General features: G+C 57.7%; 55 protein-coding genes (1 of these 55 running past the window's edge). 37 read left to right on the plus strand and 18 right to left on the minus strand.

Going from position 1 to position 57,093, the window contains the following annotated elements:
* Positions 1-621 carry the 5' portion of a homogentisate 1,2-dioxygenase gene (hmgA, locus tag GOV38_RS17315; RefSeq protein WP_171102033.1) on the minus strand. 738 nt of this gene lie to the left of the window's left edge, so only the first 621 of its 1,359 coding nucleotides appear in the window; it begins with the start codon at positions 619-621; its stop codon lies off the left edge, out of view.
* Between the two features lie 145 nt (positions 622-766).
* Here hmgA and GOV38_RS17320 point away from each other — a divergent pair, with 145 nt between their 5' ends.
* Positions 767-1,216, plus strand: a complete 450-nt coding sequence (locus GOV38_RS17320; protein WP_171207989.1) for a MarR family winged helix-turn-helix transcriptional regulator — start codon at positions 767-769, stop codon at positions 1,214-1,216.
* Here the strand turns inward: GOV38_RS17320 and GOV38_RS17325 are convergent.
* Both GOV38_RS17325 and pobA read right to left on the minus strand, forming a co-directional pair.
* A complete protein-coding gene (locus GOV38_RS17325; protein ID WP_171102031.1) occupies positions 1,207-1,659 on the minus strand; it encodes a MarR family transcriptional regulator in 453 nt (150 codons plus the stop codon). The genes GOV38_RS17320 and GOV38_RS17325 overlap by 10 nt on opposite strands.
* 114 nt (positions 1,660-1,773) lie before the next feature.
* Positions 1,774-2,946 carry a 4-hydroxybenzoate 3-monooxygenase gene (gene pobA / locus GOV38_RS17330; RefSeq protein ID WP_171208356.1) on the minus strand — a complete coding sequence of 391 codons (1,173 nt, stop codon included), beginning with the start codon at positions 2,944-2,946 and terminating at the stop codon, positions 1,774-1,776.
* 59 nt (positions 2,947-3,005) lie between these two features.
* Here pobA and GOV38_RS17335 point away from each other — a divergent pair, with 59 nt between their 5' ends.
* From GOV38_RS17335 to GOV38_RS17395, 13 genes are all read left to right on the plus strand, one after another.
* Positions 3,006-3,893, plus strand: coding sequence for a helix-turn-helix domain-containing protein (locus GOV38_RS17335; protein WP_254430459.1), 888 nt, complete (start codon positions 3,006-3,008; stop codon positions 3,891-3,893).
* A 200-nt stretch (positions 3,894-4,093) separates the two neighbouring features.
* Positions 4,094-4,483 carry a hypothetical protein gene (locus GOV38_RS17340; protein ID WP_171207990.1) on the plus strand — a complete coding sequence of 130 codons (390 nt, stop codon included), beginning with the start codon at positions 4,094-4,096 and terminating at the stop codon, positions 4,481-4,483.
* Between the two features lie 288 nt (positions 4,484-4,771).
* Positions 4,772-6,046, plus strand: coding sequence for an urea ABC transporter substrate-binding protein (urtA, locus tag GOV38_RS17345; RefSeq protein ID WP_171207991.1), 1,275 nt, complete (start codon positions 4,772-4,774; stop codon positions 6,044-6,046).
* Between the two features lie 77 nt (positions 6,047-6,123).
* Complete coding sequence (gene urtB, locus GOV38_RS17350) at positions 6,124-8,076, plus strand: urea ABC transporter permease subunit UrtB (protein ID WP_171208358.1); 1,953 nt, start codon at positions 6,124-6,126, stop codon at positions 8,074-8,076.
* Between the two features lie 10 nt (positions 8,077-8,086).
* Positions 8,087-9,340: an urea ABC transporter permease subunit UrtC gene (gene urtC / locus GOV38_RS17355; protein ID WP_171208359.1), complete on the plus strand. Its 1,254-nt coding sequence runs from the start codon at positions 8,087-8,089 to the stop codon at positions 9,338-9,340.
* On the plus strand, positions 9,337-10,077 hold the full coding sequence (urtD, locus tag GOV38_RS17360; RefSeq protein WP_171207992.1) for an urea ABC transporter ATP-binding protein UrtD: 741 nt from the start codon (positions 9,337-9,339) through the stop codon (positions 10,075-10,077). The genes urtC and urtD overlap by 4 nt, the downstream gene beginning before the upstream one ends.
* A gap of 1 nt (position 10,078) precedes the next feature.
* Positions 10,079-10,774, plus strand: coding sequence for an urea ABC transporter ATP-binding subunit UrtE (gene urtE, locus GOV38_RS17365; protein ID WP_171102100.1), 696 nt, complete (start codon positions 10,079-10,081; stop codon positions 10,772-10,774).
* A 207-nt stretch (positions 10,775-10,981) separates the two neighbouring features.
* On the plus strand, positions 10,982-11,539 hold the full coding sequence (locus tag GOV38_RS17370) for a DUF2087 domain-containing protein (RefSeq protein ID WP_171207993.1): 558 nt from the start codon (positions 10,982-10,984) through the stop codon (positions 11,537-11,539).
* A 60-nt stretch (positions 11,540-11,599) separates the two neighbouring features.
* On the plus strand, positions 11,600-13,330 hold the full coding sequence (locus tag GOV38_RS17375) for an ATP-binding protein (protein ID WP_171207994.1): 1,731 nt from the start codon (positions 11,600-11,602) through the stop codon (positions 13,328-13,330).
* Positions 13,327-14,667 (plus strand): sigma-54 dependent transcriptional regulator, encoded by a 1,341-nt coding sequence (locus tag GOV38_RS17380; protein ID WP_171207995.1) that lies wholly within the window; start codon positions 13,327-13,329, stop codon positions 14,665-14,667. The genes GOV38_RS17375 and GOV38_RS17380 overlap by 4 nt, the downstream gene beginning before the upstream one ends.
* A gap of 121 nt (positions 14,668-14,788) precedes the next feature.
* On the plus strand, positions 14,789-15,799 hold the full coding sequence (gene dctP, locus GOV38_RS17385) for a TRAP transporter substrate-binding protein DctP (protein WP_171102024.1): 1,011 nt from the start codon (positions 14,789-14,791) through the stop codon (positions 15,797-15,799).
* A 66-nt stretch (positions 15,800-15,865) separates the two neighbouring features.
* Positions 15,866-16,504, plus strand: a complete 639-nt coding sequence (locus tag GOV38_RS17390; protein ID WP_171213023.1) for a TRAP transporter small permease subunit — start codon at positions 15,866-15,868, stop codon at positions 16,502-16,504.
* A 5-nt stretch (positions 16,505-16,509) separates the two neighbouring features.
* Entirely contained in the window at positions 16,510-17,910 is a 1,401-nt protein-coding gene (locus tag GOV38_RS17395; RefSeq protein ID WP_171207997.1) for a TRAP transporter large permease, read from the plus strand.
* Positions 17,911-17,920: 10 nt separating this feature from the next.
* On the opposite strand, the gene GOV38_RS17400 is transcribed toward GOV38_RS17395, so the two are convergent.
* Together GOV38_RS17400 and GOV38_RS17405 are read right to left on the minus strand one after the other, a co-directional pair.
* Complete coding sequence (locus GOV38_RS17400; protein ID WP_171207998.1) at positions 17,921-18,790, minus strand: amidohydrolase; 870 nt, start codon at positions 18,788-18,790, stop codon at positions 17,921-17,923.
* Positions 18,787-19,800 (minus strand): nuclear transport factor 2 family protein, encoded by a 1,014-nt coding sequence (locus GOV38_RS17405; RefSeq protein ID WP_171207999.1) that lies wholly within the window; start codon positions 19,798-19,800, stop codon positions 18,787-18,789. Before GOV38_RS17405 ends, GOV38_RS17400 begins: the two co-directional genes overlap by 4 nt.
* A 139-nt stretch (positions 19,801-19,939) precedes the next feature.
* Between GOV38_RS17405 and GOV38_RS17410 the strand changes: the two genes are divergently transcribed.
* The 15 genes from GOV38_RS17410 (at position 19,940) to GOV38_RS17480 (ending at position 34,643) form a co-directional block, all read left to right on the plus strand.
* A complete protein-coding gene (locus GOV38_RS17410) occupies positions 19,940-21,013 on the plus strand; it encodes an ABC transporter ATP-binding protein (RefSeq protein WP_171102019.1) in 1,074 nt (357 codons plus the stop codon).
* Between the two features lie 48 nt (positions 21,014-21,061).
* On the plus strand, positions 21,062-22,273 hold the full coding sequence (locus GOV38_RS17415) for an ABC transporter substrate-binding protein (RefSeq protein WP_171133400.1): 1,212 nt from the start codon (positions 21,062-21,064) through the stop codon (positions 22,271-22,273).
* 66 nt (positions 22,274-22,339) lie between these two features.
* Positions 22,340-23,362 (plus strand): carbohydrate ABC transporter permease, encoded by a 1,023-nt coding sequence (locus tag GOV38_RS17420; protein ID WP_171102017.1) that lies wholly within the window; start codon positions 22,340-22,342, stop codon positions 23,360-23,362.
* Between the two features lies 1 nt (position 23,363).
* Positions 23,364-24,518 (plus strand): carbohydrate ABC transporter permease, encoded by a 1,155-nt coding sequence (locus tag GOV38_RS17425; RefSeq protein ID WP_171208000.1) that lies wholly within the window; start codon positions 23,364-23,366, stop codon positions 24,516-24,518.
* A 126-nt stretch (positions 24,519-24,644) separates the two neighbouring features.
* Entirely contained in the window at positions 24,645-25,175 is a 531-nt protein-coding gene (locus GOV38_RS17430) for an ester cyclase (RefSeq protein WP_171102015.1), read from the plus strand.
* 11 nt (positions 25,176-25,186) lie between these two features.
* Positions 25,187-26,518, plus strand: a complete 1,332-nt coding sequence (gene hisD, locus GOV38_RS17435) for a histidinol dehydrogenase (protein WP_171208001.1) — start codon at positions 25,187-25,189, stop codon at positions 26,516-26,518.
* A gap of 49 nt (positions 26,519-26,567) precedes the next feature.
* Positions 26,568-27,623: an ester cyclase gene (locus GOV38_RS17440; RefSeq protein WP_171208360.1), complete on the plus strand. Its 1,056-nt coding sequence runs from the start codon at positions 26,568-26,570 to the stop codon at positions 27,621-27,623.
* Positions 27,623-28,387, plus strand: coding sequence for an SDR family NAD(P)-dependent oxidoreductase (locus GOV38_RS17445; RefSeq protein WP_171208002.1), 765 nt, complete (start codon positions 27,623-27,625; stop codon positions 28,385-28,387). Before GOV38_RS17440 ends, GOV38_RS17445 begins: the two co-directional genes overlap by 1 nt.
* Positions 28,387-29,430 carry a LacI family DNA-binding transcriptional regulator gene (locus GOV38_RS17450; protein ID WP_217352101.1) on the plus strand — a complete coding sequence of 348 codons (1,044 nt, stop codon included), beginning with the start codon at positions 28,387-28,389 and terminating at the stop codon, positions 29,428-29,430. The genes GOV38_RS17445 and GOV38_RS17450 overlap by 1 nt, the downstream gene beginning before the upstream one ends.
* Entirely contained in the window at positions 29,427-30,416 is a 990-nt protein-coding gene (locus GOV38_RS17455; RefSeq protein WP_171208003.1) for a nuclear transport factor 2 family protein, read from the plus strand. The genes GOV38_RS17450 and GOV38_RS17455 overlap by 4 nt, the downstream gene beginning before the upstream one ends.
* Before the next feature lie 149 nt (positions 30,417-30,565).
* Positions 30,566-31,525, plus strand: coding sequence for a cupin (locus GOV38_RS17460; RefSeq protein ID WP_171208004.1), 960 nt, complete (start codon positions 30,566-30,568; stop codon positions 31,523-31,525).
* Positions 31,522-32,124 (plus strand): trans-aconitate 2-methyltransferase, encoded by a 603-nt coding sequence (locus tag GOV38_RS17465; protein ID WP_171208005.1) that lies wholly within the window; start codon positions 31,522-31,524, stop codon positions 32,122-32,124. Before GOV38_RS17460 ends, GOV38_RS17465 begins: the two co-directional genes overlap by 4 nt.
* 10 nt (positions 32,125-32,134) lie before the next feature.
* Entirely contained in the window at positions 32,135-33,259 is a 1,125-nt protein-coding gene (locus tag GOV38_RS17470) for a cobalamin-independent methionine synthase II family protein (RefSeq protein WP_171208006.1), read from the plus strand.
* A complete protein-coding gene (locus tag GOV38_RS17475; RefSeq protein ID WP_171208007.1) occupies positions 33,256-33,951 on the plus strand; it encodes an alpha/beta fold hydrolase in 696 nt (231 codons plus the stop codon). Before GOV38_RS17470 ends, GOV38_RS17475 begins: the two co-directional genes overlap by 4 nt.
* Complete coding sequence (locus GOV38_RS17480) at positions 33,948-34,643, plus strand: RraA family protein (RefSeq protein WP_171208008.1); 696 nt, start codon at positions 33,948-33,950, stop codon at positions 34,641-34,643. The genes GOV38_RS17475 and GOV38_RS17480 overlap by 4 nt, the downstream gene beginning before the upstream one ends.
* Here GOV38_RS17480 and GOV38_RS17485 read toward each other — a convergent pair whose 3' ends face one another.
* Both GOV38_RS17485 and GOV38_RS17490 read right to left on the minus strand, forming a co-directional pair.
* The gene (locus GOV38_RS17485; RefSeq protein WP_171102005.1) at positions 34,644-34,775 is read right to left on the minus strand and encodes a DUF2256 domain-containing protein; all 132 of its coding nucleotides are present in this window, start codon (positions 34,773-34,775) and stop codon (positions 34,644-34,646) included.
* A gap of 9 nt (positions 34,776-34,784) precedes the next feature.
* Positions 34,785-36,284 (minus strand): deoxyribodipyrimidine photo-lyase, encoded by a 1,500-nt coding sequence (locus tag GOV38_RS17490; protein WP_171208009.1) that lies wholly within the window; start codon positions 36,282-36,284, stop codon positions 34,785-34,787.
* Positions 36,285-36,385: 101 nt separating this feature from the next.
* Between GOV38_RS17490 and GOV38_RS17495 the strand changes: the two genes are divergently transcribed.
* The gene (locus GOV38_RS17495) at positions 36,386-36,622 is read left to right on the plus strand and encodes a hypothetical protein (RefSeq protein WP_171208010.1); all 237 of its coding nucleotides are present in this window, start codon (positions 36,386-36,388) and stop codon (positions 36,620-36,622) included.
* A 29-nt stretch (positions 36,623-36,651) separates the two neighbouring features.
* On the opposite strand, the gene GOV38_RS17500 is transcribed toward GOV38_RS17495, so the two are convergent.
* The 7 genes from GOV38_RS17500 to GOV38_RS17530 form a co-directional block, all read right to left on the minus strand.
* The gene (locus tag GOV38_RS17500) at positions 36,652-37,158 is read right to left on the minus strand and encodes an AAA family ATPase (protein ID WP_171208011.1); all 507 of its coding nucleotides are present in this window, start codon (positions 37,156-37,158) and stop codon (positions 36,652-36,654) included.
* Positions 37,159-37,268: 110 nt separating this feature from the next.
* The gene (locus GOV38_RS17505; RefSeq protein ID WP_171208012.1) at positions 37,269-38,654 is read right to left on the minus strand and encodes an aldehyde dehydrogenase family protein; all 1,386 of its coding nucleotides are present in this window, start codon (positions 38,652-38,654) and stop codon (positions 37,269-37,271) included.
* Complete coding sequence (locus GOV38_RS17510) at positions 38,651-40,321, minus strand: acetolactate synthase large subunit (protein WP_171208013.1); 1,671 nt, start codon at positions 40,319-40,321, stop codon at positions 38,651-38,653. Before GOV38_RS17510 ends, GOV38_RS17505 begins: the two co-directional genes overlap by 4 nt.
* A gap of 51 nt (positions 40,322-40,372) precedes the next feature.
* A complete protein-coding gene (locus GOV38_RS17515; protein WP_171208014.1) occupies positions 40,373-41,881 on the minus strand; it encodes an FMN-binding glutamate synthase family protein in 1,509 nt (502 codons plus the stop codon).
* 375 nt (positions 41,882-42,256) lie between these two features.
* The gene (locus GOV38_RS17520) at positions 42,257-43,756 is read right to left on the minus strand and encodes an aldehyde dehydrogenase (NADP(+)) (protein WP_171208015.1); all 1,500 of its coding nucleotides are present in this window, start codon (positions 43,754-43,756) and stop codon (positions 42,257-42,259) included.
* Positions 43,757-43,946: 190 nt separating this feature from the next.
* Positions 43,947-44,375 carry an RbsD/FucU family protein gene (locus tag GOV38_RS17525; RefSeq protein WP_171208016.1) on the minus strand — a complete coding sequence of 143 codons (429 nt, stop codon included), beginning with the start codon at positions 44,373-44,375 and terminating at the stop codon, positions 43,947-43,949.
* A gap of 143 nt (positions 44,376-44,518) precedes the next feature.
* Positions 44,519-45,256 (minus strand): GntR family transcriptional regulator, encoded by a 738-nt coding sequence (locus tag GOV38_RS17530; RefSeq protein WP_171208017.1) that lies wholly within the window; start codon positions 45,254-45,256, stop codon positions 44,519-44,521.
* An 83-nt stretch (positions 45,257-45,339) separates the two neighbouring features.
* Between GOV38_RS17530 and GOV38_RS17535 the strand changes: the two genes are divergently transcribed.
* Positions 45,340-46,878 carry a UxaA family hydrolase gene (locus GOV38_RS17535; RefSeq protein WP_171208018.1) on the plus strand — a complete coding sequence of 513 codons (1,539 nt, stop codon included), beginning with the start codon at positions 45,340-45,342 and terminating at the stop codon, positions 46,876-46,878.
* A 197-nt stretch (positions 46,879-47,075) separates the two neighbouring features.
* On the plus strand, positions 47,076-47,495 hold the full coding sequence (locus GOV38_RS17540; protein WP_171208019.1) for a hypothetical protein: 420 nt from the start codon (positions 47,076-47,078) through the stop codon (positions 47,493-47,495).
* Between the two features lie 228 nt (positions 47,496-47,723).
* Here the strand turns inward: GOV38_RS17540 and GOV38_RS17545 are convergent, their stop codons facing one another.
* The 3 genes from GOV38_RS17545 to GOV38_RS17555 all read right to left on the minus strand — a co-directional run bounded on the left by GOV38_RS17545 (position 47,724) and on the right by GOV38_RS17555 (position 50,147).
* Positions 47,724-48,443: a TfuA-like protein gene (locus tag GOV38_RS17545; protein ID WP_217352102.1), complete on the minus strand. Its 720-nt coding sequence runs from the start codon at positions 48,441-48,443 to the stop codon at positions 47,724-47,726.
* A complete protein-coding gene (locus GOV38_RS17550; RefSeq protein ID WP_171208020.1) occupies positions 48,440-49,633 on the minus strand; it encodes a YcaO-like family protein in 1,194 nt (397 codons plus the stop codon). The genes GOV38_RS17545 and GOV38_RS17550 overlap by 4 nt, the downstream gene beginning before the upstream one ends.
* 112 nt (positions 49,634-49,745) lie before the next feature.
* A complete protein-coding gene (locus tag GOV38_RS17555; protein ID WP_171208021.1) occupies positions 49,746-50,147 on the minus strand; it encodes a DUF4573 domain-containing protein in 402 nt (133 codons plus the stop codon).
* A gap of 306 nt (positions 50,148-50,453) precedes the next feature.
* Here GOV38_RS17555 and GOV38_RS17560 point away from each other — a divergent pair, with 306 nt between their 5' ends.
* From GOV38_RS17560 to GOV38_RS17575, 4 genes are all read left to right on the plus strand, one after another.
* Entirely contained in the window at positions 50,454-51,452 is a 999-nt protein-coding gene (locus GOV38_RS17560; RefSeq protein ID WP_254430460.1) for a pyridoxal-phosphate dependent enzyme, read from the plus strand.
* A gap of 103 nt (positions 51,453-51,555) precedes the next feature.
* Complete coding sequence (locus GOV38_RS17565; protein ID WP_171208023.1) at positions 51,556-52,452, plus strand: NAD(P)-dependent oxidoreductase; 897 nt, start codon at positions 51,556-51,558, stop codon at positions 52,450-52,452.
* A 131-nt stretch (positions 52,453-52,583) separates the two neighbouring features.
* Entirely contained in the window at positions 52,584-53,384 is an 801-nt protein-coding gene (locus GOV38_RS17570; protein ID WP_171208024.1) for a mannosyl-3-phosphoglycerate phosphatase, read from the plus strand.
* On the plus strand, positions 53,381-54,598 hold the full coding sequence (locus tag GOV38_RS17575; protein ID WP_171133349.1) for a glycosyl transferase: 1,218 nt from the start codon (positions 53,381-53,383) through the stop codon (positions 54,596-54,598). Before GOV38_RS17570 ends, GOV38_RS17575 begins: the two co-directional genes overlap by 4 nt.
* Here the strand turns inward: GOV38_RS17575 and GOV38_RS17580 are convergent.
* Entirely contained in the window at positions 54,595-56,343 is a 1,749-nt protein-coding gene (locus GOV38_RS17580; protein WP_171208025.1) for a sugar phosphorylase, read from the minus strand. The genes GOV38_RS17575 and GOV38_RS17580 overlap by 4 nt on opposite strands.
* Before the next feature lie 381 nt (positions 56,344-56,724).
* On the opposite strand from GOV38_RS17580, the gene GOV38_RS17585 reads away from it, so the two are divergent.
* Positions 56,725-56,943, plus strand: coding sequence for a hypothetical protein (locus tag GOV38_RS17585; protein WP_171101987.1), 219 nt, complete (start codon positions 56,725-56,727; stop codon positions 56,941-56,943).
* The last annotated feature ends 150 nt before the right edge of the window (positions 56,944-57,093 follow it).

Here is a 57,093-nt window from a genome sequence, read left to right on the forward strand (position 1 = left end):
CAGAACCTCGACCCGATAGAGCAGGCCGCGCGGGATGATGGCGATCTCCTTGGGTTCCAGATCGATGATCCCCAACTCGGTACAGAACCGCAAGCGACCCTCTTGCGGGACCACCAGCAATTCGCTGTCGGCAGAATAGAAATAACTGTCCACCATGGACTCGGTGACCAGATAGATATGGCTGGCCATACCCACCTGGGTGTTTACATCACCCGCTGTGGTCATGGTGCGCATGCCGGTCAGCCAGGTCAGGCCCTGATCCGTGTGGGGGACCGGATCCCAGCGATACTGACCCAGGCTGGTTACGTCTTCGACAATATGCGGTGCCGATTTCCAATAGGGCAGGTCGATCTTTTCATAACGATGCGAATGCTTCACCGACGGGCGGATGCGGTAGCACCAGGTGCGCTCGTTCTGATGGCTGGGCGCGGTAAAGGCGGTTCCGCTAAGCTGTTCGCCGTATAGGCCATAGTTCACCCGCTGCGGGCTGTTCATGCCTTGTGGCAAAGCGCCGGGCAGCGCCTCGGTTTCAAAGTCATTGCCAAAGCCCGGCATGTATCCGGGAACTGTGCCAACAGGGGTTTGCGCCTGTGTGAACGCGTGGGGGGCGACCTCGTTCATCTCGTAACTCCTCATCTGAGTATCCGGCATAGATTCGACTTGTCCTAAGCATTCGTTGCATTTGCAACGATGTCAAGATATTTGTTGCATTTGCAACGAAAATCGTTTCATCTTGCTGTGAAACTTGGAAATAAAATTGGTGCTTATGTCCCAGACACTGCCGGAATTCGATTTCGACGGCTTCCTCCCATACCGTATGACGGTTGTCGCAGCGCGGTTAAGCGCCGAGCTCGCGCAGCATTACAAGTCAACATATGGAATAACGACGGCGCAATGGCGGGTCATATTGAACGTTGGTTATTCGGGTGCGGTTTCGGTTCGTGACATCGAAAAGAAAGTTAATCTTGAAAAATCAAAGGTCAGTCGAGCCGCCGCCAAGCTTGAAGCCGAAGGGTACATCACCAAAGAGATCGATCGGGCTGACAGGCGGCTGGTGAAGCTGCAACTCACACCCAAGGGAGCGCAATTGTTAAGCGAACTGGTGCCGCTGGCAAAGGCATATCAACGCAAGCTCGAAGCCGAATTGAAAGGAAACCTGCAAGGGCTGCAATCCGCTTTGGATATTTTGACGCAAAAAGAACCGCCTCAGGGCTGAACCTGTTCCGAGGTCTCACGCTCTGACATGGCCTGGGTCAGAGCTCTTAGCCCCTGGTCCAGCGCAGCGCGATCAGAATCCGTCATCAAACCAAACACCTCTTCTGCGCGGGCCTGCACCTTTGGAAACACCGTTTCGAATGTTTTCTGGCCTTCACTTGTGCAATGATAAACGCGAAGCCTGCGATCTGTGTCAGAGGTGGTCCGACGGATCAAAGACTTGTCCTCAAGTTTCTGCGCTGCGCGACTGACTTGAACCTTGTCCAAGGACGTCTTTTGCGCCAGCTCTAGCGACGTGAGGCTGCCCGCATTTGCCAGCAGGAACAACAACCTCCACTCTTCCCGAGAAAGGCCATAGGTTCGGCAATAGACATCTACCAGTGTTTGCGAGAATGCTTCGGCAGCGACGGCCAACCGGTATGGAAAAAAAGAGTCCAGTTGCACTTGCCAACCTCCCGCGCGAACATCTGTAGTGAAGACTAAGCCGCGCGCGTGGGCGAAACAACGGCATTCTCCGCCACCCTAACGATGCACGATTGTTCGATGGGTAAAGGCCCCTCAGAACGGTAGTCCGACATAGTTCTCAGCAAGTGATTTCATGGCGGCTTCGGATGCAAACAGGTAGTCTAGTTCGGTCTGTTGCAATCTTTGGTCATAGGCGATGCGGTCGGGAAACAGGTGCAGCAAGTTTGTCATCCACCAACTGAACCGCTGCGCCTTCCAAACACGCGCCAGCGCCTTTTCGCTATAGCTGTTCAATCCGGCGTCGTCGCCGTCCTGATAGTGCGCTACCAAAGCGTGATAAAGATAATAGATGTCGCTGGCAGCCGAATTCAGCCCTTTGGCTCCGGTTGGCGGTACGATATGGGCGGCGTCTCCGGCCAAAAACAGGTTTCCATAGCGCATGGGTTCGGCCACGAAACTGCGCAGTGGGGCGATTGATTTTTCAATCGACGGCCCGGTTTCCAAACTATCGGCAACATCTGCGGGCAGACGCGCCTTGAGTTCCGCCCAAAACGCCTCGTCCGACCAGTCTTCGACCCGGTCGCCCGACGGCACCTGAATATAGTACCGGCTCAGAACCCGGCTGCGCAGCGAACACAAGGCAAAGCCACGCGCATTTTTGGCATAGATCAGTTCAGATGAGACAGGTTTGGTTTCGCTGAGTACGCCCAGCCAACCAAAGGGAAAGACCTTTTCGTATTCCGTCAACACGTTGTCCGGGATCGATTTGCGGCTGACGCCATGGTACCCGTCCGCTCCGACCACATAGTCACAATCAATTCGGATTTGCTCAGTACCGGTGCGACAGGTGATTTGGGGGACGTCCGACGTCAACGCGTGCAACTGCACGTCTTCAACGTTGTGAAGCACCGTGCCCCCCAATTTGTCGCGCGCTTCATACAAGTCGCGGGTCAGCTCGGTCTGGCCGTAGACCATCACAGATTGTCCGCCCGTGTAACCGGCCAGATCGATCCGGCGCTTGCGTTCGCCATCGGCAATGAAAAAGCCATCATGGATCTCACCTTCGGAATCCATCCTTGCGGCACATTGGGCCAACCGCATCAGCTTGACGAAGCCCTGTTCCAACACACCTGCGCGAATGCGGCCCAGCACATAGTCGCGACTGTGTTTTTCCAAAACAATCGTTTCGATGCCCTGAAGGTGTAACAATTGGCTCAGCAAAAGGCCCGAAGGACCACCGCCGATGATCCCGACCTGCGTTTTCATGATCTGCACGCGTATCCTCCCCTGTGGGTTGACCTTGCCCTGATCCGGGTGAGGACTGAATGGATGTTTCCATTCCTTTTTGGTACAAATCGAACATGTCCGGCATTCAGAACTACAACCTGTACGGCGAGATCCGCGATCTTCCCGATGTGGTGCATTGCGAAGCCATCGAGCAGCGTTCGAAGCTGCACAACTGGGCGCTGCGCCCGCACCGCCACGCGCGCCTGCATCAGGTCCTTTTGGTCGACAAAGGTGGGGGCGAAGCGATGCTGGAAGGCGATAGCTTTGGCTTAGATGCAGGCAGCCTGGTTAACCTGCCGATCGGTTCGGTGCACGGGTTCACGTTTAAGCCGCAGACAACCGGCTGGGTCGTAACATTGGCTGCCGAGTTGCTTGATCAAGGGTTACTCGACCGCGAAGGATTGCGGCTTGAGCTGAGAACCGCACGGGTGCTCCGGTCAGATGACGAAATACGCAACGTGGTACGGTCCATCTTTGCCGAACATGCAAACAGGTCCTTTGCGCGCGCGCATATCCTGCGGGCCTATTCCGCGTTGCTGATTGGTCTGGTGGCGCGTCGAATAGCGGGGCAGGTCCCCAAGCCCGATCAGAATGACGATGGATTGCTGCGCCAATTCGAGCGTCTGTTGGAAAAACATGCGTTAGATCATCTGGGGGTGGCGGATTATGCGAGTATGATTGGCGTAACCCCAACGCATCTCAGCCGGGTGGTGCGCCAGGCAACCGGGCATTCGGCGTCGGCCGCGATTGCGCAGAATATGGTGCGAGAGGCGCGTCGCAATCTGGCGTTTACCAACCTGTCGATCTCAGCAATCGCCTTTCAGTTGGGGTATGACGACCCTTCGTATTTCAGCCGTGTGTTCAGGCGCACTACAGGAATGTCTCCACGCTCCTTCCGTCGTAGTCTTGGACAGGACAAGGCTTAAGGTCAGAACGGATCCAGTTACGACAGCCGGGCTCGTCTGACGGTTCAGACGGTCGCGCCGGTCTGTTTCGGAACCTATGAGCGTTGGCGTAAGATCGGCTCTGGCTGGGCGCTTCGATGCCAGGGGCGTCGTGCCACAATGCGGAGAAATTTATAAACTGCCAGCTTGACGGGCGCATTTTCGCCTGTGAAGCTGAAAAAATGATCAGTTTAAGAACAGTTTTGGTGTCTTCATTGGTCTGCCTGTGCGCTTCAGCCGGCATGCTGCGCGCTCAGGATGATCTGGTCAAATCCTTCGCAAGCTGCGCCGGGCGTTATTCGGCCGAGATGGAACATGCCTGGCTGATCAACGATCCAAAGGCCGAAGATCTTGAATTGCGCCGCATCGGATTTGTTGAGCTGCTGGAGGCGACGACCACGGCTGCAAATGCGCAGGTCGTTTTGCATCATCGCATAAACACCAAGCATGCCCATGCACGTTTGCTGCAAACGGCTTCATTTCACTCAGATACCGACGAATCCGCGACCGCGCGCAAATTGGCGCTGCGTCTTTTGGAGCAGTGCGAATTGTTAATTCTTGGTGGCGCATAGGGCAAAAATTACGCAGACGCCCAATTTTTTAGCCGTCAGCACCCGAAGCGCCTTAGAATTGAGCATCGGCCTTAATCTTTTCAAGAACACCGGTCGTGGGACTCTGACCCGACCGCATCACTGACTTAGCAAGAGCGTGCGCCGCCTGGCGGCTTAAAAAATGTGCGAAGGTGTCCGGCCTAGGAACCAGATGACTCCCTCGCACACCGCAATTTTGCGTAGGGGGTTATATGGGGTGTTTCGATGTCCTGAACAACCCCGCTGCGCATCGCAAAAAAGGAAACGCTGATGCACACCAAACTTCTCAACACAACTGCTGCTGTCCTGTTCGCAAGCGCCCTGCCTGCGCTGGCAGATTGTCCGATCAAGGTTGGCGTCTTGCACTCGCTGTCCGGTACCATGGCGATTTCGGAAACTACGTTGAAAGACACTATGGAGATGCTGGTCGAACAGCAAAACGAAGCGGACGGCTTGCTGGGATGTGAGCTGGAAGCCGTTGTTGTTGACCCGGCATCCGACTGGCCTCTGTTTGCTGAAAAAGCGCGTGAACTGCTGACCGTTCACGAAGTAGACGTGATTTTCGGCAACTGGACTTCGGTATCGCGCAAATCGGTTCTGCCGGTCATCGAAGAGCTGAACGGCCTGCTGTTCTATCCGGTTCAGTATGAGGGCGAAGAAAGCTCGAAAAACGTATTCTACACCGGTGCCGCCCCGAACCAGCAGGCGATCCCGGCCACTGACTACTTCCTGGACGAACTGGAAGTTGAGAAATTCGCGCTGCTGGGCACCGACTATGTCTATCCGCGGACAACCAACAACATTCTTGAAAGCTATCTTCAGCAAAAAGGCATCGCCGAAGAAGATATCTTTGTGAACTACACCCCGTTCGGTCACTCGGACTGGTCCAAGATCGTGGCTGACGTCGTTGCTCTGGGTGCAGACGGTAAGAAAGTTGGCGTGATTTCGACCATCAATGGCGACGCGAATGTGGGCTTCTATAAAGAGCTTGCCGCCGCAGGGATCTCGGCCGATGACATCCCGGTTGTTGCCTTCTCGGTTGGTGAAGAAGAACTGGCCGGTCTGGATACCACAAACCTTGTTGGCCACCTGGCAGCCTGGAACTATTTCCAGTCGGCAGACAGCGAAGCCAATGAAGGCTGGGTCGAAGCCTGGAAGGCGCGTATGGGCGAAGATCGTGTGACCAATGACCCGATGGAAGCCCACTATATCGGCTTCAACATGTGGGTGAATGCGGCGACCGAAGCCGGAACCACAGATGTGGATGCTGTTCGCACCGCAATGTACGGGCAGGAATTCCCGAACCTGACCGGTGGTACAGCCGTGATGCTGCCGAACCACCACCTGGCCAAGCCGGTTCTTATCGGTGAAATCCAGGAAGACGGTCAATTCGACATCATCAGCCAGACCGAAGAAGTTCCGGGTGATGCGTGGACAGACTATCTGCCCGAATCCGCCGTTCTTGTATCGGACTGGAAAGAGCTGGGTTGCGGTATGTACAACACCGAAACCGAAAGCTGCGTTCAGATCAAATCGAACTACTAAGATCTGAACCTGAAATACTCGGGGCGCGCGCGCTTAGATGCGTGCCCCGAGACCCAATGCTGAGGTCTTCCTAAATGATGCTTCCGTTCAAGCGGGCTGTGTTGGCCCTGCTGATCCTTGCGGCCCCGACACTGCTGCAGGCGCAATCAGCCGAGGCTCCGGTGCAGCAGGTTTTGCAAACCCACGCCGACGTCATCGTCAAATCGTCGCGCAAGACAATCGGCCCTGCCATTGATGCGCTGGCTACAAGCGGTTTGCCCGAGGCGCAGGTTGTGCTTGAACGCTGGCAGGCGAAAGACATGTGGGTCAACAAAGAGACCGGTCTTTTCGTTTTTGCAGAAAAGGCAGATGGCGGGTTGCAGCTGTTTGACGTGTCGGACGGATCAGAGATCGGCATCGCAGACAGGAAACAGTTCAAGCAGTTGAAACCCAATTCGGGCATTCGGGGCATGATCGCATCTGCCCTTGTGCAGTTCCGCCTGAATGATCCAAACCCGGAAAACCGCGCCGACGCGTTGACGGCGATCGAACGAGATGCAGAAGCGTCTCATCTGGCTGCGCTGCGCGGTGCGATTGATACTGAGGATGACGCAGACCTGAAGGCCCGCAAAGAACGGCTGGAGCGTCTGTTGACGATCCGGTTCGATGAAGACGAAGCCGCGCGTTTGGCCGCCATCGAGAGCTTTGCCGGTGATTTGGGTGTGGACGTGCGCGCCACGCTCAATCCTCTGGTTGCCTCTGAAATCCAGACCGCCCAGCAGATCCCCGACGGGGCTGTTGCGGTTAAGGTCGGCTCGGACGATCTGACCCGTGATCAGGCCTATGATCTTCTCGTTGATGCAGGTTTTGCACCTGCGCTTGTTGATAGCGCTACAGTCAAAGAAACATTGATCGCCAATATCTCGGGCGACACGGTTGCAGGCGTTCAGGTCGCCAGTTTGAACGAAGACGCCGCGCGGGCTGCGGCTTACCAGCTGTTGGCTGAGCAGGGCCTGGCTGACCCTCTGGTCACCCAGAATGAAATAGACAAGGCGATTGAAAGCCACAGTTTCTTTCGCGTCTATGTCGGAGCCCCTCTGCCCGTCGCATTGGCCGCGCAGGCCACATTGCAAGACATTGAGACACAGGTGGCGCTGAACCAAACCGTCGATCTGGTGCTGGACGCGCTGTCTCTGGCCTCGATCTATTTTCTGGCCGCGATTGGCCTTGCCATCACCTTTGGTGTGATGGGCGTGATCAACATGGCGCATGGTGAGTTCATCATGATGGGCGCCTACACCGGATATGTTGTGCAGCTGTTCATTCCCGACCTGACCCTTTCAATCCTTGTCGCCATTCCGTGTGCGTTCATGGTGACATTCGGAGCAGGTGTGTTGATGGAGCGGCTGGTCATTCGCTGGCTGTATCACCGCCCGCTTGAGACGTTGCTGGCCACCTTCGGGGTGTCCATTGCGTTGCAGCAACTGGCCAAAAACATCTTTGGCACACAGGCGCGTCCGCTGACCGCTCCGGCCTGGTTGGACGGATCGATGGTGATCAATGACATCGTTTCGATCAGCTATATCCGCATCGCAATCTTCATTCTGGCGCTGTTGTTCCTGGCGCTGTTTCTGATCGTCATGAACCGCACACGGCTGGGGCTAGAGGTGCGCGCGGTCACTCAGAACCCGCGTATGGCCGCGTCGATGGGGATCAACCCCGACCGGATCAATATGCTGACCTTCGGCTTTGGCTCGGGCATCGCCGGTATCGCGGGCGTGGCGATTGGGCTTTATGCCAAGGTCACCTCGGAAATGGGGTCCGACTATATCGTGCAAAGCTTTATGACCGTGGTGGTCGGCGGTGTTGGCAACATCTGGGGCACGCTCTTGGGTGCGACCATGGTGGGGACACTGCAAAAAGGGATCGAGTGGCTGAACCCGTCGAACACACTCGCGGCGCAGACCTACATGATCCTCTTTATCATTCTGTTCATCCAATTCCGGCCGCGCGGCATCATCGCGCTCAAGGGCCGGGCGGCGGAGGCGTAACATGGTTGAGATGACCTCTACCGCCTTGCCGCGCCGCAAACCGCTGGTGCTGCGTTACCCGTCGGTTGCGATCTTTCTGATCATCTTGTCGCTGTTCACGGCAGTGGTCACGATCCTGGGCGAAGGGTTAGGGATCGGAGTGATCTCGACCAGTTTCATCAAGACGCTGGGCAAGACGCTTTGCCTGTGTCTTGCGGCTTTGGCGATGGATCTGGTCTGGGGCTATACCGGCATCCTGTCGCTTGGGCATATGGCCTTCTTTGGCATCGGTGGCTATGCCATCGGCATGTGGCTGATGTATGCGCGCACCGAGATCATCGTGCGCGACAGTCTGGCAGCCGCCGCCCTGCCGCCCACGCCACAAGAGATTTCAGATGGCATCGCCACGCAGATTTTTGGCGTTGTCGGGGCTTCAGAATTCCCACCAATCTGGAGCCTGGCCCATTCCTTCCCGCTGCAACTGGCGGCAGTGGTGCTGGTGCCGGGTCTGCTGGCCTTTGTCTTTGGCTGGCTGGCCTTCCGCAGCCGGGTCACTGGCGTTTACCTGTCGATCCTGACGCAAGCCATGACATTGGCCTTGTCGCTGTATCTGTTCCAGAACGACAGCGGATTGCGTGGCAATAATGGCCTGTCTGGCCTGCAAAACCTGCCGGGGCTTGAGGATGTTCCGCAATCAACCGTGTCGATCCTGTTCTTCTGGGCCTCAGCGCTGGCGCTTGGACTGGGCTATGTGCTGTGCGCCTGGGTCGTGTCGGGCAAGTTCGGATCGGTGATCCGCGCGATCCGCGATGACGAAAGCCGGGTGCGGTTTCTGGGCTATTCGGTCGAGGCCTATAAGCTGTTCATCTTCACCTTCACTGCAGTGATCTGCGGTATCGCAGGCGCGCTCTATTACCCGCAAGCCGGGATCATCAACCCGGCCGAGATCGCGCCCATTGCGTCCATCTATCTGGCGGTCTGGGTGGCCATTGGAGGGCGTGGGCGCTTGTATGGTGCGGTGATTGGTGCAGCCTTTGTGTCGCTGCTGTCGACCTGGTTCACCGGAGGCCAGGCGCCTGACATTTCGCTTGGGTTCTACACAATCCAATGGGTTGACTGGTGGACCATCCTGCTGGGCCTGTCCTTTGTTGCGGTCACGCTCTTTGCGCCGCGCGGCGTGGGCGGTCTGATCGACCGGTTCACCGAGCGTCGCGCACCTGACAGGCATGGCGCCGATCTTGGGCCTGATCTTGGATCCTTGCAGGAACGGGAGGCGGATAAATGAGCACGCTTCTTGAAGTGTCCGGCGTCTCGGTCAGTTTCGACGGCTTCAAAGCCATCAACAACCTGACCTTCCAGATCGGCCCCGCCGAAATGCGGGCGGTGATCGGGCCCAACGGTGCGGGCAAGACCACCTTCATGGATATTATCACCGGCAAGACCAAGCCCGATGACGGTCATGTGCTGTGGGGGGACAAATCCGTCTCGCTGTTGTCGATGACCGAAAGCCAGATTGCGCAAGCCGGGATTGGGCGCAAGTTCCAGCGCCCGACCGTATTCGAAGACCAAAGTGTCGGTGAAAACCTGATGCTGGCGCTGAAGAACAAGCGCAGCCCCTTTGCTGTGTTGCGGTTTAAGCCCAGCCAGAGTGACCACGAAAAGGTCGCGCAATTGGCCAAGGAGATCGGTCTGGAACAGGCCTTGGACCGCAAATCCGGTGAATTGAGCCATGGTCAGAAGCAATGGCTTGAGATCGGGATGCTGCTGGCGCAAGACCCGCAGCTCTTGCTGGTCGATGAGCCTGCCGCTGGTATGACGCCGGCTGAGCGTGAGCATACGACCGAAATTCTGGTTGAAGCCGCCAAAACCCGCGCCGTGGTGGTGATCGAACATGACATGGAGTTCGTGCGGCGCCTCAATTGCAAAGTAACCGTTCTGCACGAAGGTTCGGTTCTGGCCGAAGGCTCATTGGATCACGTCACACAGGACGAAAAAGTCATCGAGGTGTATCTTGGACGCTGATTTGCTGAGTGTTTCCGATCTGTCGCTGCATTATGGCGGCAGCCAGATCCTGAACGGTGTCGAGTTCTCGGCCAAGCGGGGGCAGGTGACCTGCGTGATGGGCACAAACGGGGTGGGCAAAACCAGCTTGCTCAAGGCGATCTCGGGTGTGCATTCGCGCAGCGGCGGCAGCTATCAGCTTGACGGTGAAGATATCGGCAAGGCCTCGTCTTTCGAGCTGGCCAAGAAAGGCGTCGCCTATGTCCCGCAAGGGCGCGAGATCTTTCCTTTTCTGACCGTGCGCGAAAACCTCGAGACCGGATTTGCCTGCCTGCCGCGCAGTGAGCATTCTGTACCGGATTACATCTTTGACCTGTTTCCGATTCTCAAAGAATTCCTGCCGCGGCGCGGCGGTGACCTGTCGGGCGGGCAACAACAACAGCTTGCCATCGCGCGTGCCTTGATCACCAAGCCCAAGCTTTTGCTGCTGGATGAGCCGACTGAAGGGATTCAGCCCAATATCATCAAGCAGATCGGCGAGGTGATCCGCCTGCTGCGCGATCAGGGCAATATGGCCATCGTTCTGGTCGAACAGTATTTCGACTTTGCCTTCAATCTGGGCGACAGTTTCCTGGTTCTGGAACGCGGCACGCCCGTATTGCGCGGCAGCAAGGCCGAGATTGCCGAAGATCAGCTGCGACAAGCCGTTTCGGTCTGACCCGCCAACGCGCCCTCGACGCACGGGCTTGCGCAGATCGGGCCAACGGCGTAACACTTTGGTACGGTTGACAGTCACCGAGGCGTCGCTGCTCTGATCTGAGTGCTAAAACTGTCCACATCATACAAACGACATCGCATTCACTTTGGCGTCGTTTCGTTAAGCCAGCGACCGACGAAGCATCAGCACGCCAGAAATGGATGTAAGATGAGCAAAAATCCAATACCGCTTCACGTTGAAGACCTTTCGGGATTCACGCGCGCATTGTCAAAGCAACTGGCCGCGCAAAGCCCGTCTCATCTGCTGTTGATGAACATGGTGGCTCGCGCGGCGGGGTTTCAGAATGTACAACATATGCGCGCGATTTCCGCGGCCAGAACGCGGATGCAGAACCGGCCGCATGAAGACAGCGTTGACGCGCGTTTGGTCGAGCGGGTTTTGAACCAGTTCGACGCGCAGGGACGCCTGCGCCAATGGCCGTCGCGGCGCAATGTGCAGACCATGGCACTGTGGGCCCTTTGGGCGCGTTTCCCCGCCCAGAGGGAGATGCCCGAGAAAGCTGTAAACGCAGCACTTGGGCAGGAACATCTGTTCAATGACCCGGCCACGCTAAGGCGGACGATGATTTCCTGCGGGTTGATGACGCGACAACGCGACGGCAGCAACTATTGCCGTGTCGAACAGGAACCACCCCCTGACGCCAAAGCAATCATCCACGCCCTGAGTGCCCGGCGCAAGATGCGGAGCCCGATAGGAGCATCATAGCAAAGGATGGACGGGCCAATGTGTCTGTGATTGTATGCGACCGCTGTGGATGGGCCGTCAATGCGATCAACCTCATATCTTGCCGTAAGCGTCGTGGGCGCCGTTGCCAGTCTTGGCATCTATCTGATGTCCTATTCGTATTTCCTGTCGGAAGAGCTTGAGAACATGCAGGGGCGCTTGTCGCTCTATCAAAGCTCGGTCTCGGGTGAGCTGGAGCGGTTTTCACACCTGACCTATGTGCTGGCGCAGGATTCCTTTGTGATCGGAACGACGCAGGGCGATGCGACCGGGGCCTTGAATCGCAGGCTTGAGGATTTTGCCGATCAGGCCGGTCTGGATGCGATTTATCTGATGGATGAACAGGGCATCACCATCTCGGCCTCGAACCACCGCGATGCGGGTAGCTTTGTGGGTCAGAACTATGGATTCCGGCCCTATTTCCAAACCGCCTATGCCGGCGATCAGGGCCGGTTTTACGCGATCGGAGCGACCACAGGTTTGCCGGGTTATTTCATTGCAAATGCGGTGCGGGGGGATGGACCTGATCCCATCGGCGTTGTCGCGATCAAGATCGACTTTTCCGATCTGCAAGACAGTTGGCGCCAATCGGGCGAGCAGGTTTTGCTGGCCAATGAAGATGGGGTGGTGCTTTTGTCGTCAGACCCGGGCTGGCGCTATCGCGTGCTCAGCCCTTTGACCTCCACGCAACAGGAAAAGATCAAGGAGGCTCGTCAATTTCCGGGGCAAGATCTTGAACCACTGGACTGGAGCGAGCTGCCTGGGGATCAGGCTCGGATTTCTGGGGTGAAACGCCTGCATCTGGCGGCGCGTGATCTGCCCCATGGCTGGTCGCTGCACTATTTCGCCAGCGATGATCAGGTTGTTGCGCGCAGTTGGCTGGTGACGGCGCTGTTTGTGCTGATGGCCGGGGCTGCGTTCATCTTTTTGCAGGTTCAGCGCACGCGGCGGGTGGGCGCGGCGCTGGCACGGTCGGAACAGGAAGAGGCGCAGTTGCGGCAGGCCAACGAGCGGCTGGCGGTGGAAATCGAAGATCGCAAGACCGCCGAACGGCGCTTGAAACGCACTCAGGGTGAGTTGGAGCGCGCCAGCCGGTTGGCGGCACTTGGCCAGCTTTCGGCCTCTGTCACTCATGAGCTGGGCCAGCCGATCGCTGCCATGCGCAACCATCTGGTCGCGGCCGAGATCGGATCATCGGGTCAAACCGCGCTGACACAGAAAATCGGTGGTCTGGTGGATCGAATGGAAGGCATCACGCGCCAGTTGCGGTTCTTTGCGCGCTCTGACACCGAAGCGTTTGGTGATGTCGATCTGTGCGCCTCGGTTGATGCCGCGCTGGCTCTGCTGGCGCCGAATATCGAGCAATCGGGTGTCAGGGTCCAATTTGATCACCCGGATCAGCCGGTTCTAATCCGTGGCATTGCCCTGAGGATCGAACAAGTGATCACCAACCTGCTGCGCAACGCCATCGATGCGATGGACGACACGGACGCGCCGGAAATCCATATCTCGGTCACCCGGTTCGATCATGAGGCTATACTTGAGATTTGCGATAACGGTCATGGTTTGGGCGACGCCACCCTGGCCGAGTTGCAAGAGCCGTTCGTGACCACCCGCGAAAGCGGGCGTGGGATGGGTTTGGGTCTGGCCATTTCGGCCAGTATCGTCAAGGATCACGATGGCACGATGACAGCCCAGAACCGTGAAAGCAGCGGCACGGTATTCCGAGTGACATTTCCCACGGCACTCAGACCCGAAGACACAGACGCATGACCCAACAGCAACCTTACCGTGTTCTGATCGTCGATGATGACAAATCGATGCGCTTGTCGCTGGTCGAATTGCTGGAGGCCGCCGGATGGGCGGTGACAGCGGTGCCGCGCGCGGCCCAAGTGGTCGAGCACCTTGCCAAAATCGTGCCCGACGTCATCCTGTCAGATGTGCAGATGCCGGGCATGTCGGGGCTTGATCTGTTGGCCAGCCTCGACAAGCAGATCGCTCCGCCGGTGGTCTTGATCTCGGCGCATGGGGATATTCCGATGGCGGTTCAGGCGATCCAGGACGGGGCCTATGGGTTCATCGAAAAACCCTATGAGCCCCGCCGTCTGTTGACCGTTCTGTCCCACGCGGCCGAGCAGAACCGGATGCAGCAAAGCAATTCGCGGCTGAAAGACCGGCTGTTCAAACTGTCCGGTCTTGATCGCGTTCTGCTGGGCCAATCGGACGGGATTGCAGGGTTGCGACAAACGGTTCTGGACCTTGCCGATACGGCGGTGGCGGTGCTGATCCAGGGGGAAACCGGGACGGGCAAGGAGTTGGTTGCCCATGCTCTGCACGATCTGGGCGGTGCGCCCGATACGCCTTTTCTGGCGCTGAACTGCGCCGCGCTGTCTGCCGATACGTTCGAAGCAGAGATGTTCGGGGTCGCGGGCACATCCGACGGACGGTTGATCGCGGCGTCGGGCGGTACTTTGTTTCTGGATGAAATCTGTTCCTGTCCGCTGCCGGTTCAAGCCAAGTTGCTGCGGGTGATAGAAGATCAGCACGTTCTGCCGGTTGGGGCGGTCACGCCTGTGCCCGTGAACCTGCGTATTCTCTCTGCCACAAACGAAGATCCTGTGAAGGCCGCCAAAGAGGGCCGGTTGCGCCAAGACCTACTCTTCCGTCTGAACACATTTGTCCTGACGCTGCCACCCTTGCGCCAACGGCGCGACGATCTGGTTCTTCTGGTAACGCATTTCCTGAATGAATTCGCGCAGGTTTACGAGATCGACGCTCCGGAACTGGATCAGGACGACATCGCAGCGCTGCTCGCCCATCACTGGCCGGGAAATGTGCGCGAGCTGCGCCATGTCTGTGAAAGGCGCATCCTGACAGCGCGTCGAGGCGGTGGGTCTTTGGCTTTGGCCATACAAAGCGATCAGAATTTCGATGATGTGCCTGATACGCTGCGCGAGGCCGTGGCTGCGTTCGAACGTGAGTTGATCGGCAAGGCGATCAAAGCCCACAAAGGCCGCATGGATGCCGCCGCCGAGGCATTGGGGATCGGGCGGCGCACTCTGAACGAAAAGATCGTCAAGCTTGGGCTCGACAAGGATGCATTACTGTAATCCAAGCGCTCTGCGGAAATCCGCAGGGCAGGGCGGGTTGATGGCGCATATTCCCACATAGCCACCTTGCACTAGCTTTCGTATATTGACGAAAAAATCGCGTGATCTGGGAGGAACCACTATGCGCAAACATCTGAACCGGGCAGCTATTGCTGCCCTGACGCTGACCTTTGCATCCGAAGCCTTGGCGACTGAATGGAACGTGTCCTTGTGGGGCAAACGTCGCGCTTTTACCGAGCATGTTGAAAAGCTGGCAGAACTGGTCAGCGAAAAGACCAATGGTGAATTTACGCTGAACATCAGCTATGGCGGCTTGTCCAACAACCGTGAAAACCTGGACGGTATCTCGATCGGCGCGTTTGAGATGGCACAGTTCTGCGCGGGCTATCACCGCGACAAGAACCCCTCGATCACCGTGCTGGAACTGCCGTTTCTGGGCGTAACTTCTTTGGAGCAAGAGGTTGAGCTGTCGATGGCGGTGTACCAGCACCCTGCTGCCATCGAAGATCTGGGCCGCTGGGATGCGACCCTGCTGATGCCGTCGCCTCTGCCGCAATACAACCTGGTTGGTGTGGGCGACGCACCCAAGTCACTGGCGGATTTCGAAGGGCTGAGCGTCCGCGCAACCGGCGGTATCGGTGCCGCGATGGAAACGGTTGGGGCTGTCCCCACCTCGATGTCGGCCACCGAAGTGCGTCAGGCGATGGACAGCGGTATCGTCAAGGCCGTCAGCTTTGCGCCCCACGCTCATATGTCCTTTGGTACAATCGAAAACGGCACGTGGTGGACAACCAACCTGAACCCGGGCACCGTGAACTGCCCTGTTGTGGTCAACACACCCGCGCTCGAGGCACTGTCGGATGAACATCGCGAAGCGCTGATGGGCTCGGTTCAGGAAGCATTGGATCACTATGTGAACTATTACGAGTCGCAAACCATGCAAGCCTGGGGTCCCGAACTGGACAAGCGCGGCATTGAGCGCGTGACCTTTACCGACGAAGAGATCGCCGCCTTCAAAGAAGCCGCTGCAGCCCCGGCCGCAGAAGCCTGGATTGCCGAAAACACCGAGCGTGGCCTGCCCGCACAAGAGCTTTACGACCTTGTGACCGGCAAGATCGCAAGCGGCAGCTAAACCACTCTGCACCCGGCGACCCGTTCGCGGGCGTCGGGTGCCTTTTTCTGACAGCGGAGCATACCGATGGCCGGGTCATCCCTGGTGCTGTCCGACGACAGCCGCCTGAGTATCATTGATCAACGTCTCTATAAGCAGGAAAGCTTTCTGGCTCTGATCAGCGGTCTTACCGTTTTTGTCCTCATGCTGATGGCCGTGGTTTCGGTCGGCGGCAGAAATTTCGCGAACGCGCCGCTGCCCGGATATGTCGACTGGATCGAACAAGCCATGCCGCTGATTGCGTTCATGGGGATTTCCTACGCGCAGCGGGATGGCGGACATATTCGCATGGATATGTTTGTCGGCGCACTGAAAGGGCGGGTGCTCTATATTGTGGAGTTTGTGACTACTGCGTTCATCTTCGCGCTGATCATCTTGCTTATCTGGGGCAGTTGGGCCCATTTCAGCCGCAGCTTTGATTTCGGCGCCCCACTCTGGAGCCGCGACAGTTCCATCGATATCGGCATCCCGCTCTGGCCCGCCAAGCTGTTGGCCCCGGTGGCCTTTAGCGTCTTGTGCCTCAGGCTTGCACTGCAACTTTGGGCTTACGGCCGCGCCATTCGAAACCCCAGTGATGCTCCAATCGCTGTGCCCCTGATCGCAGATGCCGCAACCCAGGCTGCGATGGAAGCCGAGCACGTCTCGGGCAACGAAACCAAAGGTTAGGTCACATGGAACCGATTGATATTGGCCTGATCGTTTCAGGCGGAATGCTTGTTCTTGTTGTGCTGGGCATGCGCGTGGGCTTTGCGGCTGCCATGGCCGGTATGGTGGGCCTGATCTGGATCTTCTGGGCGAAGTTTGGTTATGACCCAGGGCGCTTTGGCCAGGCGGTAACAGTTGCCGTCAAGACCGCAGGGCAGGTGCCTCATTCCAAAGTGTCGAGCCAGGCGCTGAGCCTGATCCCGACCTTCATTCTGATCGGCTATCTGGCCTACTATGCGGGTCTGACTACAGCTCTGTTCGAGGCCGCCAAACGCTGGCTGGCCTGGGTGCCGGGCGGGTTGGCTGTTTCGACCGTCTTTGCCACCGCAGGTTTTGCCGCCGTATCCGGTGCCTCGGTCGCGACCTCGGCGGTGTTTGCCCGGATTGCCATCCCTGAGATGCTGAAGATCGGGTATGACAAGCGCTTCGCAGCTGGCGTTGTTGCGGCAGGGGGCACCCTGGCCTCGCTGATCCCGCCCTCGGCCATTCTGGTGATCTATGCGATCATCGTTGAACAGGATGTGGGCAAGCTGCTGCTGGCGGGCTTTATACCCGGCATGTTCTCGGCTGTGATCTATGGGTTGCTGATCATCGGCATGGCCGTTGTGATCAAAGGGTTCGGCCCGGCGGTTACAGGCTTTACCTGGAAAGAGCGCTTTCTGTCTCTACCACCTGCCTTGCCGATCCTGATCGTGGTGATGACCATCATCTTCTTCGTCTACAACCCCTTTGGCGGGGACGCGTGGGGCACCCCAACCGAAGGTGGGGCCATTGGTGCCTTTGTTGTGTTCGTCATGGCTGTCTTTCGCGGAATGCGCTGGTCACAGCTGAAGGATGCGCTGCTTGAAACCGCAAAGCTGAGCGTGATGATCTTTACCATCATCTGGGGCGTGCTGATCTATGTCCGTTTCCTGGGATTTGCACAGCTGCCCAATGCGTTCTCGGACTGGATCACCTCGCTTGAGATGTCGCCAATGCTGATCTTGATCTGCATCCTTCTGGCCTATGCGGTGCTGGGGATGTTCATGGATGCCATCGGAATGCTGCTGCTTACTTTGCCGGTCGTCTACCCCGCCGTCATGGCGTTGAACGGGGGTGAGGCGGTCAGCGCGGCGGACAGCACCTTTGGGATGTCGGGCACCATGTGCGCCATCTGGTTTGGCATATTGGTGGTCAAAATGGCCGAGTTCTGTTTGATCACGCCCCCTATTGGGCTGAACTGCTTTGTTGTCGCTGGCGTGCGCGATGATCTAAGCGTTCAGGACGTGTTCAAAGGCGTGACCCCGTTCTTTCTGGCCGATGCCGCAACAATCGCCCTGCTGGTTGCCTTCCCTTGGATTGTGCTCTGGCTGCCAAGTCAGGTCTGACGGCTAAGATTCAGAACCGATAGAACCGGCGCGCTGTTTCACTGAACACGTGCCGGTTTTGATCTTCGCTGAGCAGTTGTTGGTGGTTCTCGACCAGCAGGGAATAGGTCGATGACAGGCTATCAACGGGAAAGTTTGATCCGAACATGCAGCGGTCGGCCCCGAACTGCGACAGGCAAGTCTCGACTATCGGGCGCACACTGTCCGCTGTCCAATTGTGGTCAAACATGCCAAGCCCGGACAGTTTGCAATAAACCTGCGGCAGGGCCGACAGGCTTTTCAACGCATTCGACCAATAGCTAAGCCCGTGTGCGCTACGGTCATGGGGCGAGCCCGCATGGCACAGAGCCACCGGCGTTTGTGGTGCCTGCGCCAAAACCTCCGCAGTCTGCTCCATCAACTCGGGCAGCAGTTGAAGATCAAAGGACAGGCCACGCGCGCCCAACTCTTGCAGGCCTTGAAGAAATCGGGGATCCGACAACAAGGCATTGGTTCCGGTTTCCGCGTCTTCCCCCGGTGCGCGACCAATGATCTGACGAACACCGCGCACAGAGGGCAGGGATTGCATCCGGTCAAGCTGAGCCCTCAGATTGTCAGCGGTCAGGTCGCAGAACGCCACCTGAACTAGCGGCCAATCGGGGTTTTGATCGGCCACTTGCTGCACCCATTGTGCCTCGGCCCAGGGGTCGGCGGCACCGACTTGGATATGCACTGATGCATTAATCCCATGCGCCTGCGCATCAGCACGAAACTCGGGCAGCAGATAATCCCGTTGAATGGCGCTGGGGTCGCCAAAGAACCGAACAGCGCCTGTTTCCATAAGCCAAGGGTAATGGACGGCGTTCAGATCCCAAAGGTGGTGATGCGCGTCGATCTTCATGGTGTTTCGATACCGGTGGTTCGCTCAAGAATATCGACGCCCTGCATATTCCAGAAATGTAGAAGATCGATGAAGATCCAGTTCTCGGCCAGCTTGTCTCCTGCGCGGCGATAGATATCGATCACCCGAAACTCGCCGGGTTTGTCGGTGGCGGGCATCCCCATGAACCCGCCCGAAGGGGTAGCCACGAAATTGGGCCAACCGAAGAAACCGCCATAGTGACCTTCTGCCAGACGACAGATATGGCCTGTGCCGGACCGTTTTGAAAAGCCTGCGCGAAAGGGGCCCGAATGTTGTTTGGCATATCGCTCGATCGTGTAAGTGGCACCGATCCCTTCGGGACCCCACCAGATCATGTCGTCATGCCAGGTGCGGGCCAGCTCTTCCTCAAGTGGCAGGCCACTATCCCACCGGCCCAGATCGGCAATCATTGCGTTGATCAGATCAAGCGTCTTGATGCCGTCCTCTTCGGGCTGGTCCTGCATCAGCAACCCGTCATGGGTCATCGGGCCGGGCTGCACCAGATGCGCTGCGGTTTGCGGTGGAAAGGGGTTCTGACCGGCTTGCACCATCAAATGCGGAATGTCGAAATACATCGCGGTTTCGACGATCCTGCCGCCGGCGACACGGTAGAACGCGCAATAGCGCAGAAACGCCATTTTCCCGGTTGGTCGGATTTTCAGCCAGGCGTGATCAAACAGCCCCACCAGATGACCCATCGTGACCACCCAAGTGTCACCATCTTCAACCAGTGAGTTTCGTCCGGCAAACAAGATGTCGACCCGGTTCTGCATTCGGGTCAGGCTGCGTTTCAGCGGCTGCCAGAAGGTTTCGACCACCTCCTCTGCGCCCAAGATTTCATCGAATGGATGAAATCCGCGCCACTTCAGGTCGGGCGTGCAGAATTTGGCGAAGATCGCCGGGATTTCGTCAGCGGATGCTGCATCCAGCGCAGTGTGAAACGCTGTGATGAATGTTTTTTCGTCGCGGAAACTTTGGGTATTTGCCATTTTTTTCAGCATGTTCGGAGTGTTTAGATTCGATCCTTGCCGTTAGTTTTGCATACGTATGCAAAAAAGTCTTGCCAGAAATGATGGGCCGCGAATACAGTTTTGCAAACGTATGCAACGAATCCTTCCAGGGGGCACTATGGCGGAAATTCAACTGCGCAACGTCGGCAAACGCTGGGGCTCTTTCGTGGGGGTTCACAATTTTGATCTGACCATTGCGGATCGTGAGTTCCTGGTGCTGCTAGGCCCCTCGGGATGCGGCAAGACCACAACGATGCGGATGATCGCTGGTCTGGAAGACGTGACCGAGGGCGACATCCTGATCGACGGCAAAGTGGTCAACGATCTTGAGCCCAAAGATCGCGACGTGGCCATGGTGTTCCAAAGCTATGCGCTTTACCCCAACATGAATGTCTACGAAAATATTCGCTTCCCACTGAAAGTGCGCGGCATCGATCCGGCGACCCACGATGAAAAGGTGCGCCGCGCCAGCGCTATGGTCGAACTGGATGACTTTCTGCACCGCAAACCGGCCGAATTGTCGGGGGGCCAGCGTCAGCGTGTGGCTTTGGCCCGCGCCATTGTGCGCGAACCCAACGTGTTCCTGATGGATGAGCCGCTGTCGAACCTGGATGCCAAACTGCGGGTTTCGACGCGCGCGCAGATCAAGAACCTCAGCCACGAGCTGGCCGTTACGACAATCTACGTGACCCATGACCAGATCGAAGCCATGACACTGGCTGATCGTGTGGTGGTGATGAAACAGGGTGTGGTGCAACAAGTGGGCAGCCCCACCGAAATCTATGACCGACCTGCAAACACCTTTGTCGCCAGCTTCATTGGCTCGCCTGCGATGAACCTGATGGAGGGTGAGGTCAGCGGCGGCGTTTTCCGTGCGGAAAACGTCGAGGTACCGGTCGATGCGCCCGATGGGCCGATGACGCTGGGCTTTCGGGCCGAAGACGCAAGCCTGGCGGACGGGCAGGGCCACATCACCGCACCGATCTATACGCTCGAACTGCTGGGCGACGCGACCATGATCTCGGTCCGCGTGGGCGGTGCCTTGGTCTCGGTCAAAGCCGATAAATCATTTCGCGCCGAGATTGGTCAGACCGTCTCATTCTCGGTGCCGAAAGAAATCTGTCACCTCTTCGAAGCTGGAAGCGGTGCGCGGATCGGGGAAACGCCCCAGAACCAGCCCATACGGGCCTAACAACGGTCCGGACGTCGACGACGGACCGATCCTGACAGGGAGAAACGCATGAAACTCAAGACGATCCTTTTGGCAGGCGCTATGTCTGTGATGGCGGGCGGCGCATGGGCGTCCTGCTCGTATGAGAACGAAGTTCCGCTGAAATCGCTGACTGCGGGCTTTGAAGCTTGGAAAGCGGTGACCGACGCGATGGCCGAATGTGGCAATTTCAGCGCGTCGCTGGACCAGGAATTCCGTGAAAAGCAGCCCGAGGCTTTTGCTGCAAACCCATCGCTCTATCAGATCGGTGGTGTCGCCAACGAGACCATGATCCCGCTGCTGAATGCCGGGACGATCCGTCCACTGGATGATCTGGTCGAGAAATACGGTCAGGATCTGCTGCCCAACCAGCTGATCAAGGTTGACGGCAAGGTCATGGCCATTGCCATGATGGTCAACGCGCAGCACCTGATGTATCGCAACGACATTCTGGCCGATCTGGGCATTGAAGAGCCCAAGACCTATGACGACGTTCTGGCTGCTGCTGCCAAGATCAAGGAAGCGGGTGTTATGGAATACCCGATCGGCGGCACCTACAAGACCGGCTGGAACCTGGCGCAGGAATTCGTCAACATGTACATGGGCGAAGGCGGTGAATTCCTCGGCGAAGGCAACGCGCCCTCGATCAACAACGAAAAAGGCGTCAAGGCGCTTGAGACCATGAAGGCCATGACCGAGTTCATGGACCCCGAATATCTGGTCTCGGATTCCACCTATGTTCAGCAGCAATTCCAACAGGGCAAGATCGCGATGGCGAACCTGTGGGCCAGCCGTGCGGCTGCGATGAACGACGAGGCCGAAAGCCAGGTTGTGGGCAAGGTCACAATGGCGTCGGCCCCGATGGGTTCGGTACGTCCATCGACCACCATCTGGTGGGACGGCATCGTTCTGGCCACGAACATGAGCGATGAAGAGGCCGACGCCGCCTTCCGTCTGGTGATGGAAGGGATCGATGGTGACATGGTCAGCGCCAACAATGACACAGCTGTCTGGCTGAATGCGGCTTACCAGCCCGGTGAGTTGGCGGCCGGTGCTGCTGCATCTGCCGAGAACGGTGCAGGTGCATACCCCGCCAGCGCGGCGATGGGTGTTCTGCACAGCGCTTTGGGCAATGGTCTGGCCGATTACCTGACCGGTGCCAAAGACGCTGAAACCACTTTGGCTGATATCGAGGCGGCATATATCACCGCAGCGAAAGAGGCCGGATTGATCAGCAACTGATCCTCTCTGGGGAGGGCTCCGGCCCTCCCTCTTTTCCCACGCGAGAACCATGAGAAAGGCAGAGCCATGAATTTCCGGACATTTGCCGCTTTTGTCGGCCCCTCTGTCTTTATGATGCTTCTCTTTATCGCGTTCCCGCTGGTGAGCGTGTTCAAGCAGAGCTTCTATATCACCCAACCCATCTACGAAACGGTCGAGGTCGAAACCTGTACCCCTGGCTTTTTGACCCAGACCTGCACGACCGAGGAGGTTTCGCAGCCCAAACTGGACGAACATGGTGAGGTGATCACCCGGACAGAATATGTGGGTCTGCAAAGCTATCTCAACGTGCTGGAACCGGAACGCGCGTGGCGTGCGATCACCAATGGTGAGTGGAACGTTCTGTCTACGATAGATTTCTGGAAGGCGCTGCGCTTTACGGTGACCTTCACCCTGATCACCCTGCCGCTGGTGGTTGGTTGTGGGCTGGGGATTGCAGTCTTGATCAACAACGCCGCCAAATCGATCAAGGGTCCGGTCATTTTCGTATCGCTGCTGCCGTTTATCATCACACCGCTGATCGGGGTTTTGTCAATCAACTGGCTGTTCCGGGGAGACGGAATTCTGACGGCGACGATGGAATGGTGGCTGCAACGCGATATCGCCCTGTTTGCGCAGGCCTGGACAATCGAGATCCTGATGATGCTCTATCGGGTCTGGCACGTCGCACCCTTTGCAGCGATCGTGTTCTATGCAGGGCTTCAGACCGTCAACCAGGACAGCCTGGAAAGCGCGGTGATCGACGGTGCGACGCGCTGGCAGCGCATGAAATACATCGTGATCCCACATCTGATGCCGCTGATCATATTTGTGTCGATGATCCACCTGATGGACGCGTTCAGAACCTTTGAAGAAGTTGTCGGCTTCTCGAGCCAGGGATATGTCATCTCGCTGCAATGGCTGACCTATGATTTCCTTGTGCCGGATCAGGCGGGCAACCGGTCGATCAGCCGGGCCTCGGCCAGCGCCATGCTGACCATGATCGGCATTGTCATCCTGCTTATCTTCCCGCTGCGCCGGACCTGGCGTGATCACAAAGGAGGCCACTGATATGTCCTCGCGTGCGCTTCGCCAACCGCTCAGCCTGCGGCTGACCTCGAATATCTTCCTCGCCTTCTGGTGCCTGGTGGCGGCTTTCCCGATCGTCTGGATCGTGGTGATGAGTTTCAAGTCACCGGTGGATGCCTATGACAGCAACGCGCTCAATGTGATTATGGGCCCTGCCACGCTGGCAACAGGGAACGGGCTTTCGGTTCTGGACATAATCCTGGGCATTGTCGTGATTTGGGGCACGGTGATTGTCGCAACCAAAAAGCTACCGTCGATGGTTTTGTCCTACACCAAACCAGGTCAGCATTGGTTTGGTTGGATCATTGGCGTTCTGGCGCTGCTGATCGGGTTTCTTGTGGTCTTCTTTGTCGTTCTGCCTGAAGTGTTGAACGTGCTGAACCCTCTGTTTGGGCCGCTGGGGCGTGATGTGTTGGGGCTGACGACCGAGCATTATAAAACCGTCTGGGTAGATCGCGGGTTTTCCAGTAACTTCCGGAACTCTCTGATCGTCACCGCCGGTGTTGTCACCGTGTCGCTGACCGTCGGAACCCTGGCAGGCTATGGTCTGGCACGCTCTGGCTCGACCTTGGCGTTCTGGATCCTGATCATCGCGCTGATCTTCCGCGCCCTGCCGCATTCGGTGCTGGTAGCAGGCTATCTGCCGGTCTTCATCAACTCGGCCGAATGGCTCAGCCCGATCCTTGGCGACAATGCACCCACGCTCTATGGCAAACCCTTTGCGGTGATCGCGGTGCTTGTGGCCATCAACCAACCCTTTACCATTTGGATGCTGCGCTCGTTCTTCCAGAACATCCCTGCGGAACTGGACGAGGCCGCGCGTGTGGACGGGTGCAATCATTTTCAAGCCTTCCGGCGTGTGATCATGCCGGTGATGTGGCCGGGCGTGATTACCACAGGTCTGTTCAGCTTCCTGCTGGCCTATAACGATCTGCTGGTCACTTCGCTGCTGTTGGATGCACAGAACCAGACGATGGTTCCGGCCATCGTGGGTATGTTCAACCGCGAAACCACCACAACCGATCAGGTTGTTGCTGTGGCCGCTGCTGTGTCGATCACCGCGCCTTTGTTCTTCCTGGTGATGATCTTCCAGCGCCAGATTGTCAGCGGTCTGACCGCCGGTGCGGTCAAAGGCTAATGAGCAATCATGCCCGTCATAACGCCATGTCACGCCACCCGGCGCTGAACAGGATGCCAAGGGATTTCCTGAGCTTTGGAGGGTTCTCTTCCAATCTCACCCCAAGGCACCCTGAAAGGATATGACATGAAAGGCTCGCGCCCCGAACAGGCGGTTCTGACCCGCGATACCGACCTGAGTAAGACCGAAGACACGCGCCGCGTGATTGAAACCATGGTGGATGGTCTGAACGACCACCGCATCGACGATATCGGCGAGTTTTTCGCCCAGGGTTTTCGTTGGATGGGCAATCAGGGCTGCGGAACAAAGACCGGTTTGAAAGAATTCCAGGACAATTGGCAACGCCCGTTTCAGGCCGCGTTCTCCGATAAGACCTGCATCGACGAGGCGCGTCTGTATATGGGCGAGTGGGCGGCTGCATTCGGCCGGCAAGAGGCCACCCATTCCGGCGAGTTTCTGGGCATCGCCCCCACCGGCAAGCGGGTTGAGATCCGCTACATGGATTTCTGGAAAGTGGTCGACGGCAAGATCGTCGACAATTGGGTCAACGTCGATTTCGCCCATGTGGCGGCGCAGCTGGGTGTTGATCTGTTCCAGGGCGAAGGCTGGGAAGCATTTGACCGGGGCGAGAAAGTTCCGCCTCGGCCCGAAAACTGAGGATTGAAAACATGGCAATCGAGTATCTCAAACGCGGTAAGTCTGACGCTGACCGGGCTGAAGATGACGCCAAAACCCGCGCCGTGGTCGAAGCGACGCTGAAAGACATCGAAGCGCGCGGCGATGCTGCCGTGCGCGATCTGAGCGAGAAGTTTGACAACTATTCGCCGGCCTCGTTCCGGCTGAGCCAGCAAGAGATTGATGATCTGATCGCGCAATTGTCGGATCGGGAACTGGCGGATATCAAATTTGCGCAGGAACAGGTGCGCAACTTTGCCCAGGCGCAGCGGGATTCGATGTTGGATATCGAGGTGGAAACCCTGCCCGGCGTCATTCTGGGGCACAAGAATATCCCGGTGCAATCCGTTGGCTGCTATGTGCCTGGTGGCAAGTTCCCGATGGTGGCCTCGGCGCATATGTCCGTGGCCACCGCCTCGGTCGCGGGAGTTCCCCGCATCATCGCCTGCACACCTCCGTTTCAGGGCAAGCCCAACGCCGCGGTGATCGCAGCCATGCATCTGGGTGGCGCGCATGAGATCTATGTCATGGGCGGTATTCAGGCCATTGGCGCGATGGCGCTGGGGACCGAGACAATCGATCCGGTGCATATGCTGGTTGGCCCCGGAAACGCGTTTGTCGCCGAAGCCAAACGCCAGCTCTTTGGCCGTGTTGGCATCGACCTGTTTGCCGGACCCACGGAAACCATGGTGATCGCCGATGAGGTGACCGCCGATGCCGAACTCTGCGCAACCGATCTGCTGGGCCAGGCCGAGCACGGCTATAACAGCCCCTGCGTTCTGGTGACCAATTCACGCAAATTGGCCGAAGAGACATTGTCCGAAGTGGACCGTTTGCTGACGATCCTGCCCACCGCTGACACCGCCAAAGTGTCGTGGGAGGAATATGGCGAGGTGATCCTGTGCGACAGCTATGACGAGATGTTGCAGGTCGCCGATGACATCGCTTCGGAACATGTGCAGGTGATGACCGACCGAGACGACTGGTTCCTGGACAATATGACCTGCTATGGCGCTCTGTTCCTTGGGCCGCGCACCAATGTCTCGAACGGCGATAAGGTGATCGGCACCAACCACACGCTGCCGACCAAAAAGGCCGGACGTTATACCGGTGGGTTGTGGGTCGGGAAATACCTGAAAACCCATAGCTATCAGAAGGTTCTGACTGATGAGGCGGCGACGCTGATCGGTGAGTACGGCTCGCGCCTGTGTATGCTGGAAGGCTTTGTCGGCCATGCCGAACAATGCAATGTGCGGGTCCGGCGCTATGGTGGCGTCAATGTACCTTATGGCGAGGCGGCCCCGTATCGGGAAGCGGCGGAATAGGGGGCTCTGCCCCCAGCCTTCGACTTCCCACGGAGTATTTTTGGAAAAGATGAAGTTGGACAAGCATACCGAACACAAGGGTTTGATCGCGCCGCTCAGGGCCGCGATGTATGACTTTTCGGAACAGGGCGTGCTGCGGGCCTTGTCAGAACTGTGCACTCCGGACGCGCTATTTCGCTTGTGCCATCCCATTGGCGACAGCGCGGGCAGTGACGCTTTCTATGATCGGGCCTATGGCGATTTGCTGAAAGCCTGGCCTGATCTGGAACGCCGGGATTATATCGTGATGGCTGGTCCCGATGAATTTGGCGCCGATTGGGTTGGGTGCGGTGGCTATTATACCGGAACCTTCCTGGCCCCGTGGCTGGACATCCCGCCGACAGGTCATCAGGTGACGATGCGGTTTCACGAATTCTATCGCTTTGAAAATGGCAAGGTGGTCGAAATGCAGGCGCTTTGGGACATTCCCGAGGTGATGATGCAGGCGCGGGCCTGGCCCATGGCCCCCAGCCTTGGCCGCGAATGGCATATTCCGGGCCCGGCCACGCAGGACGGGTTGGTGCCTGGCCCCTATGATGCAGCCAAGGGCAAAGAGACCTGTCAGCACATCATCGACATGCTGGAGTATCTCAAGAAACACCCCTCGGAAGGGGGGCCGGAAGTGATGGAGATGGAGCGGTTCTGGCATCCGCGTATGAACTGGTATGGCCCGTCAGGGATCGGCACGGGGCGGGGCTATGCAGGCTTTCGCAACTGGCATCAGATCCCATTTCTGAACGGAATGCCGGATCGCGGGCAATACGTGGATGACATCACCTATCACTTCTTTGGGGATGGCGAATACGCCGCTGTCACAGGCTGGCCCAACATGATCCAGACGGTGACTGATGATGGCTGGATGGGGATTGCGCCCTCGGGCAAGCGGATCACCATGCGCAGTTTGGATTTCTGGCGGCTTGAAAACGGGCGGATCCGCGAAAACTGGGTTCTCGTTGATCTGCTGGATGCCTATCGCCAGCTGGGCGTGGATGTTTTTGCCCGGCTGCGCGAGTTCAACAAGGCGCGCAACATGGGTCGTATCGATATTCCGGACGGGATGAGTTGATGACGGATCTGCCGCGTACCCCTTCGTTTGCGCTGACCGGCAAGTCGGCTCTGGTGACCGGGGCCTCTTCGGGCATCGGGCAGGGATGTGCCGTGGCCTTGGCCGAGGCCGGTGCCCATGTGGTCTGCGCCGCGCGCGGGCTGGATCGATTGCAGGACACGGTGGCCGCGATACAGGCCCAAGGCTGGTCGGCTGAGGCTTTGGCTTTGGATCAAGCCGATCTGAAGGCGCTAGAAGCGGTGTTTGCAGACCGTGTTTTCGACATCGTGGTGAATTCTGCCGGGTTGGCGCGCCACAGCCCGGCGGTTGAGACCACGGCTGATGATTTCGACGCCGTAACAAATGTGAACCTGCGCTCGGCCTATTTCCTGTCGGCCTATGCGGCCAAGGCATTGATGGCTGCAGGCAAGCGCGGGTCGATCATTCATATCTCAAGCCAGATGGGTCATGTGGGCGGCGTGGACCGGGCGCTTTATTGCGCCACCAAACATGGGCTTGAGGGGATGGTGAAGGCGATGGCCATCGAATGGGGCAAGCAGGGCATTCGGATCAACACGGTCTGCCCGACCTTCATCCGCACACCGCTGACGCAAGCCACCTTCGATAACCCCGAGCGCGCGGCCTGGATCATGGAGAAGATCAAGCTGGATCGGGTGGGCGAGGTCGAGGACATCATGGGCGCGGTGCGCTATCTGGCCTCGGACGCCTCGGCGCTGGTGACCGGTACGTCGATGCTGATCGATGGGGGATGGACGGCGGACTGATGGCTGAGAAAGTGACATCCTTGCAGGTTGCGCAATTGGCGGGCGTCAGCCAATCCGCCGTCAGCCGTGTGTTTACGCCCGGTGCATCCGTCAGCAAAAAGACCGAAGAGAAAGTGCGCGAGGCGGCCCGTCAGCTGGGCTATCGCCCCAATGTTCTGGCCCGTGCCATGGTGTCCGGCAAAAGCCGGATCATCGGTCTGGTGGTCGGTTATCTGGACAATTACTTCTACCCAGAAGCGCTTGAGAAACTGTCCAACGGTTTGCAGGAACACGGTTATCATGTGTTGATCTTCATGGCCTCGCGTTCGGCTGGGAATATCGACGATGTGATGGAAGAAATTCTGGATTATCAAGTGGATGGGGTCGTTCTGGCCTCGGTCCCGATGTCATCGGATATCGCCATGCGTTGCCAGCAGGCAGGCGTGCCGGTTGTGCTGTTCAACCGCAGCCAGGATATCGACGGGATCACCACCGTTACGTCGGACAACTATGCCGGGGGGCGCAAAGTGGCCGAGTTCTTGCTGGCAGGTGGGCATGAGCGGATCGGCTATATCTCGGGCTGGCAAGGCGCCTCGACCCAGCGCGACCGCGAGGCGGGGTTTCGCGCCGCTTTGGCAGAGGCCGGGCAGAGCGTGTTTGCCCAGCAAGACGGGATGTTTCACACCGAAAACGCCAAGGCGGCAGCGCGGGCGATGTTTGATCTGGATCCACTAGCCAGGCCGGACGCGGTGTTTGTCGCCAATGACCACATGGCGCTGGCGGTGATGGATGTGATCCGGTTCGAACTGGGCCTGCGGATACCCGAAGATGTCTCGGTCATCGGTTATGATGATGTTCCCCCGGCGGGCTGGCCGGCATATAACCTGACAACAATTCGCCAGCGGGCCAACTTGATGGTGTCCGAAACCGTCTCGGCCCTGCTGGACCACATTGAGAACCCAAAAGAAACCAAACCGCGCAAAGTGGCGATTGACGGCCCGCTGGTCGTGCGTACCTCGGCACGGTTGCCAAAGGGCTGGGCCCCGCAAAGGACGGAAACATGAAAGGCTTTGATCCGAAGTTCCGTGATTTCCCGGATTACATCATCGGCATCACCAAAGAGATCTGGGAAGATCGCGGCATCGCAACGCTGCATGACTATTACGGCGCCGATATCGTCGTGCGCTCGCCCGGATCGGTTGTTCTGGGCAACCAGAACGTCATCGGTGCAACCATGGCGACGCTGGCCGAATTCCCGGATCGTCAACTGCTGGGCGAGGATGTGATCTGGTCGGGGACCCCGGAAGACGGGATGCTGAGTTCGCACCGTATCCTGTCCACCGCGACCCATTTGGCCGAAGGCGTCTATGGCAAGCCAACCGGGACCAAGCTGCGCTATCGGATTCTGGCCGATTGCCATGCGATCGACAATAAGATCAACGATGAATGGCTGATCCGCGATCAGGGCGCCATTGTGCGTCAGATGGGGTGGGACCCAAAAGACTATGCCGCTGATCTGATTGCACGCGAAGGCGGGCCCGAGGCTTGTGTCAAACCTTTGTCACCTGCGAACGATGTCGATGGACCCTATAAAGGGCGCGGCAATGACAATGAATGGGGCCAGCGCCATGCCGATCTGCTGACAAGCATGATGAATGCTGATCTTGGCGCGGTCGAGCGGCACTATGACCGTGCGGTGCAAACGGAATATCCGGGCGGTGTTACCGGCCATGGCTGGGACGCGGCAGACCGGTTCTGGATGTCGTTGCGTGCTGCGATGCCCAATGCCAAATTCACCATCGATCACCAAATCGGTCGCGATGATCCGAACATGCCGCCACGGTCCGCTCTGCGTTGGAGCCTTCACGGCACCCATGACGGCTGGGGTGCCTTTGGCGCGCCGACAGGGGCCGAGCTCTATGTTCTGGGCATCAGCCACGCCGAATGGGGCGAGCTGATCGGCGGCGATATCAAACTGCGCCGGGAATGGACCCTGTTTGATGAAACTTCGGTCTGGAAACAGGTCCTGCTGGCCACCGGAAACCTCTGAGGCTAGGGATGCAAAGATTTCTCGACGCCAGTGAAGGAACCCGGCGGCTGCATGGCCACCGGGCGTCTTTGCGGGCTAAACGGCTGAACAATCGCCCTCCGGGTGCTGGGACTTGACCCCATGCACCACACCAATGAACGGAGAAAAAGATGAGCACTATTGAACAACGTATCGTCCGCTATGGCGAACTGCGGCCCTGTAAAACAGCCTTTATCGATGCCCACACGCCCGGGTCGGATCAAAAGGAAAACTTTACCATTATCGGTGGCGGCGTGTCGGAAAGCCCCGATCAGCATGTCCACATCACCGATAAGGTGGGCTTTAACATCGGCGCAGCGGGTCAGCCGCCAAAATGCCGAAACTCATTGCACAGCCACACCACGGCTGAGGTATTCTTTGTTGCCAAAGGCCGCTGGCGCTTTTTCTGGGGCCGCTATGGCACCGCTGGCGAGTTCATCGCCGAGGAAGGCGACATTTTCAACATTCCCACTGGTATTTTCCGAGGGTTCGAAAACGTCGGACAGGATTACGGGATGATCATGTCGATCCTGGGTGGTGATGACGCCGGGGGTGGGGTGACTTGGGCACCGCAGGTGATCGAGGATGCGCAGGCCCACGGTTTGATGCTGGGCGACAATGGTGTGCTCTATGACAGCAAGAAAGGGCAGGAGCTGCCGCATAACGTGCGCCCGATGCCTGTCCTGACCGAAGAGCAGATGAAGGATTACCCCGAGGTTCCTGTTGAAGATGTGGTTGGCAAATATGTGGCCCGGTATTGGGACCTTATGGCGCTTTCGGCCAATAGACCCGCGCCGGTGATCGGTGAGAACGCGCTGATCAAGGACAAACCCGGGTTCGAGGTCGATTTTCTGGGCCGCGGCTCCAGCGTGACCGAACCTGTAAGTGCGGAAAAACCGGTCGTCCTGATGCCTGCCAGCGGCCATTGGCGCGTCTCGGTTGATGGGTTTGAGACAACCGTATCCAGCGGTGACACCGTTCTGGTACTGCCGGGCGAGGCCTATTCCGTGCAACCCTCGATGACCGGGCAGGCGGGGCTCTATCGCATCACCGCAACAGACGACCCGGCAGGAGCAACCTGGACAGGATGAGCGCAGACCCAAAAGACACCCATGCGATCTATGAGCGGCAAGCTGTCGAATATGACAAAGGCCGCTCAAAAGCCTTGTTCGAGGCGCGCTGGCTGGCGCGCTTTACCGCCAGCCTGAAACCGGGCGATCATGTCCTGGATCTGGGCTGCGGCGCGGGCGATCCCATCGCGCGCTGGTTCATGGCCGAAGGGTTCACTGTCACCGGGGTCGATTTCTCTGCGGCGATGCTGTCCATCGCGCGTGATCGCTGGCCCGATGGCGATTGGCGGCAGGCTGATATGCGAAGCCTTGATCTGGACCAACAGTTTGACGGCATCATCGGGTGGAACAGCTTTTTCCACCTGACCGCAGATGAGCAAACCGACTGTATTGCCCGGATGGCACGTCATCTGAAACCGGGTGGTGCTCTGATGCTGACAGTTGGGCATGGGGCCGGTGAGGTCACTGGAACAGTGGGTGGAGAGTTGGTCTATCACGCGTCGCTTTCGCCTGCCGGATACGCGAAATGTTTGGAAGAAAATGGGCTGCGGTTGACCGGGTTTATGGCGCAAGACCCTGAAACACAAAGCCATACCGTGCTGATGGCACGTAAAGACTAGGGAGGACCAAATGGGGGTCACAACAACGCATGTCGGCTCTTTGCCGCGCACGCAAGAGGTGGTGGATTTCATCTTCGCCCGTGAAAACGAAAAACCTTATGACATGGATGCGTTTGACGCTTGCATGACAAGCGCGGTGTCTGAAACCGTGCGCAAACAGGTCGAGGCCGGGGTTGATATCGTCAGCGATGGCGAGACCTCCAAGATCTCTTACGCCACCTATGTCAAAGATCGCTACACCGGGTTTTCCGGCGACAGCCCGCGCAATGCGCCTGCTGATCTGAAGATGTTTCCAGGCTTTCTGGAACGGCTGGCCAAGGATGGGGGAACGCCGCAATATGCCCGACCGATGTGCACCGGCGAAGTGCGGTCAAAAGGACAAGGCGAGTTAGAGAAAGATATCGCCAATCTCAAGGCGGCGATGGCGGAGCATGGCGCCGAAAAAGGGTTCATGAACGCGGCCTCTCCGGGTGTTATATCGCTGTTTTTGCAAAACGATTTCTATCCCACGCGTGAGGCCTATTTGGGTGCTTTGGCCGATGCGATGAAAGAGGAATACGAAACCATCGTGGCGGCTGGGTTGGATCTGCAACTGGACTGCCCCGATTTGGCCCTGTCGCGGCATATGCTGTTTACCGATCTCAGCGATGCCGAATTCGTCAAGATCGCCGATATGCATGTCGAGGCGCTGAACCACGCGCTGCAAAACGTGCCGCAAGACAAGGTGCGGGTTCACATCTGTTGGGGCAACTATGAAGGGCCGCATTGTTGCGATATCGGCATGGACAAGGTGTTCACGACGTTGATGAATACCAAGTCCCAGTATGTCCTGTTCGAAACTTCGAACCCGCGTCACGCCCATGAATGGACAGTTTTCCGCGACCGCAAGGGCGAGATCCCCGACGACAAGGTTCTGGTGCCCGGTGTGGTCGACACGACCACGAATTTCGTTGAGCACCCCGAACTGGTTGCGCAGCGGATCGAGCGGTTTGTGGATATTGTTGGCTCGGAGCGTGTGGTTGCGGGCAGCGACTGCGGCTTTGGAACTTTTGCCGGGTTTGGCGCGGTGGACCCCCAGATCGCATATGCCAAGCTGGGCGCGCTGGCCGAAGGGGCAAAGCTGGCCGCTGCATGACCCCCTTGATCCTGTTGCCGGGCATGATGTGCGATGCCCGGCTGTTTACGCCTCAGATCAACGCTTTGTCAGGCCGGATGCCGGTTATGAGCTTTCCGCTTTGCGATCACGACAGTGTCGCGGATATGGCGGCGGATATTCTGGCCAATGCGCCGCCTCAGTTCGCGCTGGCGGGGCTGTCCATGGGCGGTATCGTCGGGATGGAGATCGTGCGCCAAGCGCGCGAGCGGGTTGAACGGCTGGCCTTGCTGGACACCAATCCGCTGGCTGAAATGCCCAATGTCAAAGCCCGGCGCATCCCGCAAATCACGGCAGTGAAAGCGGGTAAATTGCGGCAGGTGATGCGTGATGAGATGAAGCCGAACTATCTGGCTGACGGTCCCAATCAGGGCGCCATACTGGATCTGTGCATGGCCATGGCCACGGATCTGGGGCCCGAGGTCTTTCTGCGCCAGTCGCAGGCCCTGATGGATCGCCCGGACCAGAGGGAAACACTACGCGCCTATACCGGCAAGGCTTTGGTGCTGTGCGGGCGCGAAGATGGGCTTTGCCCGATTGAACGTCACCAATTGATGCATGATCTGCTGCCGCAGAGCCGGTTTGAGATCATCGAAGGTGCTGGGCACCTGCCCATTTTGGAACAACCCCAAGATACAACAGCGGCCCTGATCCGCTGGCTGGAGGATCAATGACACCGTCCCTTTTGACCCTGCTCCGCAAGGTAGATACGCCCACCGTTTGCAACGCCATCGAAGTGGCGCAGGGCAAGCGCGGGTTCAGCAATTTTACCCGTGGCACAATGCTGTGCTCTGCCCCTGATGAGCCCGCGATTGTCGGCTATGCCCGCACCGCCAAGATAGCGGCGCTTCAACCGCCCAGCGAAGCGCCGGATGTCATCAAGGCGCGGCGCATGGCCTATTACAAATACATGGCCGAAGCGCCCGGGCCTTCGGTGGCTGTGATCGAAGATGTGGATTATCCCGATTGCATCGGCGCCTATTGGGGTGAAATCAACACAACGATCCACAAGGGTTTTAGTATGGCGGGGGCTTTGACCAATGGCGTGATGCGCGATTTGGGCGATATGCCCGAAGGATTTCCCGTAGTGGCGGGCTCCATCGGTCCCAGCCATGGCTTTGTGCATGTGCGCGAGGTCGATACGCCCGTAGAGGTCTTTAGCATGGCAGTACATCCCGGTGATCTGATCCACGCCGACCGCCACGGCGCCCTGGTCGTTCCTGCCGAGGTGATCGATCAGTTGCAGGCTGCGATCGAAAAACTGCTGCAAACTGAACGTCTGGTCCTGGACCCGGCCAGCCAGCCGGGCTTTGACTTTGCCGCGTTCGAGACCGCCTGGGCCGCATTTGAAAAGGCGCGCACCTGATCACCGTGCCCTTCGGCACCGGTCCGAGCAATAGAGCACCTGATCCCAGACCCGGGCCCATTTCTTGCGCCAGTTGAACGGGCGACCGCAGCGGGCGCAGGTCTTTACTGGCAGATCGGATTTCTTGCGCATCCGCACGGCTCAATCCCCCAATGGCAGGCTAAGCTGGGCAGGATGATCTGGCGCCGTCCGCTTGCTGCGCCTCTTTTTACGACTGCCATGTTTGGCCAGAATCCGCGCCGCGCCAGATCGGAAATCGGGATCTCGCCGAATAGCCCAGATCCGGTCGCGCGCCTGTTTTGCAGCCGATACGTGATCAAAGATGCGTTCGGGATAGGTCTTGCCGAGCACAGCGTCCCCGTTGGGGGCCAGCCACGGTTCTTGCAGGTATGGATCGGCGATGTCTTTCAGTTCCGGCAGCCAGTGACGTGTGAACGCACCGGTGGGGTCTTGGTCTTTGCCCTGTTTGACCGGGTTATAGATCCGCACCGCGTTGATCCCGGTTGTACCCGATTGCATCTGAACCTGGTTCCAATGGATGCCCGGTTCGTAATCGGTAAAGAGCCGTGCCAGTTCCAACCCCGGCGCGCGCCAGTGAAGCCAGAGGTGATAGCTGGCCGTCGCCGTGACCATCGCGCGCATTCTGAAATTCAGCCATCCCGTGGCCCGCAGCGACCGCATACAGGCATCAAGGAACGGATAGCCCGTCTGCCCGTTGGCCCAGGCGTGCAACCGGTCAGAGTGCGGCTCGATCGGGCGCAGACCGTCATAGGCCGGGTGCAGGTTTTTAAATTCTATGCGCGGGTCGTCTTCCAGCTTTTGGATGAAATGGCAATGCCAGTGCAGACGCACCGAGAAGGACCGCAGCGATTTACGCCAAGCTGTTTCACCCGGCAGCAAGCCGCGCCGCCGGTGGTCGGTGGCCTGCGACACCTCGCGCATCGATAACGCGCCCCAGGCCAGATAGGGTGACAGGCGCGAACAGGCCTGCGCACCGTCCAGCGGAGATGACATCGCGCGCTGATACGTCTTGCCGCGCTGCTCAAGGAACGATTGCAACAGCGCAAGCCCTGCGCGTCGCCCTCCGGGTTGCCGTTCAGGGCACGGGTCGGGGCCAAGCCCCAGATCACCCGGGGTGGGTATCCGATCAAGACCCAAATCAAGCGCAGATAACGAAGGGGCCAAGGCCTGCGGCTGCGCCATGAACCTGTCCCAACGGGTGGCCCAACCCTCCCGCTTTGCCAGGCGTCGGATCACCCCATGGTTTTGCAACTCATGCCAGGGCACACCATTCGCGCGGCACCAGTCCGACACGGACCTGTCGCGCTGAAATGTCCAGTCGTTGCCGGTTTCTTCATGGGACCAAAGGGCTGAGAGCTTCTTTGCCTCGTACAACTCGGCCAATACCTGCACCACGTCGCCAAATCGAATGATCAAGGGTTGCCCAAGGCGACCCAGTTCCGCTCTCAACTCTGCCAATGTCTCGGCGATGAACGCCCAATGCCGAGCTGACATATCCGGTTGCTGCCACAGCGCGGGCTCGACCACGTAAAGCGGCAGAACCGGGCCCTGGCGCGCGGCCTGTGCCAAAGCCGCATTGTCCTGAACGCGTAAATCCCGTTTGAACCAGACCACTTGCATGCGCTGAATGTCGCCCTGTGTTGCGTCTGCATGATCTAGCCCTGTGCCCGCGCGCGGCCAGCGCTATCTGTAAGGCCAGAGACAAGGAAAAGGGCGGGCCCATGCTTGAGGACAAGCGCAAAGATCTGGTGTCAGAACGCCAGAAACAACTGTTGGACCGGATGGTGGTCGAGTTGAGCCGCAGCCATGGGGATCTCTATTATCACTCCACCAGCCAGATCGCGTTGCTGTTGGAGCAGCATATTCAGGCCGGGACGGGTCTGTTGGCGGCCGAGAAAGACTTGCTGAAGGATCTGAGACGCCGGGATATCGAGATTATGCTGAGCCTGACCAACTAAGCTGGCTGACAGGGTCGTACGGAGCCGCGTCATCGGAATTCATCCAGAAACTCTGCAATTTCTGATGTGCTTGAAAGCTTTACCTTTCTCTTTGTTGAGGGAGCGTGTTCGAACAGGTTCAGGATGTTTTGCCGCGCCCTTTTTCGGGTTCGCCAGATAAAGCGATAGAATTCTGGGTCGAATTGTTCAGGGCAGTTTTCGGGCAGGTCTATTCGGCTGCGCCCGTAATCCTTTGCCGTTCGTTTGAATACGCGCCAGGTCCGCACCAGCAGCGGAAAATCCAGCCAGATCAAAGTGTCACACCGTTCCAGCCTTTGTGGCCATGTGGTCGAATGCCCGCCTTCGAATATCCATTCCTCGCGCGCGTGGACTTCGTTGCAAAGCCTGGTCTTTTCGTCCCTGTCCCGCTCAACCCAGCCCGGTTTCCAATGTATCAGGTCGATATGGACAACGGGCAATCCGGTCCGTTCCCCAAGGGCGCGCGCAAGCGTTGATTTGCCAGCGCCCGGTTGTCCAACGATCATGACGCGTTTCATTTCCCCTCGCCAATGCACGAGCTTCTACTGTCTGAAAAGAGTTTGCATAGTGGAATGGCCCGACTGCGGGCAGTCAGGCTGTTTGAAATCTAGCACATGGCTTTTGGCAGTTACAGCTTGATGACGGCCATCTTGTCCTGGGTCATGTCATGCATCGTATAGCCGATCCCACCGGTGTTATAGCCCGATTGCCGGCGTCCGGCGAAGGGCATCCAGTCGACGCGAAAGGCCGTGTGGTCGTTGACCATAACCGCTGTGGCGTCCAGCCGCTGAACCGCCTGCATTGCGGTGTCGAGCGATTTGGTGAACACCGCAGCCTGAAAGGCGACCGGCAGGCTGTTGGCGGTGGCAATGGCTTGATCCATACTGTCACAGCTGTAGACACAGATCACAGGGCCAAAGACCTCCATCTGTGAAACCCGTGCATCAGCAGGCGGATCCAGCAGAACGGTTGGCGCATAGGTGGTTTTGCCCAGCCGTTTGCCACCGGTTATCAGCCTGGCACCGCCATCAAGCGCCTCTTGCACCCAATCCTCGACGCGGTCGACCTCGGCCGGTCGGATCAGTGGGCCACAATCGGTGTTGGGGTCGGTCGCGTCGCCAACGGTGAGGCTGTCCGCCGCCGTGGCCAGCTTTTGGGCAATCACTTTGGCCTGGCCTGCCTGCGCAAAGACCCGCTGGACCGAGACGCAGACCTGACCCGAATGGTAAAATCCGCCCTTTGAAAGCGCCGGGATCATCGCGTCGATATCGGCGTCTTCGGCCACAATCACCGGTGCGGCACCGCCGTGTTCCAAAGCGCAGCGCGTGCCTGGGGCCAATTTTGATCGCAACATCCAGCCCACCCGCGCAGAGCCGATGAACGAGAAAAACCCAACCCGCGCATCGGTGATCATCTTTTCCGCGGTTTCATTGTCGCAGACCACGGCGCGGCACCAATCCTTTGGCAGCCCAGCCTCGTGCAGCATGGCCACGAATTCCAGACACGACAGCGGCGTGTCCAGGGCCGGTTTAACCACCACAGGACAGCCCGTTGCCACGGCGGGTGCCACCTGATGCACAATCAGGTTCAGCGGGTGGTTGAACGCGCTGGCTGCAACCACGACGCCGATGGGTTCGCGTTGGGTAAAAGCGATGCGTCCGGCCCCGGCCTCGGTCAGATCCATGGGGATCTCTTTGCCCGACATCTGGCCGATCTCATGCATGCAAAGTTCGACCCCATCAATGGCCCGTGCAACCTCAACCCGCGCATCGACCAGTGGTTTGCCGCCTTCGCTCGCGATCAACTGGGCCAGCTCATCAAAGCGGGCCTCCATCAGGCGCGCGGTTTTCCGCAGGATGGCAATGCGCTTATGGGCAGGCAGCCATTCGTCGCGATTGCGAAACAGGCCGTGCGCCGTGCCCAGCATCTGATCGATCTGCGGCCATGTGCTTGTCTCAACCGTTCCAATCGGGTCCTGGCTGAAGGGATTTACGACATCGATGGTCTGGCTCATATCAGGCAAGCCTTTGCCGCAAGCTCCTCGATCAGAACACGTTGGTTTTCGCTGTAATCCACCGGCACGTCGATCAGATGCACCCCGCCCGCGTTGAACGCGGCCTCGAATGTGGGCACAAGATCTTCGGTTCTAGTGACGCGGTGACCCGTGGCACCATAGCTGTTGGCGTATTGGACAAAATCGGGGTTGTTGAACTCCAGCCCCCAATCATCAAAGCCTGCATGCGACTGCTTCCAGCGGATCATCCCGTAAGAGCTGTCATTCAGAACGGTAACCACAAGGTTCAGACCCAGCCGCACAGCTGTCTCAATCTCTTGGCTGTTCATCATGAAGCCACCATCTCCGCAGATGGCCATGACCCGGCGCTTGGGATGCAGCTTGGCCGCCATCATGGCAGAGGGCAGGCCCGCCCCCATCGTGGCCAATGCGTTGTCCAGCAACACGGTGTTGGGCTGATAGGCTTTGTAATTCCGGGCGTACCAGATCTTGTAGATGCCGTTGTCCAGCGCGATGATATCGCAATCGTCCATAACCTTGCGCGTATCGGCCACCAGCCGTTGCGGGATGATCGGAAAGCGTGGGTCGTCAGAACCTTCGGACGTGTGCGTTTCTGTCTCTTGCTTGATGCGTTCAAAATAGTCGCGGTCAAATTCGACCTTGCCACCAATAATCGTATTCAGCCGTGTGATCGATTTCGCCAGATCGCCGACGACCTCAAGCTGCGGGAAATAGACCTGATCGACCTGCGCTGCCTTATAGTTCACATGGATCACTTTTTGGCGGCCGTCTTCTTCCATGAAGAAGGGTGGTTTTTCCACCACGTCATGGCCCACATTGATGATCAGGTCCGCCCGGTCGATGGCGCAATGCAGATAGTCGCCATCCGACAGCGCCGCCGTCCCCAGAAACAGGTCCGAGCGTTCGTCGATCACGCCTTTGCCCATCTGGGTGTTAAAGAACGGGATCTGCGTGGCATCGGCAAAGGCGCTGAGCGCCGAGCGCGCGTCTTTGCGATTGGCACCGGCCCCTAGCAGCAGCAGGGGCATCTTTGCCGCGCGGATCATCTCGGCGGCTTGGTTCAACACCTCATCCGAGGCCACCGCATAATGACGGGGGTGCGGTTGCAGAACGGTTGCGTCGGTTTCTTCGGCTGCGATGTCTTCGGGCAGTTCCAGCAGAACCGCACCGGGGCGTTCCTCTTCGGCAATGCGGAAGGCTTCGCGGATCAGCGACGGGATCGTGTTGCCATGCACGATCTGTTTGGACATTTTGCAGATCGGATCAAACAGGCCAACCACGTCTACGATCTGAAACTGGCCCTGCTTGGATTTCTTGATGGGTTTTTGCCCGGTGATCATGATCAGTGGCATACCGCCAAGATGTGCATAGGCCGCTGGAGTGGCGAAATTGGTGGCACCCGGGCCAAGCGTCGCCATGCATACGCCCGCCTTGCCAGTCAAACGCCCATAGGTGGCGGCCATAAAGGCCGCGCCTTGTTCATGCCGGGTCAGCACCAGTTCAATCGAAGACGTCCGCAAAGATTCCAGCACGTCCAGGTTTTCTTCACCCGGTACGGCAAAGATATGTTCCACACCTTCAGCTTCAAGCGCGGCAACCAAAAGGTCCGACGCTTTTGTGGGGGTCAAAGTCTGCGTGTCAGCCATTTGGGCCTCCGGTTTCTCGAGGTTTGATCGTGGGGGTATTTCTGATGTGGTTCACTCAGCGGCGTGCATGATCTCGGGCTCTGGATAAAGTTCGTCCATCGACACGGACCGCCCGTTATCCAGCACGATGCGCGCGTGAAAGCGTTTCAATTGCCGTGGTTCCGAAACTCCGCAGCTATGGGCGATGATACCGACCTCTTTCTTCATGTTGTTGGCATAAGAGGCAACACGCTCGGATTTACTGGTGGGATCCAGACCGAATTGCAGTTTGGGATCATGAGTGGTGATGCCAGTGGGACAAGTGTTTTTGTTGCATTGAAGGGCTTGAATGCAGCCAAGTGCAAACATGAACCCTCGGGCTGAGTTCACGAAATCTGCACCGGCACAAAAGGCCCAGGCCACCTCGGAGGGGTTGATCATCTTGCCGCTGGCACAAACCTTGATGCGGTCACGCAAACCGTGCTTTTTCAAAACATCCACCACCAAGGGCAGGCTCTCCCGCAGCGGCATCCCCATGTTGTCAATCAAGCTCATCGGGGCAGCACCCGTACCGCCATCCGCGCTGTCTATGGTGACGAAATCCGGTGCGCTTTCGGGGCCTCGGGCCAGAATTTCAGCGCAGAGTGTATCAAAGAACCCATATGCGCCGATCACGGCTTTGAAGCCCACCGGCTTGCCCGTCACGTCCCGCACATAGGCAATCATGTCCAGCAGATCACCATCACTGTCGATCTCGGGATGCCGGTTCGGGCTGATGGCATCTTCACCCACTTTCAGGCCGCGAATTTCGGCGATTTCTTGTGTGACCTTCGCGCCGGGCAAGATTCCGCCTTTGCCGGGTTTGGCGCCCTGGCTCAGCTTGATCTCGAACATCTTGACCGCGTCATGGGCCGCTACAACCCGCAGTCGGTCTTCGTCAAATCCGCCTTCGGGTTTGCGTACGCCGAATTTTCCGGTTCCGATCTGGAACACTATGTCGGCGCCGCTTTCCAAATGATAGGGCGACAGCCCGCCTTCTCCGGTGTTGATCCAGATGCCTGCCTTTTTGGCCCCTTCGGACAAAGCGCGCACAGCCGGTACCGAGATTGCCCCAAAGCTCATGCCGGAAATATTGAAGATGGAATCCGTTGTATAAGGTTGCCGCGCATAGGGGCCAACGGTGACCATGGATGGCGGTTGTGCATCCTGTTCCAGCGTCGGAAAGGGGCAGTTCACGAAATAGACAGTGCCGGTCGGTCTCAGATCACGGGTCGAGCCAAAGGCGACGGTCGAATCCACGTTCTTGGCAGCCCGGTAGACCCATGACCGTTCGGCCCGGTTGAACGGCATCTCTTCGCGGTCTTGTGCAAAGAAATACTGTCGAAAGAACTCGCCCATATGTTCAAAGAAGTACCGAAACCGCGCCACAACCGGATAGTTGCGCCGCAAGGTGCTTTCGGTTTGGGTCTTATCGCGGAAATAGGCAACCAATACCCACAACACTCCGACGCCGACTGCGAAAATGAACGTGTAGGTCAGGACCTGCAGCAATGTGAGAATGAAATCGGATACCTGAGACATGAGAATTGTGCTCCTATAAGCGGCACGACCGCGACCAGTGGTCTCTAGTTATTCGCATCACCGAAGTCCTGCCAGACTTGCGCAACTCTTATCACAGACTTGTTTCTGGTTCGGGATCGTTTCGTGAGAAAGAGCCCCGAAACAGGTACATTCCGCAGGAAATGTTTCAGAAACGCACGGTTATCCACCGAGCGTTTTGCGGGCGATAGCGCCCGAGCTTGTCGGGCCCGAAAGCCCCGTTACACACACATCCAAAAGGTCATGTGTGTGTTTCCACGTTACATCAGCCGCTCGAAGATCAGGCCCGCGTCAGGGCCGGACCGCGTTCAAATCTGAAACGCGGTGGCTCTGCTCGAACCAGATCGCGGCCCGTTCTTATCGCTTGGGCAGCAGGTCTGTGGGGATGTTTTGATAGCAGACCGGGCGCAGGAACCTGCGGATGGACAACGTCCCGACCGATGTCGCCCCAAAATTGGTTGACGCAGGATAGGGGCCACCATGCACCATGCTGTCACAGACCTCGACCCCGGTTGGGAAGCCGTTGGCCAAAAGCCGCCCCGCCTTACGCTCGAGGATGGGCAGCAGTGATTGCGCGCGTTTCAGATCCTGATCGTCGAAATGCAGGCTACAGGTCAGTTGGCCTTTGATTGTGTTTGCGACCCGCAGCATCTGGTCGAAATTCCGGACCCGAACAACGATGCCGAGCGGCCCAAAGACCTCCTCTTGCAGCTCAGGATCAGCCAGCCAGTCATCACAAGATACGGTGAACAGATAAGGTGCTGCTTCGCGCGTCTCGCAAGGCGTGCCAATGATCTGTTGAACACCAGCGGTGGTGGCGACGCGTTCGACCCCTGCGCGATAAGAGCTTGCGATACCGTCGGTCAGCATCGTTTGATTTGCGACTTTTGACAGCGCATTCTGCGCTTTGGTCTGAAAGGCGTCCGCGTCAGGGCCGTCCAGGATCAGTGCAATACCCGGGTTTGTACAGAATTGGCCCGCCCCCATGGTCAGCGATCCTGCCCACCCTTCAGCGATCGCGTCGCCGCGTGCTGCAGCGGCATGCGGTAGGATGAACATGGGATTGATCGAACCCAACTCCCCAAAGAAAGGGATCGGTTCCGGCCTTGCGGCGCAAAGGTCAAACAAGGCGCGCCCCGCTTTGAGCGATCCTGTGAACCCCACGGCGCGGATCAGCGGATGTTTCACAAGCGCAGTCCCCACTTCGATGCCGTCACTTTGGATCAAGGAAAACACACCCGGATGTGTGCCCGTGGCCTTCAGCGCCGCGTCAATCGCTTGCGCAACAATCTCACCAGTACCGGGATGGGCCGGATGACCTTTGACGACAACAGGGCAGCCTGCCGCCAAGGCCGCGGCAGTGTCACCGCCTGCGACCGAGAAAGCCAGTGGAAAGTTTGACGCACCAAAAACGGCAACCGGCCCCAACGGGCGTTGGATCATGCGCAAGTCAGGACGGGGCAGCGGCGCTCGGTCGGGCAACGCGGGATCGTGGCGTTCGTCCAGATAATCACCTTGCTCGATATGATCGGCGAACAGGCGCAATTGGCCGGTTGTGCGGCCTCGTTCGCCTTGCAACCTTGCCTCGGGCAGACCGGTTTCCTGAGTTCCTATTTCGGTTAGCACTTCGCCGCGCGCGTCAATCTCATCTGCGATCTGACGCAATAAGGTGGCACGCTCTGCGCGGCGAGACCACCCGAAGACAAGAAACGCTTCGTCAGCGGCTTGCACGGCCGCATCGACTTGCGCTGCGGTTCCTACGGCAAAATCATGGCTGGGACCATGTGCAGGAGCGGACGAAAACTGTGAGGTACTTCCAATCCATTCGCCTGAGATGAGGTGTTTTCCGGTCAGCATGACGTTTCTTTCTTAGCAAAGGCGGTATTTGATACGCGAACGCGTCACACAAGACGCATTTCAGATTGCAATTGGTTAACGCGTACACCACTGATTTCAAGTTCAGATCTGTTGGTCTTGCGAACTCCTTTGAGCAGGTCCAGTACCAATGACCAACAGAAGAAGCAGTGTGCAAATAGTGGCCCGGCCGTTAACCGATCACTCCTTTTTTGAGAATGATATTGCCATAGAACCTGCGCTCGCCAGTTTGAACAATGGCATAGGCCTGAGCCGCGCGGTCATAAAAGGCAAAACGTTCTAGGGTCTGAATCTGTGCTGGATTGTCAGCGGCCTCATTGATGATGGCCTGAAAATCTGCAACGGCCTCGGGGATCGTTTCGGGCTCACCAACCACTTCCATCGTAAGGGCCGGGTCGGGCACGAACGTGTCTAGCGGCATGAGTGAAAGAACCGCTTCCAAAACCTCACTTGCAGTGGACCCATCGGCGCGGATACATTTTGGCCCGCTGCTTGAGCCGGGAAAATTGGCGTCCACTATGACAATCTCGTCACCATGCCCCATCGCACGCAGAGTATGCAGCAAATCGGGTGAAAGGATCGGATCGATGTTATGCAGCATTGGTATTCTCCTTTGTCAGGTATGATTTCTGGCGGGCAGGACAGATTGCACAGAACTCGATTGGGTTGATGCAGCCTGTTCGACGTGCAAGTCGGGAACGATAACTCTGATACTGCTGAGCGGTGGCATGGTTGAAAGCAAGCTCATTCTGCCGAGTGTGTTCTGCGCGTGGTTGGTTTGAAAAGCTCTGGTTTGTGGTCTTCTAACAGCTCTATGCGCGGCAAAAGCTGGCCAAGATGGTGTCGCATGGCATCCTGCGCGGCACGCTCATCACGCTGGCAAATTGCATCAAAGATGGCACGGTGTTCCACAAGCGTTTCGGCAGCACGTCCAGGTGTCGGAAGGATCAGCATTCGCGCACGACTGACTTGCAGTGAGACCGTTTGAGCCACCTCAGAAAGACGGCGGTATCCTGTAAACTCCATCAAAAGATCATGGAACTCTTCGTCTGCCTGGTAGAAGCCAACGCTATCACCATCCTCGATCAACACCTCTTGCAACCGCAAATTCCGGTTGAGCAACCTGCGCTGATCTTCGGTCAGGTCGCGCGCGACTTTCGCAACCGTCGCAAGCTCGAGCGCTTCGCGCAAGAAAGCGCCTTCACGGATTTCGTCCATCGAAAAGTAGGAAACCCGCGTACCTGATTGCGGCACCACATCGACCAGGCCTTCTGCTGCAAGACGAGCAATGGCTTCGGAAACGGGTGCGCGTGAAACACCAAGCCTCTCGCAAATGGGCGCTTTGCGCAAACTCACCCCGGGAGGAAAGTCCAATGCCAGTATAGCCTGTTTCATCACGTGATGGACCTGCTGGGTCAGTGACCCTTGGATCGCGGATATTTCAGGCAATAGACCTGCGTCAATGTCGTGATGGTCACTCATTCGCTTTCACTTATCATTCTAACATGTTAGTTAGCAAGAATTGAATCAACAGCCGGAAATATGCGCGAAAAGTTGGGAAGAAAATGCAAACAGACACTGCCGCGACCACTCATGACGTGATCACGCTGAACCCTGAGGACAACGTAGTGATCGCCCTGCGAGATCTTCCTGCGGGCGTTGAGCCTGAAAATGTGCCTGTTCCGTTGGCCTTGTCGATCTCGCGCGGTCACAAAATCGCGGTGACCGCAATCGGCGCGGGTGAAAACGTGATCCGTTATGGTCAAATCATTGGTCAGGCCAAACGCGACATCGCCCCGGGCGAGCATGTGCATGTTCACAATCTGGGCATGGGCGCACACCAACAGGACTATGCCCATGCCAGCGCAAACACACCTTTGCCTGCGCGCGCAGAAAACCGAACCTTCAACGGCTATCACAGGTTAGATGGCCGGGTTGGGACGCGGAACTATATCGGCATTCTGACGACGGTGAACTGCTCCGGCTCGGTCGCGCGGTTCATCGCAGAAGCGGCTGAGAAATCCGGTTTGCTGGACGCTTTCCCGAATGTGGATGGAGTGGTTCCCATTGTGCATGGCACAGGATGCGGGTTGTCGGCCAAGGGTGAAGAATACGACACGCTGTTCCGCACCCTCGCAGGTTATGCGCAGCATCCGAACTTCGGGGGAATTCTGCTGATCGGGTTGGGCTGCGAAGTGATGCAAGTGGCGGATTTGGTAGGAGGTCGCCCAATCCGCCATGATGGCGCGCTTCGTTACATGACCATCCAGAACGAAGGCGGGACGCGACGTACGATTGAGCGCGGTCTGGACGAGTTGCGTGGCATTGCCGAGCTGGCCAATCAGGCCGAACGCGCTCCGGCACCGCTCAGCGCCATTACCGTTGGAATGCAATGCGGCGGCTCAGACGGGTATTCGGGGATCACCGCAAACCCCGCACTCGGATATGCCTCGGACCTGTTGGTTCAACAGGGTGGCACCACGATCCTGTCGGAAACGCCTGAAATCTACGGAGCCGAGCATCTGCTGACCCGGCGGGCCGAAACCGTCGAAGTGGGTGAGAAGCTGATCGAACGCATCGCGTGGTGGGAAGATTACACCGCACGCAACGGGGGCGAGATGGACAACAATCCCAGCCCCGGAAACAAGCGCGGCGGGTTGACGACCATCCTTGAAAAATCCCTTGGTGCTGTTGCAAAGGGCGGTACTGCACCGTTGCGTGGTGTCTACAAGTTTGCCGAAATGGTCGACAAGAATGGCTTTGTATTCATGGACAGCCCAGGATTTGATCCCTGCTCGGTCACCGGGCAGGTGGCTTCGGGGGCCAATCTGGTTGTCTTCACAACCGGGCGCGGATCCGTTTCGGGCTATCAGCCCACGCCTTGCGTCAAGCTGGCAACCAATTCCGAGATGTACGCGCGCATGTCCGACGATATGGATCTGAACTGCGGGGATATCGTGAGCGAAGGTGTCAGCATCGAGGAGAAGGGCCAAGAGCTGCTTGAGATCCTGATCCGTGTTGCATCCGGCGAGAAAACCAAAAGCGAAGAACTTGGGTTTGGCGGCGTGGAATTCGTGCCCTGGCAGATCGGCGCGGTGATGTAGCCGAGTGAAGGCTATTGGTGGCTGCTTACGGCTGGGGATGAAACGGTACGCTAGCACCGGAACGACGATTCGGGCAACGTACCGAGAAGGTCGGCAGAGAGCCCAGTTGACGGTTTAGCTGAATGCTAGCCGTGCCGCAAGTTGTGGTCAGGTCAATACAAGAGGGAATAGCGTTGCGAAATAGGAAATCCGATCAATTGGATAGCAAGATTGATGGTTTCGCCGAGAAGTACAAGTTGTGGCTTGTCATCCCGTTGGTGATTTCCGGCCTGGTAGCGTTCAAGAACCTGTATGTTGGGTTTGGTTTCTTTTTGTTTTTCGTTTCTATTTGGCTCTTTATTTGGGTAATCGAAAAAATACTGAACAACTTTCGTAGGTTACTGCCAAAATCACTGACCCAAGACCAACACAAAGCACTTGTTGAGGCAGGTGCTGCAACACTGTTTTTAGGTGGATTGGCTATTACTGGGATCGTTCTGCGCAACGACAACTTTGTATCAAATTGGTTGGGCGAAAAGATGCCGGGCGGGATGAGCATCGGATTCATCGATCCAACGTTCGCAGCAGTCGTTCTCCTATGCATTTGGGTTTATACAGGATACCGCGTCAGCCGCTGAGATGAGACTTTGTGAAGTCCGCTTCGTCCCGCAGGTCGGCAGTTCGTGCGGGTTGAAGCGAATGGCAGGTGTACTAGAACGCCCCCTGCACTGAGAAAGTCAACGTATTAACCAAATGAAACGCGGTTGGAGGTAAGAACAGCCATTTCGTTGTAGTGGTAGCCGCTCCCCTTACCGACAAGCCTTGCGGGTCTAAACCTTCTATTTCGCCCCATCCGTAAGCGACCCCTATTGGTGCGTCTGATCAAAGATTGATGTGCGTTCAAGGTGGAATTTGGGCACAAAGCGTTCGGGATCACTCGCCAGGAAGCTGCGCATATGCGTGAGCATTTCAATCGCATCTTTTTTCTTGAGGTCCACGGCGCCGTGTTCCATCCAGGCCTCTAATGCGCTGAGGCCTTCGGCCTCGAGACCGGCGTCGTGGCCCAGATCAATCATCTGCCGATAGGACCGGTTCGAGAAATAGCTTTGATCCATCAGGTCTAGCAGCTTGTCCGCCGTTGCTTGCAAGACGATGTTTTGCTGAACCGCCGCACCAAGCGTTGCGCGTATGTTCACCAGCGGTTGCGACAGGGCCGGGTATCCAAGTTCCGCAGGGCCGTGATTCAGGGCCACTTCATCGTCTCGTATCAATTGCCCGTCGCGGTAGCCCTCAAAGATGCGGCCAATCCCTATCATGCCGAACCCGTGCAATTCGGCAGCGCGCAGCGCGCCCATGCTGGAGCTGCCAAAAACGTGAATGCCGTGATGCAAGGCCCACAGGATTTCCTTGTGCAGAACCGAGGGCGTCAGTTGAAAGTACCCGTCAATTATTCCGATGGCACGGGGCTGGCTGGCCACCGCAGCCATCACGTCTCCCTGCGCGGCGGGTGGGCGGTAATCGGCGTGCAGATAGGCCTGCGCATCGTCTGGCCCAATGGTGGGGCCGCAAAAGATGATGACGGTCAAGACATAAGCTCCTGCGCAGAGGCGGCACGCGCGCCGGGGGTATAGCGGTCATCGTCGCAGGCGCCTTCCAGCCCCGGCACCAGAACCCGCACAACTGAGATATGGTCAGCGACATAAGGTGCCGTGATGTCGATCATACAGGCGTCTTTCAGCCCTGCATCCTGAAGCCTGATTTGGACCCAGCTCAAATCGTCTTCTGGGGTCGGTGCATGAAGGGATGGGCGCGCCGTGAAATCCAACTGCCCCGGACGGGCTATCAATTCGCGAAACTGCATTTCCTTGTAGAAGTCCTGCTGCAAGTCATCCCGAGAGCCGGTGATCAGCGTCAATCGCTCTTGCGCGGCTTCGGTCAATGCACGCGACAGGGCAATCTCACGCATGGGATGGCACCCGGCCCCAACGGACGGGCGCGACAACAGCGCGGGAATATTGCCCCGTTCACAAGCCCAGGTCAGAAAGACAGGCACACCTATATCCGAGGTCACATCCCAAATGGCCAGGTCGATATCCGCTGCGGCGAATTTTTGCAGAATCTGCTGCAGATCCGGGTCTTTGATCGTGCTTTGATCCACCCGGCGGGCATCGCGCCTATCCCACGGCAATTGCGTCCACAGCGCTATGGCATCCCGTTCGATCACCTCGCACAACCCATGCGTGGCGGCCTCGGCCCGCGAATTGCCAGAGGCCAAGCCATTGGAACTGGACAGGAAAAACCCGCTGCCTGGGGGCAGGGGGCGGGTGTAGTTGGTGTGGACTAGCTCGTAAGGCGCCCAGATACCGGTTTGATCTTCCAGCCGCTGCATCTGGATCCAGAGCATCTGTACATAGGGATCAAAAGGCCTGCCGCTGTTGAAAGGCAAGTCGTCGATCCGGACGATGTTATGCGAATACCGGATGTCTTCATAACAGGCGTGCAGTACCGGTTGTGCGATCCGCTCGGCATGGAAAATCTCGATCGATTCCATGACGGCCGATGCGACCGCCGCCTCGGGCGTGACGCCTTTGCCCTGGGAAACCGCCATCGAACGCGAGTTTGGCCGGCACGCAACCATCGTTGGCAACCCCACACGATCCAGCCCGGTCACATCAGCAATCCGGGTAATACCAAAGACCTGAAAGAGGGGGCGCAAAAGATCGACAGTCTCGGCGGGGGGGCGGATCCTGTGCGTGCCGCGCAGATAATGTTTCAAGCCAACCCCTCGTTGGACCGTTCAAAGCTTTCTAATGTCCCTGCGCGACTTTTGATCCGCGTTCAAGGGGTGTTGGCACCCAATCCAGACCAACACCCGATAAGCTCAGTCGTCAGACCGCCGCGGTCGGATCGATCTTGGCCCCGACTTGTGTCGGGTCAATCTTGGCTCCGACTTGCCCAGGGTCGATCTTGGCACCGCATTGTGTCGGGTCGATTTTCGCCCCGTGCTGTGTGGGATCAATCTTGGCCCCAACCTGCGACGGATCAATCTTTGCCCCATGCTGAGCAGGATCAATTTTGGCACCACATCGTGCGGGGTCGATCTTGGCGCCAATCTGTGCTGGATCAATCTTTGCACCGACGGCGCGCGGCTCCAGGGCGCCGGAATTCGCAGTGGAAGACTGCCGAGGCTCTTGCGCGGCAACAACGTCGGTCTTGACCGAAATGCCATCCCTGTCGATCGAAATCATGCGTCCGTCAGGCGCGCGGACAATCATTTGATGTTTTTCCATGAAATACCTCCTGAGTAAGATGTGTCGACTTTTGTTTTAGTGACACCAATGAAACTACGTTTCCGGCTTGTTAACACAAAAAGCCCTTCAAATCACGTAAATACCAACCCATTGGCCTTGGGCAACGCCTGCCCTGGCGGTCCTGACTACGTGTTGCGCGGAAACCCCGCCAATTCGCATCTTGGCCACCGGACTGCCCGGTTATTTTGCACTTTGGCAAAAAACCTCTCGCTTTTCCACCACGGCGGGACCAAAACCAAGGAGCTCTTGAAACCGAAAGTGTCAGGCCGAAACATGCAAGACCCGATGACATTTGACGTCGCTAAGCCCTTGGCTCTGTTACAGTCCTGCCCGGCCTACACCGCGTCGCCTTTGGTGAAACATAAACTGGAAGGTCGTTCGATCCTTATCAAGGACGAAACCCACCGGATGAATCTGGGTGCATTCAAAGCGCTTGGCGGTGTCTATGCGGTGGCGGAGTTGATCCGCGCCCGTGTCGAAGGCCCGCTGGACCCCGCCGAGTTTCTGGACAAACGCGTTCAAAGCGTCGCGGCGCAGCTTACATTTGTCTGCGCCAGCGCGGGCAATCATGGCATGGCCGTTGCGGCAGGAGCACAATTGTTCGGAGCCAGGGCCCGGATCCATCTGGCGAGCAACGTCCCCGACAGCTTTGCCAAGCGCCTGCGCGTGAAAGGGGCCGAGGTCATCCGTTCCGGCCAAGACTATGAGGCCAGCGTCGCCGTGGCGATTGATGATGCGAACACAAGCGGCGCCATTCACCTGGCTGACGGGTCATGGCCCGGATACACCCAAGCCCCGCATCTGGTGATGGAAGGCTACACCGTCATCGCTGAAGAAATGCGCGTAACCTTCGAAGCGTCTGGGAACTGGCCGAGTGATGTCTATCTGCAAGCGGGTGTTGGCGGGTTGGCTGCGGCGATGGCCTATATGATCCGCTCGACCTGGGCCGTTCAGCCAAAGATAATAGTTGTCGAACCTGACGCAGCGCCCTGCCTGCGGGATAGCGTTCAGGCGGGGAGAATGGTTACGGTCAAAGGGCCCACCTCGGTCATGGGGCGTCTGGATTGCAAGACACCCTCGATGCTGGCCTTCGATATCCTGCGGGATCGTGCCGACACTTGGGTCACTGTCAGTGACGATCAGGCCCGTGACGCTGTGGATCAGGCCAAAACATTGGGGCTTGCGACCACACCCTCGGGCGCAGCCGGACTGGCGGCTTGTTTGGCAGAAAAAGCAGACAGACCGCTTGTCATCCTGTCAGAAGGCAACCTGGCCGATGGTTAAGCTTTTGGCTTGCCTCGACAGCCGGCATGCGCATGGTGAATGCGTTGCGCCCGGAGGTAAGCCAAACAGACTCTGGACCCTGTTTTTGTAGAAGGACTTGAAGATGACAAAACCCACGATTGGTTTCATTGGCGTCGGCCTCATGGGTCATGGTATGGCCAAGAACATCATCGCCAATGGCTATCCTCTGGTGGTGATGGCGCATCGCAACCGAGCGCCGGTTGATGACTTGCTGTCCTGTGGTGCCACCGAAGCGGCGTCGGCCAAAGAGATGGCCGCGCAATGCGACATCCTTCATCTTTGCGTTTCGGGCAGCCCACAGGTTGAACAATTGGTTCGCGGAGAAGAGGGTATTCTGGCTTCGGGCAAAGAGGGGCTGATTGTGGTCGATTGTTCGACCTCTGATCCGGTCTCGACACTGCAACTGGCGCAAGAGCTGCGCCAGGCGGGCATGGACCTGGCCGACGCGCCTTTGGGGCGCACCCCAAAAGAGGCCGAGGCCGGAACGCTGGATGCGATGGTTGGTGCCGCACCTGAGACCTTTGCCAAGATCAAGCCAGTGCTTGACTGTTGGGCCGGTCTGGTTGTGCATCTGGGCGAGGTGGGCTTGGGCCACAAGATGAAGCTGATCAACAATTTCATCTCGCTGGGCTATGCGGCTTTGTATTCCGAAGCCTTAGCCATTGCCGAGAAATCGGGGCTGAGCGTCGAGCAGGTGGATTCCGTCATCCGCCCGGGCCGCTTGTCGAACGGGTTTTATGAGACCTTCATGAAGTGGTCGTTGGAGCGCGACGAGAACGCTCACAAATTCACCGTGACCAACGCGCATAAGGATATGCGCTATCTGGCCAATCTGGCCAACAGTGTTGGTGCCGTGACCCCGGTGCAGTCCGATGTCCGCAACGCGCTTGCTGCCATGGAGGCTGCAGGGCAGGGGCAGAAATACCTGCCGATGCTCGCGGATTTCGTGGCCCATATGAACGGGTTAAAACGCGGCTGACGCGCCCCGGTTTGATCGCGGCCGCAGGGCATGCTCAAAAACAAAGCGGATCGGCACGGGATGTGCCGGTCAGCACCATTTGCACCTGACCGGCTGTTGCGTCTGTCAAAGATCGGGCCCTATGATCGGGCATGACCGAAGACCTAGGCCTGATGATCTTCACAGATCTGGACGGAACACTCATCGACCACGAAACCTATCGGTGGGATGCCGCGAAACCGGCGCTGAAGGCTCTTCAATCGTTGCCCACTGCCGTCATTTTAGCCAGCAGTAAAACCGCGTTGGAAATCAGTGGTCTGCGGACGAATCTGGGCTTTGAGAAGTGGCCCGCCATCGTCGAAAACGGCGCGGGCATTTTGCCCCCGTTTGCCGACGACATTCCCGATCGGACACACTATGACAGGTTACGCGCAGCGTTGGACGCTATGCCAAAAGGCCTGCGCCAACCGTTCAGGGGCTTTGGCGATGTATCGGCAGCTGGTGTTGTCGAGATGACGGGCCTCAGCCCCGATGCTGCGACCCTGGCCCAGCAGCGCGGTTTTTCCGAGCCGGGGCTTTGGCAGGGATCCGACGCACAGAAGACAGATTTTCTTGCGGCCTTGCAAAGTCAGGGCATCACGGCCCAACAAGGCGGCCGCTTTCTGACGCTTTCTTTCGGGCGGAACAAAGCGGATTGTATGACTGAGATCATCGCGCAGCATCACCCCCGGCATACGATTGCGCTTGGGGATGCGCCCAATGACGTGCTGATGTTGGAACATGCCGAATTTGGCGTTGTGGTCGCGAACCCGCATCGCCCGGCCTTGGGCCCATTGAAAGGCGAAGACAGCGGGCGCATCCTGCGAACAGAGTTGGCCGGGCCCGCAGGATGGAATAGAGCTGTTCTGGACTTTCTGAACAGACTGGACTTGCAAGGGAATACTAAGGAATGAGCGACTTTCACCAGAACGGGAACATCGCAACGCTGCATAATCTCAACACTCGATCCCTCGATGAGCTGGAATATGAGCTGCGTAGCTTTGCAGAAACCCGCAAGATTTCTCTGGTGTTGCCGTGCCTCTATTCCGAGCTCGAAGGCCAGGCGATGCCGCATATCCTGTCCGAGCTGTCAAAGGTCAAATATCTGCACCGGATCATTATTGGCCTGGATGCGGCGGATGAGGCGCAGTTTCGCCATGCCAAGTCGTTCTTCAAGGACCTTAACCAAAATCATATCGTGATCTGGAACGACAGCCCGCGTATGCTGGCACTGGGAGAGCGGTTGAAGAAAATGGGCCTTGCCCCCAGCGAGCAGGGCAAAGGCAAGAATGTCTGGTCCTGTCTGGGCTATTTGATCGGCTGCGCTGACAGTTCGGTGATGGCAATCCATGATTGTGACATCCTCACCTATGACAAAGAGCTTTTGGCCCGGCTGGTCTATCCGGTGGCTAATCCCAGCTTTCCCTATCAGGTTGCCAAAGGGTATTACCCTCGGATTGGCGGGCAGAACCTGAACGGGCGCGTGACACGGCTCTTGGTCAGCCCGATCCTGATTGCCCTGAAACGGGTCATCGGCGACCGCGATTATATCGATTACCTGCGCAGCTTCCGCTATCCCTTGTCTGGCGAATTCGCCATGCGCACCGCCATTCTGCCCGACCTGCGCATCCCCTCCGATTGGGGGCTGGAAATAGGTGTATTGTCTGAGGCTTGGCGCAATCTGGCCCCTAAGGCGGTGTGTCAGGTGGATATCTCGGACGCCTATGACCACAAGCATCAGGATCTGAGCCCGGACGAGGCCCACGCGGGCCTGAACCGCATGTCCACCGATATCTGCAAAGCCATCTTCCGCAAACTGGCCGCTGACGGAACGGTTTTTACGCCGAACGTGTTCCGGACGCTCAAGGCCACCTATTATCGCTGTGCGCTGGACCTGCTGGAGGCCTATTACAACGACGCCAAGATGAATGGGCTGTCTGTCGACCGCCACAAGGAAGAGCAATCAATTGAGATGTTTGCCGAAAACATCATGCGTGCGGGGCAGATCTTCTTGGACAACCCGCATGAGACGCCATTTATCCCGACCTGGAACCGCATACATGCGGCTGACCCAAGCTTTCTGTCCGACATCACCCAAGCTGCCCGCGCGGACGAAAAGGAATACTAACTGCGATTACTGATCCAGCGGCACTGATAGGGCGCAAGTGTAACAGTATCGGTCGACATATCCACGACATCACCGCTTAGCAGATCGACCCACGCCTCATCATCGATAAGGTTCATCGACAGATGCGGAACCTCGACAATCTGGTCGCTGACATTGTGCAAGGCAAAGATCGATTGATAGCGGTCCAGGCTCTGACGCCAAACCCCAAAAACGCGATCCTCGAGCGGGATGGTGAATTGTGTGGCGTTGGGATGAAAGGCCGGTTGGCGCGTTCTGATCCGCAACCGATCTGACAGCGCTTTCAGAACTCTTGCCTGCGGTGTCGACGGATCATCCAACAACGCGTTCAACGTCGGGTAATCCCATCTGTGCCGGTTGATCCCGCGTTTCATGCCGCGCCGTTCGACCTGTTCGTGATCGTTGGGGGTGGCCAGCAGCGAATGGATATAGAAAGCCGGAATGCCCTCCAGCGACATCGGTATGGTTTGCGAGCAGACGAACCGATCGAAGTGATGATCATCCTTGCCTGCAAAGGTCTGCGCCGTGGCCTCGTAATAGGTGGTGTTGATCTCATAGGGGGCCTCGCGCCCGTCGGGAAGGGCGCGCATCGAAACAAGCCCCCCAACCTCTTTGATCGTGTCGATCATCCGCGCCTGTTCCTCGGCGGGCAATATCCCTTCGGCAGGGCGCATACCGATACCGTCATGGCTGGCGGTAAAGTTCAGATAGGCGCATCCCATCTGAGCAGGCGGCATCCCGCTTTGCCAGCGGCGCAGATAAGCGGCCGAACCCGACATGACTGCGTGCAGGATCAGCGGGGGCAGGGGGAAATTGTAGATCGCATGCGCCTCATCCCGATTGCCGAAATAGCTGAGGTTTTCTGTTTTCGGCACATTGGTTTCGGTCAGCAGGATGATCGTCTCAGTCGCATAATCGCACAGCAGACGCATCAGCTTCACAATGGCATGGGTCTGGGGCAGGTGGATCGAGGGTGTGCCCACCTCTTTCCAAAGAAAGGCGACGGCGTCCAAACGGATGATGCGCACGCCGTTGTCTACATGCAGGCGGATGATCCGTAGAAATTCCAGCAGCACCTCGGGGTTCGAGAAATCCAGATCGATCTGGTCATGGCTGAACGTACACCAGACATGTTTGGGCCCGTTTGCCGTCTCGACCTCTTGCAACAAGGGCGTGGTCCGGGGCCGCACAACGTCGCTTAGGTCATCATCGGGCGAGGCCTCGAAAAAGAACGCGTCATAGGGCGATTGCCCCTGCCGATAGGCGTTGAACCAAGTCCCCTGGCTTGAGACATGGTTCAGCACAAGATCAGACATCAGGTGAAAATCGCCACCAATCCGGTTGATATCGGCCCAATCCCCCAGTTGCGGGTTCACCGACTGAAAATCAGTCACGGCAAAGCCATCATCCGAGGTGAAGGGAAAAAACGGCAGGATGTGAACACCGTTCACCACCCCTTTGAGGCGGCGCAGCAGAAAGTCATGCAGCAAATCCAACGGTTTATGCGCACCATCCAGGATCGAGTTGCCATAGGTTATGACCAACGCATCTTTTTCGCTCCACAGATTGTTGCTGGGCACACGACCGCGTTTTCTGGGATGTGCGGTGTCTGGCCAAAAGGCCTCGACAACCTGCGCGCCCAATTCGGCGGTATTTTGATCTGGATAGACCTGCCCCAGTAACGACTTCAGCCGAGCGTCAAATGTTCGGGCCTTGGATGGCTGCATGGAAACCTCTTTACTCTTTCGACGCACGGATACTGACCGCCATATTCTTGAGACTATCCACAGGTCTTGTCCACTCGGTGCCAGCTTGCAAGCAGAACTTGACGGGAAGCTGTTCAAATTTCAGGCAAAACCGCAACTAGCCTGCCGCAAATCCACAGTTTGGCCGCAATTCTTTGCGAAGATTGTGATGGGTCAAATGGCGACGGGTGGCAGCTCTGCAAACCCGAACTTCAAGCCAGCAGACCTGCTTTTTGAACTGTGAACGGGTCCAAAGAACCCGGATTTGAGCTTAAGGACTTTACAGGAAAATCCGCCTTGCCGCTTTGCTATGTGCTGAATTCTATGCGCAGGGTTGATGAGTTCGCTTAGGCTAAAAGAGAGATGGGAGATTTCCTGGGCACTTCCGGCAAAAGCGGTCGGCTCTTCATGCTGCGCCTGATCGGATCAAAAAGCATTCAAGTCGACCAAATGGCTGACAAAGGATCAGGTGCGCATCTGAAACAGGCGATTTCAGACTGTATTATTCATCAACATGAAAAGAGCGATTTAAGCGCCTTCTATGCAATGCTGAAATTGCCAGAGACTCCGAGAGGGCTTTAACGTTCACTTTCCCGCCCCGTGTCAATTTGCGCCCGGATAGGTGATTGATCCCAAGCCAATCCTGATTTAAGGGAGGCCCTGTCACATCAGAGTCTCCGGTTGGGTTTCATTACTCCGTTACGGCTCGGTGCCAGGTTGGATCATGGCACA

It is taken from the genome of Ruegeria sp. HKCCA5839, from assembly GCF_013035585.1.
Taxonomy (GTDB): domain Bacteria; phylum Pseudomonadota; class Alphaproteobacteria; order Rhodobacterales; family Rhodobacteraceae; genus Ruegeria.

Bases quoted from the DNA above. Each gene is read 5' to 3' on its own strand.
- GOV38_RS17320 (WP_171207989.1), top strand. From the start codon at position 767: ATGTCCCAGACACTGCCGGAATTCGATTTCGACGGCTTCCTCCCATAC.
- pobA (WP_171208356.1), bottom strand. From the start codon at position 2,946: ATGAAAACGCAGGTCGGGATCATCGGCGGTGGTCCTTCGGGCCTTTTG.
- GOV38_RS17335 (WP_254430459.1), top strand. From the start codon at position 3,006: ATGGATGTTTCCATTCCTTTTTGGTACAAATCGAACATGTCCGGCATT.
- GOV38_RS17340 (WP_171207990.1), top strand. From the start codon at position 4,094: ATGATCAGTTTAAGAACAGTTTTGGTGTCTTCATTGGTCTGCCTGTGC.
- urtA (WP_171207991.1), top strand. From the start codon at position 4,772: ATGCACACCAAACTTCTCAACACAACTGCTGCTGTCCTGTTCGCAAGC.
- urtB (WP_171208358.1), top strand. From the start codon at position 6,124: ATGCTTCCGTTCAAGCGGGCTGTGTTGGCCCTGCTGATCCTTGCGGCC.
- urtC (WP_171208359.1), top strand. From the start codon at position 8,087: ATGACCTCTACCGCCTTGCCGCGCCGCAAACCGCTGGTGCTGCGTTAC.
- urtD (WP_171207992.1), top strand. From the start codon at position 9,337: ATGAGCACGCTTCTTGAAGTGTCCGGCGTCTCGGTCAGTTTCGACGGC.
- GOV38_RS17370 (WP_171207993.1), top strand. From the start codon at position 10,982: ATGAGCAAAAATCCAATACCGCTTCACGTTGAAGACCTTTCGGGATTC.
- GOV38_RS17375 (WP_171207994.1), top strand. From the start codon at position 11,600: ATGCGATCAACCTCATATCTTGCCGTAAGCGTCGTGGGCGCCGTTGCC.
- GOV38_RS17380 (WP_171207995.1), top strand. From the start codon at position 13,327: ATGACCCAACAGCAACCTTACCGTGTTCTGATCGTCGATGATGACAAA.
- dctP (WP_171102024.1), top strand. From the start codon at position 14,789: ATGCGCAAACATCTGAACCGGGCAGCTATTGCTGCCCTGACGCTGACC.
- GOV38_RS17390 (WP_171213023.1), top strand. From the start codon at position 15,866: ATGGCCGGGTCATCCCTGGTGCTGTCCGACGACAGCCGCCTGAGTATC.
- GOV38_RS17395 (WP_171207997.1), top strand. From the start codon at position 16,510: ATGGAACCGATTGATATTGGCCTGATCGTTTCAGGCGGAATGCTTGTT.
- GOV38_RS17400 (WP_171207998.1), bottom strand. From the start codon at position 18,790: ATGAAGATCGACGCGCATCACCACCTTTGGGATCTGAACGCCGTCCAT.
- GOV38_RS17405 (WP_171207999.1), bottom strand. From the start codon at position 19,800: ATGGCAAATACCCAAAGTTTCCGCGACGAAAAAACATTCATCACAGCG.
- GOV38_RS17410 (WP_171102019.1), top strand. From the start codon at position 19,940: ATGGCGGAAATTCAACTGCGCAACGTCGGCAAACGCTGGGGCTCTTTC.
- GOV38_RS17415 (WP_171133400.1), top strand. From the start codon at position 21,062: ATGAAACTCAAGACGATCCTTTTGGCAGGCGCTATGTCTGTGATGGCG.
- GOV38_RS17420 (WP_171102017.1), top strand. From the start codon at position 22,340: ATGAATTTCCGGACATTTGCCGCTTTTGTCGGCCCCTCTGTCTTTATG.
- GOV38_RS17425 (WP_171208000.1), top strand. From the start codon at position 23,364: ATGTCCTCGCGTGCGCTTCGCCAACCGCTCAGCCTGCGGCTGACCTCG.
- GOV38_RS17430 (WP_171102015.1), top strand. From the start codon at position 24,645: ATGAAAGGCTCGCGCCCCGAACAGGCGGTTCTGACCCGCGATACCGAC.
- hisD (WP_171208001.1), top strand. From the start codon at position 25,187: ATGGCAATCGAGTATCTCAAACGCGGTAAGTCTGACGCTGACCGGGCT.
- GOV38_RS17440 (WP_171208360.1), top strand. From the start codon at position 26,568: ATGAAGTTGGACAAGCATACCGAACACAAGGGTTTGATCGCGCCGCTC.
- GOV38_RS17445 (WP_171208002.1), top strand. From the start codon at position 27,623: ATGACGGATCTGCCGCGTACCCCTTCGTTTGCGCTGACCGGCAAGTCG.
- GOV38_RS17450 (WP_217352101.1), top strand. From the start codon at position 28,387: ATGGCTGAGAAAGTGACATCCTTGCAGGTTGCGCAATTGGCGGGCGTC.
- GOV38_RS17455 (WP_171208003.1), top strand. From the start codon at position 29,427: ATGAAAGGCTTTGATCCGAAGTTCCGTGATTTCCCGGATTACATCATC.
- GOV38_RS17460 (WP_171208004.1), top strand. From the start codon at position 30,566: ATGAGCACTATTGAACAACGTATCGTCCGCTATGGCGAACTGCGGCCC.
- GOV38_RS17465 (WP_171208005.1), top strand. From the start codon at position 31,522: ATGAGCGCAGACCCAAAAGACACCCATGCGATCTATGAGCGGCAAGCT.
- GOV38_RS17470 (WP_171208006.1), top strand. From the start codon at position 32,135: ATGGGGGTCACAACAACGCATGTCGGCTCTTTGCCGCGCACGCAAGAG.
- GOV38_RS17475 (WP_171208007.1), top strand. From the start codon at position 33,256: ATGACCCCCTTGATCCTGTTGCCGGGCATGATGTGCGATGCCCGGCTG.
- GOV38_RS17480 (WP_171208008.1), top strand. From the start codon at position 33,948: ATGACACCGTCCCTTTTGACCCTGCTCCGCAAGGTAGATACGCCCACC.
- GOV38_RS17485 (WP_171102005.1), bottom strand. From the start codon at position 34,775: ATGCGCAAGAAATCCGATCTGCCAGTAAAGACCTGCGCCCGCTGCGGT.
- GOV38_RS17490 (WP_171208009.1), bottom strand. From the start codon at position 36,284: ATGCAAGTGGTCTGGTTCAAACGGGATTTACGCGTTCAGGACAATGCG.
- GOV38_RS17495 (WP_171208010.1), top strand. From the start codon at position 36,386: ATGCTTGAGGACAAGCGCAAAGATCTGGTGTCAGAACGCCAGAAACAA.
- GOV38_RS17500 (WP_171208011.1), bottom strand. From the start codon at position 37,158: ATGAAACGCGTCATGATCGTTGGACAACCGGGCGCTGGCAAATCAACG.
- GOV38_RS17505 (WP_171208012.1), bottom strand. From the start codon at position 38,654: ATGAGCCAGACCATCGATGTCGTAAATCCCTTCAGCCAGGACCCGATT.
- GOV38_RS17510 (WP_171208013.1), bottom strand. From the start codon at position 40,321: ATGGCTGACACGCAGACTTTGACCCCCACAAAAGCGTCGGACCTTTTG.
- GOV38_RS17515 (WP_171208014.1), bottom strand. From the start codon at position 41,881: ATGTCTCAGGTATCCGATTTCATTCTCACATTGCTGCAGGTCCTGACC.
- GOV38_RS17520 (WP_171208015.1), bottom strand. From the start codon at position 43,756: ATGCTGACCGGAAAACACCTCATCTCAGGCGAATGGATTGGAAGTACC.
- GOV38_RS17525 (WP_171208016.1), bottom strand. From the start codon at position 44,375: ATGCTGCATAACATCGATCCGATCCTTTCACCCGATTTGCTGCATACT.
- GOV38_RS17530 (WP_171208017.1), bottom strand. From the start codon at position 45,256: ATGAGTGACCATCACGACATTGACGCAGGTCTATTGCCTGAAATATCC.
- GOV38_RS17535 (WP_171208018.1), top strand. From the start codon at position 45,340: ATGCAAACAGACACTGCCGCGACCACTCATGACGTGATCACGCTGAAC.
- GOV38_RS17555 (WP_171208021.1), bottom strand. From the start codon at position 50,147: ATGGAAAAACATCAAATGATTGTCCGCGCGCCTGACGGACGCATGATT.
- GOV38_RS17560 (WP_254430460.1), top strand. From the start codon at position 50,454: ATGACATTTGACGTCGCTAAGCCCTTGGCTCTGTTACAGTCCTGCCCG.
- GOV38_RS17565 (WP_171208023.1), top strand. From the start codon at position 51,556: ATGACAAAACCCACGATTGGTTTCATTGGCGTCGGCCTCATGGGTCAT.
- GOV38_RS17570 (WP_171208024.1), top strand. From the start codon at position 52,584: ATGACCGAAGACCTAGGCCTGATGATCTTCACAGATCTGGACGGAACA.
- GOV38_RS17575 (WP_171133349.1), top strand. From the start codon at position 53,381: ATGAGCGACTTTCACCAGAACGGGAACATCGCAACGCTGCATAATCTC.
- GOV38_RS17580 (WP_171208025.1), bottom strand. From the start codon at position 56,343: ATGCAGCCATCCAAGGCCCGAACATTTGACGCTCGGCTGAAGTCGTTA.
- GOV38_RS17585 (WP_171101987.1), top strand. From the start codon at position 56,725: ATGGGAGATTTCCTGGGCACTTCCGGCAAAAGCGGTCGGCTCTTCATG.